This window comes from Pseudescherichia sp. (assembly GCF_031987975.1).
Classification (GTDB): Bacteria; Pseudomonadota; Gammaproteobacteria; order Enterobacterales; family Enterobacteriaceae; genus Pseudescherichia.
Map to the genome: position 1 here is coordinate 1 of NZ_DALZYX010000012.1, position 57,671 is coordinate 57,671.

Sequence of the window (57,671 nt, forward strand, 5' to 3'; positions counted from 1 at the left end):
TCCATGTCTTCGAGTGCCCACACAGATTGTCTGATAAATTGTTAAAGAGCAGTGCAACGCGGCTTTCGCTCACCGTTGCGAGGTCCCGTATAATACGTTTTCCTCATCCAGAGTCAAGCATTTATTTTCGCTTTTCTCTGGCAGAACTTCCGGAGAAGTTCCTGCTGACCCGGCGGCTTGCGTGCCGTTGTTCCGTGTCAGTGGAGGCGCATTATAGGGAGTTATTCCGGGCTGACAAGAGCTAATTTCAAAAAATCTTTCAAGCGTCTCTTTTTTGTGCAAACCCGCTGTCTGTTGCTAATTTTTCAAGCGATTTGAAGCCGTATCGCTGCAAAACGGGCATTAATTGCACAGCTTCCGGAGTCACTTCCATACAGTATGCGATATTTTCATCGGAGGATTTAGCATCGGGTGCGTCGTGCTCAAGAAGCCACGCCGTGCGACGGGCAATCGCCGCCCCCGAATCCACCAGCCGGGTTCCCTCCGGTAGCACCTGCAACAGCTCCTCCTGAAGGAGTGGAAAATGGGTGCAGCCGAGGACAACGGTATCCGGCGGCTCCGCCATCCGCAACCATGGGCGAAGAATACGACGCAGCCTGTCGAGGGAGACCGGTTCACCATGCAGCTTCGCCTCGGCCATTTCCACCAGCTCAGACGATCCCAGCAGCTCAAAGTGGCACTCATTAGCAAAGCGCTGAATAAGCTCATGTGTATAAGGGCGCTTTACCGTGCCGCGGGTTGCCAGCAGCCCAACGATGCGGTTGGCGGTTAAACGTGCCGCAGGCTTAATAGCAGGCACAACGCCCACGACAGGAAATCCGAACTTTTCGCGCAGGGCAGGAAGCGAGACGGTGCTGGCAGTATTACAGGCAATCACCGCCAGAGAGAGCGGATAGCGCGCCTGAACGGCGGTGACAATCTCTACCACCCGCTCAACGATAAACGCTTCTGACTTCTCTCCATATGGAAAGGCGACGTTATCGAACGCATAGATATAATGGAGATCCGGCAGGAGGCGCCGAATCTCATCATAGACCGATAGCCCACCGACGCCAGAGTCAAACACCAGCACGGTGGGTCTTGGATCAGAAGGTGTAGCTGCCAGAAACGGTGTATTCTCGTCCTGCAGTGTGATAGCCATAAACTGTCTCGTAATCTTTATCGAACAGGTTGGCTATTTTACCACGAACGGTGAACTGTGAGGTGATCGGATACGACACTGCTGCATCCCACAGACTGACACCGCCCATCTTCACGCGCTGGTAGGTGGTGTAGTCCGTATCGTAACGCGTGCCCAGGTAGTGATAGGTTACGCTCCAGTCCAGATCGTACACCTGCCAGTCGAGCTGATACTTCACCTGCTGCTTCGCACGACGTGCCAGCGGCTCGTCAGTGATTGCATTACGCGAGTCGACGTAGTCGTAGCTCACACTGTGTTCCAGCGGGCCGGTATCGAAGGATGCCGTCGCTTCCACGCCTTTAATACGCGCCTTACCCACGTTGTAGTACTTCATGAGGTGATCGTCATAGTCGATCAGGTTGTCTACGTCATTACGGTAGCCGGAGACGCGCCAGTTCACACCTGCCGTCAGGCCTTCAAAGGCCCCTTCCCACTGCTTGCTCTCTTCCGGGTTGAGATCGTCATTGCCGTAGAAGCCATACAGCTGGCCGAGGTTAGGTGCTTTATACGCCGTGCCATAGGAAGCGATAAAACGATAGCCTTCGATGAACTCCCAGCCCGCGCTGCTCTGCCAGGTGCCGTGACGGCCAAACTGCGAGCTGTCATCGCTACGCACCGCGCCTTCCAGCGTAAAGTCACCCAGCTGCTGCAGCCCGGTCAGGTAGACGCCGGTATTGCGCTGGTCATAGCCCTCCTCGACGTAGTTGGTTCCCGGTTCGGTGCTCTGCTTCTGCCAGTCGATGCCCGCACCAACGTTGCCCTGCCCGACGTCAACGGTATTCGCCCACTGCACATTATACTGTTTGATCTCATCCAGCGTGGCGTTGGAATCGTAGCGCCCCAGGTGCGGATCGTAGTTGAAGTCCTTGCTGTGGCCATAGCTGGTAAGCAACTGAGAGCGGAAGATATCGCCATTGAAGCGCAGACCCGCATCCCAGGTTTGGCTGTAGAGCTGACGCGTATCCACCAGCACGTCAGGCGTAAAGCTGCTGTAGTAGCCTTCATAGTCGGTACGGTTGTCATAGCCGTAGCCGCGCACGAAGCCGCTCCACTCTTCAGAGAAGCTATGCTCCAGCGCACCGTACAGCGTTTTGCTCATAAATCCGTCGCGATCGGGCTGCGCCAGGCCGCCGGTATTCCCTTCGGCACCGATATCAAAGCCTTTGGTATAGGTGTAGTCGCCCGCCAGCGTCACGCGGGTGTTGTCGCCCAGGTTCTGCTGCGTGCTGGCCTCATAGTTCTGGTAGCCTTTCGACCCAATGCCTGCCGACAGCGTCGTGCCGTTTTTCTCGCGCGTGGTGATGATGTTCACCACTCCGCCGATAGCATCGGAGCCATACACTGCCGAACGCGGACCGCGGATGTACTCGATGCGCTGCACCAGAGCCAACGGGAACTGACTAAGATCGGACGAACCGCTGACGCCTGCCTGGTTGAGTCTTACGCCGTCGACCAGAATCAGCACATGGCTGGAGTTAGTGCCGCGCACATACAGAGAAGAGATCTGCCCCATGCCGCCGTTTTGCGAGATATCTACGCCAGGCAGACGACGCATCACATCGGTTAAGGAGGTTGACTGCCAGCGATCGATATCCTGACGGGTGACAATGCTGACCGGAGCCAGCACCGTTTTTACCGGCTGCTGAAAACGGTTTGCGGTGATGACCAACGTGTCCGGATTGCTGTCCTGCGCCCAGCCGGAAAATGCCGTGACGGAGAGCGCCGTCATCAGCGAAGCTTTTTTTATCATTGTAAAAGCATCCATAATATAAGGAGGATGCCGCAGGCCCCATCAATAGCACGCGATGATATGAGCCAAGTGCGACGTATACCGGCAGGTCTTCGGGCTTGGAGATATTTCAGAGTGATGACTTCCCGCCTTGCAGCAGTGTCTGCTTTCGCTATCACCCCAACTCACCTTACCGCTGCGCGTCAGCCCCAGATTTTCACTGGATTCCCTTTTAACTCACAGGACCGGAGCGTGGATGCTACCTGTAGGTAGTTATAGATGTCCAGACTGCTAAGATAAGAAAACGCAAAACGTCGGGGCTGGACAATACGCGCACAATCCCTACAATCCCCGCGTAATCTATTTTCACTCAGGACGCATCATGACCCCCGAACACCTTCCGATAGAACAGTACGACGCTCAGCTGGCCGAAAAAGTGGTCCGTCTGCAAAAGATGATGACCCCATTTTCCGCGCCTGCGCCGGAGGTGTTTCGTTCTCCTGTCAGCCATTACCGGATGCGGGCCGAGTTTCGTGTCTGGCACGACGGAGATGACCTGTACCACATCATCTTCGATCAGCAGACCAAAAGCCGGATCCGCGTGGATAGTTTCCCAGCCGCCAGCGCCCTGATCAACCAGTTAATGACGGCAATAATGGACAGCGTGCGGAGCAATAATGTCCTGCGCCACAAGCTGTTCCAGATTGATTACCTGAGCACTCTGAGTAATCAAGCTATCGTGACCCTGCTGTACCATAAAAAGCTGGACGAGACGTGGCAGGCCGAGGCGCAGGCCTTGCGTGATGCACTGCAGGCGCAGGGTCTGAACGTGCACATTATTGGCCGGGCGACTAAGACCAAGGTTATGCTGGATCGGGACTACGTTGACGAGCGCCTGCCGGTGGCGGGCCGGGAGATGATTTATCGTCAGGTAGAGAACAGCTTCACCCAGCCTAATGCGGCGATGAACATTCAGATGCTGGAGTGGGCGTTGGACGTTACCGCAGGTTCAACCGGCGACCTGTTGGAGCTTTACTGCGGCAACGGCAACTTCTCCCTGGCGCTGGCGCGCAACTTCGATCGCGTGCTGGCGACCGAAATCGCTAAGCCGTCGGTAGCGGCGGCGCAGTACAACATTGCCGCCAACCAGATCGACAACGTGCAGATTATCCGTATGGCGGCGGAGGAGTTTACCCAGGCGATGAACGGGGTACGCGAGTTTAACCGCCTGCAGGGCGTCGATTTGAAAGGCTATCGCTGCGAGACGATTTTTGTCGATCCGCCGCGTAGCGGGCTGGATAGCGAAACGGAGAAGATGGTGCAGGCCTATCCGCGTATTCTGTACATCTCCTGCAACCCGGAGACGCTGTGCCAGAACCTCGAGACCTTCAGCCAGACGCATCAGGTTGAACGCCTGGCACTGTTCGATCAGTTCCCCTACACGCACCATATGGAGTGTGGGGTTCTGCTGACCAGAAAATAAACCTGCCACCCGTCGAAAACGCCGGATGGCGCTACGCTTATCCGGCCTACACTCTTATTTACTCTGTCAGCTCGTGCTTGCGGTTACGCAGGCGGTAGCCAATCCAGAATACCAGCACCACCGACAGCACGGCAGGGACAAAGTTAGAACCAATGGCCGGGTACTCGGCCCGTACTACTGCGCTGTAGAGCAGCACGCCTAAGATAAAGCAGGCGGCGGCCAGCGCTGGCAGCCCCAGCGGCATGGTGCGGTTTTGATAGCGCTGATGCAGACAGTAGACCGCCAGCACCAGTGAGATAACCGGGAACAGCGAGAACGGCACGATCGAGCTAAAAATCGCCGTAAACGTACCGTTAATGGATAAGCCAGCGATCAGCGCCAGCAGTAGCGTACCTTTATCTTGACCTGACTGTTTCATTACTCGTCCTTCACTCATCGGGTTGATGCGACATTCTTTCCTGCTCACGGCGATACCAGTAGTAAGCGCCCTTCGAAATCATCCTCAGTTGCAGCACCAGACGCTCTTCCAGCTGCCTGCGCTGCTCAGGACCGACATCCAGCGCTTCTGCGCCGGCGCTGAATACAATAGTGACCATCGCTTCGGCCTGTGCCTCGGTGAACGCCCGCGGCATATGGCTTTCGAGTTCGAGATAGTCGGCAAGTTCCGCAATAAAGTGCTGGATCTCACGGGCAACGGCGGCACGAAAGGCGCTGGAGGTGCCTGAACGTTCGCGCAGCAGCAGGCGAAACGCGTTAGGATTATTGCCGATAAACTCCATAAAGGTAGAGACGGAGGTGCGGATCACGCTCCCGCCCTTGGCAATACGCTGGCGCGCCTGGCGCATCAGCTGACGCAGCATCAGACCGCTCTCGTCAACCATTGTCAGGCCAAGCTCGTCCACATCGCGAAAATGGCGATAAAATGACGTTGGGGCAATTCCCGCCTCGCGCGCCACTTCGCGCAGGCTCAGGCTGGCAAAACTCCGCTCAGCGCTTAACTGACTAAATGCCGCTTCCACCAGCGAACGCCGGGTTCGTTCTTTTTGTTGCGCTCTAACGCCCATCACGATGTTTGAATCCTTCCAAAGGCCTGCTGGCACTATACCAGAGATAAGCTAATCGGTTTCCCTGGCTTTGTGAATGACTGTTTACATGCTGTTGCACCTTTAATGACGTTAATGCGTGCGCAAGCAGAATAAAAAAATAGTCCGGCAAAAAAACAGAGCGATAATTGGGTTATCCCCTTAACGATGTTACTATTATGTTGTTTTTATGTATAAGAACAGGTAAGCCCTACCATGCCACACACTTACGATTACGATGCAATAGTGATAGGTTCCGGTCCCGGTGGCGAAGGCGCTGCCATGGGGCTGGTTAAACAAAATGCCAGGGTCGCCGTCCTTGAGCGATACCATAACGTGGGCGGCGGATGCACCCACTGGGGCACCATCCCCTCAAAGGCGCTTCGCCACGCAGTCAGCCGTATTATCGAATTTAATCAAAATCCTCTCTACAGCGACCACTCCCGCCTTCTGCGTTCTTCCTTTGCCGACATCCTTAACCACGCCGACAGTGTGATCAACCAGCAGACGCGGATGCGTCAGGGATTTTACGAGCGTAACCGCTGTGAAATTTTGCAGGGCGACGCCCACTTTATTGATGCCCATACGCTGGCGCTGGAGTGCCATGACGGTACGGTAGAGACGCTGACGGCAGAGAAGTTTGTTATCGCCTGCGGCTCCCGCCCCTACCATCCGGCAGACGTCGATTTTGCCCATCCGCGCGTCTATGACAGCGACTCCATCCTTAGCATGCAGCATGAGCCACGCCATGTGATCATCTACGGCGCTGGGGTGATTGGCTGTGAATACGCCTCGATCTTCCGGGGAATGGATGTCAAAGTCGATCTGATCAACACCCGCGATCGCTTGCTGGCATTCCTCGATCAGGAGATGTCGGACTCGCTCTCTTACCACTTCTGGAACAACGGGGTGGTGATCCGCCACAACGAAGAGTACGAGCAGATTGAGGGGACGGACGACGGGGTGATTATGCACCTCAAGTCGGGCAAAAAGCTCAAGGCCGACTGCCTGCTCTATGCTAACGGACGCACCGGCAATACCGATAGCCTGCAGCTGGCAAACGTCGGGCTGGAAGCCGACGGGCGTGGACTGCTGAAGGTCAACAGCATGTACCAGACCGCACAGCCGCATATCTACGCCGTGGGCGACGTCATTGGCTATCCAAGCCTGGCTTCTGCCGCCTACGATCAGGGGCGCATTGCCGCTCAGGCAATGATTAAAGGCGAAGCGACGGCGCATCTGGTGGAAGATATCCCGACGGGGATCTACACCATTCCGGAGATCAGTTCGGTCGGTAAAACAGAGCAGCAGCTAACGGCAATGAAGGTGCCTTATGAAGTAGGTCGGGCGCAGTTCAAGCACCTGGCACGGGCGCAGATTGTGGGTATGAGCGTTGGGACGCTGAAGATCCTGTTCCACCGCGAGACGAAAGAGATTCTGGGGATCCACTGCTTTGGCGAGCGCGCGGCCGAAATTATTCATATCGGCCAGGCAATTATGGAGCAGAAAGGCGGCGGTAACACCATTGAATACTTCGTTAACACCACCTTTAACTACCCGACCATGGCAGAAGCCTACCGGGTAGCGGCGCTAAACGGCTTAAACCGCCTCTTTTAACGCCCTGTCGAAATGGCCATCCATCGTGGTACGGATGGCCTCAGCCAGCTGCTCATAGCGGCTGCGCAGTGGCGATCCCGGACGGTAGACCAGCCCGATAGTGCGCTTCGGCTCCGGCTTAATGCACGGCAGGTAGATTACTCCGTCGCGTTTGCGTTCAGACGGTACGGCCAGCGCAGGCAGAAGAGTAATGCCGCTACCGGCAGCGACCATATTACGCAGCGTTTCAAGGCTGGTGGCACGGAAATGCGTATCTTCGTCAGCGCCTGCTTCGAAGCAAAAGCCCATCGCCTGATCGCGCAGGCAGTGGCCATCCTCTAACATCAGCAGCTTTTCGCCTGCCAGATCGGCCATTGGGACACGATCGCGATTCGCCCACGGGTGATCTTCATAGATCGCCAGCATCATCGGCTCATCAAACAGCGGGACTTCGATAAAGGCTTCGCTCTCTTTCACCAGCGCCAGAATGGCACAGTCCAGCTTGCCGCTGTCCAGCTGGGCCAGCAGCTGTTGGGTCTGCGCTTCGTGCAGATACATCTCCAGCTTAGGGAAAGTTTGATGCAGCAGGGGAATAATCTGCGGCAGCAGGTAAGGCCCAACGGTCGGGATCAGGCCAATATGCAGCGGACCGGACATGGTCTCTCCCTGCTGGCTTGCCATCTCCTTGAGCACTTTGACCTCGCGCAACACGGTGCGCGCCTGATCCACCAGCAGCAGGCCGGCCTGGGTAAACAGCACCTTGCGGCTGGTACGCTCCAGCAGCATCACGCCCAGCTCATCTTCCAGCTTGCGGATCTGCCCGCTCAGGGTGGGCTGACTAACGTGGCAGGAGTCGGCTGCCCGGCGGAAATGACGGTGTTCGGCTAACGCTACCAGGTATTCAAGATCACGAATATTCATTATTCATCCTCCGACGCCACGATAGTTCATGGCGATAGATAGAATAGCAATCAATGATTATCCCTATCAAGCACTCTCTGACCCCGCATGCCATTTTTTGTATAAAAAAAAGCCGGGTTCAGGCCCGGCATCTCTTATATCAGTGCGATTAAATCAGGCGTGCTCTGGCGTCGCTGATGGCCTGCGCGACCTGCGTTGGCGATACACCACCCTTCGCCGCACGCTTATCCAGACAGGATTGCAGGGAGAGTATCGGATAGACATCGTCGCCGATCGCGCTGCTGAATTTTTGCAGATCGGCCAGGGCCAGATCCTCCAGCGGTTTACCCTGAGCAATGGCTTCCACCACCGCTTCACCGACAATATGGTGCGCTTCACGGAACGGCACGCCCTTCGCGACCAGATAGTCCGCCAGTTCGGTGGCGTTAGCGTAGCCCTGCTGCGCCGCTTCCTGGCAGCGCGGACGTTTCACCTGGATACCATCCAGCACCAGCGCAGCCATATGCAGGCAGTCCAGCCAGGTGTCGAGGGCATCGAATAGCCCCTCTTTGTCTTCCTGCATATCTTTGTTATAGGCCAGCGGCAGCCCTTTCAGGGTCATCATCATGCCGGTCAGCGCGCCCTGCACGCGGCCGCATTTACCCCGGATCAGCTCCAGCGCATCCGGGTTTTTCTTCTGCGGCATCAGGGACGAGCCGGAGGTGACGCGATCGGAGAGTTCAACAAAGCCCGCTTCACCGGTGTTAAAGAAGATCAGATCTTCGGCAAAGCGCGATAGATGCACCATGCCGATAGAGGCGTTAGAGAGCAGCTCTAACACGTGGTCGCGGTCGGATACGGTATCAAGGCTATTGCGGGTCGCACTGGCAAAGCCTAACCAGCCCGCCAGCTGCTCGCGATCGATCTCATAGGCCGTCCCCGCCAGCGCGCCGCAGCCCAGCGGGCTAACGTCCAGACGCTTCAGGGCATCCTGCAGGCGGCTTTCGTCACGGGTCAGCATCTCAACATAGGCCAGACACCAGTGAGCAAAGGTCACCGGCTGTGCGCGCTGCAGGTGGGTATAGCCCGGCATCACTGCGTCCTGGTTCGCCTGTGCGGTTTCGACCAGCGCGCTTTGCAGCTGACGGTTTGCCGCCAGCAGTTCGGCTACGGTGTCTTTACACCACAGCTTCAGATCGGTTGCCACCTGGTCGTTACGGCTGCGGCCGGTGTGCAGTTTTTTACCCAACGGACCAACCTTGTCGATCAGCTTGCCTTCCACCCAGCTATGGATGTCTTCGGCGTCGCTCTCGAGGATCTGCTCCGGGTTAAGACGCACCTCTTCCAGCAGGTTGTTCAGCGCCTCTTCTAACTGCGCTTGCTCATCGGCGGTCAGTACGCCCACCGTCACCAGCGCTTTGGACCAGGCCACAGAGCCGACGATATCCTGTTCGGCCAGGCGGTAGTCGAAGCGCAAAGAGTCATTGAACTGTTTGAACCGTTGATCCGCTGCCTGTGTAAAACGCCCACCCCAAAGTGCCATAACTCTCTTCCTTTATTCGTTTATTTCTGTCGGGTGGCGCTGCGCTTACCCGACCTACATTAATGCAAAAACGCTTACGCCAAAATACGTGTGCCAATCGGCGTGCCGTTGAACAGCGCCGGAAGCTGCTCCGCGTGACGCCAGGAGGCGATGTCCACCGGGCGGCCCAGCGTGCGGGCGGCGTCCAGCGCGGCGTTAACCTTAACGATCATGCCGTCAGTAATAATGCCCTGGGCGATCAGCTGCTCGGCTTTCGCCGCCGTCATCTCGGCGATGCGCTGGCCTTTACCGTCCAGAATACCGCTCACGTCGGAGAGCAGGATCAGATCTGCGCCGAGCGTTGCCGCCAGCGCCGTCGCCGCCTGATCGGCATTGACGTTCATCAGCAGGCCCTCTTCGGTTACGCCGATAGAGCTAACAACCGGCAGGAAACCGCCTGCCAGCAGCGTATTAATCAGCTCAGGTGAACCCGGCTGCGCCTGGCCCACGTGGCCCAGATCGTCATCGAGCTGGGTGACCGTCACGCTATCACCGTCGCCGAGGAACAGGCCAACCGAAGCGATCTTATGTTTCTTCGCCCAGGCCAGCAGCGTTTTGTTGGCGGTGCCCGCCAGCGCGCCGGTAATAATATCGATCTGATCGGCAGGCGTGACGCGCAGGCCATTTTTCTTGGTCACCGGCAGGTTAAGCTGCTTCATCAGCTCATCGACCACGCAGCCGCCACCGTGAACGATCACCAGCGGACGTTGATGTGATTCGCGATAGTTAACCAGGGCGGTAAACAGACGCGCCAGCGCTTCTTCGCTGTCCAGCAGTACACCACCGAGTTTGATAATTAATGGGTTCATCATCACACCTTAAATAAGAGACTGCGTTTCAGGATAGCCGAAACGAATATTTGCACACTGCATTGCCTGGGCGGCAGCGCCTTTGAGTAGGTTATCTTCTGCGGCGACGATAATCAGATGCTCATCCTGCACGGCAAAGCCAATATCGCAGAACGGCAGACCGACCACGTTTTTCAACGCCGGAACACCTTTGTCATAGAGACGCACCAGCGGCTTATCGGCATACGCCTGCAGGTAAGTGACCGCAACCTGCTCTTTTGTCACGCCCGGCTTCAGGCGGCAGGTGATGGTCTCAAGGATCCCGCGCGGGAAGCTGCCCAGATGCGGCGTAAAAATCACATCCGTACCCAGATGAGTCGTAATTTCAGGATGGTGGCGATGGTTAAAAATACCGTACGGCTGCAGGCTCACTTCGCAGAAGCTGTTTGAGATTGCCGCCTTGCGCCCGGCACCGCTGACGCCGCTGGTGGCGTTGATCACCGGCCACTGGTTGAGATCCAGCAGCCCGGCGTCGATCAGCGGCTTCAGCGACAGCTGCGCTGCCGTCGGGTAGCAGCCCGGTACGGCCACCAGCTGCGCCTCTTTCAGTTTGTCAGCACTCCACTCCGCCAGGCCATACACCGCCTGCTCAAGCAGCTGCGGATGCTGGTGGGTGAAGCCATAGAATTTTTCATAGAACGCAGCGTCGTTGACACGGAACGCGCCGGAGAGGTCGAACACCACGCAGCCTGCCGCCAAAAACTGCGGGGCCAGGTCGTGACTCACCTCGTGGGCAGTCGCCAGAAACACCACATCGACGCCCTCAACAAACTCGCTGATATCGGACATCGGCTGCAGGGGCAGATCGACAATGCCTTTCAGCTGCGGGTGCAGATCGGAGATTAATTTTCCTGCATCATTGCTTTGCGCTGACACGGTCAAAGCGGTTATGGTCATATGAGGATGGCGATTCACGTAGCTTACAAGCTCTGCGCCCGCATAACCGCTAGCGCCCACAATCAGCGTATTCAACATCGGGTTCCTTTATGCTCAACGTCAATGTATTTTTATTCACATTTACTGCATGAATATTGATACTATCACGACCTAAGGTGTGTCAACAATGAAAATGAATTTACCGCCATTTATCGAGATCTACCGCGCCCTGATAGCCACGCCGTCGATCAGCGCCACGGAAGAAGCGCTGGATCAGAGCAATGCGTCTTTAATCAATCTGCTGGGTGGGTGGTTTGGCGACCTCGGGTTTAACGTTGAGATCCAGCCGGTGCCAGACACGCGCAATAAATTCAATATGCTGGCCAGCATTGGCCAGGGCGCGGGCGGCCTGCTGCTGGCCGGACATACTGATACGGTGCCCTTTGACGATGGCCGCTGGACCCGCGACCCGTTCACTCTGACCGAGCATGAGAACAAGCTCTACGGCCTCGGGACGGCGGACATGAAGGGTTTCTTCGCCTTTATTCTTGATGCGCTGCGTGACGTGGATGTAACGAAGCTGAAAAAGCCGCTCTACATCCTCGCTACTGCCGACGAAGAGACCAGCATGGCGGGGGCACGCTACTTCTCTGAAAACACCTCGATTCGCCCGGACTGCGCCATTATCGGTGAACCGACCTCGTTGCAGCCGATCCGCGCCCACAAGGGCCACATTTCCACAGCGGTACGGGTGCTGGGCCAGTCGGGGCACTCCAGCGATCCGGCGCGCGGCGTCAACGCCATCGAGCTGATGCATGACGCCATTGGTCGCCTGATGCAGCTGCGCGACTCCCTGAAGGAGCGCTATCATTTTGAGGCCTTTACCGTACCCTATCCGACGCTGAACCTCGGCAGCCTGCACGGCGGCGATGCCTCCAACCGCATTTGCGCCTGCTGCGAGCTGCATATGGATATTCGTCCCCTGCCGGGCATGACGCTGAACGATCTCAACGGCCTGGTGAACGATGCGCTGGCCCCGGTAAGCGAGCGCTGGCCGGGGCGTCTGAACGTTGCCGAGCTGCATCCGCCAATCCCGGGCTACGAATGTCCGCCGGATCACCAGCTAGTGCAGGTGGTAGAGAAGCTGCTCGGCGCAAAAACTGACGTGGTGAACTACTGCACCGAAGCGCCGTTTATCCAGACGCTCTGCCCGACTCTGGTGCTCGGCCCTGGCTCCATTAATCAGGCCCACCAGCCGGATGAGTACCTGGAGACGCGCTTTATCAAGCCCACCCGGGAGCTGATTACCCAGGTCGTGCATCACTTTTGCTGGCACTGATGCCGCTGCCCTCTCCTGCGGGAGGGGGTACAAAAGTCGTAGTTAACATAAGTTCTACTTATCTGCTGTAAAGCGAATTAAATTTCGTAAATTACGCACGTTTATTCGGTTGCTGAACCGATTTCGCCGCAATTGACGCACGGGTTTTTACGTGGCTTTATAAAGAACAACTGAGAAAAATGTCCGGCAGATTTCAGATACAGGACATTTAAAATTGAGATGGGGTGTCTGGGTTAACATGAACGAACAATATTCCGCTTTGCGTAGTAATGTCAGTATGCTCGGCAAACTGCTGGGAGAAACCATTAAAGAAGCGCTGGGAGAGAACATTCTCGATCGCGTCGAAACGATCCGTAAGCTGTCTAAATCCTCACGCGCTGGCAACGAAGCCAACCGCCAGGAGCTGCTCACCACGCTGCAAACTCTGTCAAATGACGAGCTGCTGCCGGTCGCCCGCGCCTTTAGCCAGTTTCTGAATCTGGCGAATACCGCTGAGCAGTACCACAGTATTTCGCCGCAGGGCGAAGCGGCCAGCAACCCGGAAGTGATTGCCCGCACCCTCAGGAAGCTGAAGGAGCAACCCGATCTCAATGAAGCCACGATTAAAAAAGCGGTGGAGTCGCTGTCGCTGGAGCTGGTGCTGACCGCGCACCCGACAGAGATCACCCGCCGAACCCTGATCCACAAGATGGTCGAGGTCAACAACTGCCTCAAGCAGCTGGATAACAAAGAGATTGTCGATTATGAACGCAACCAGCTGATGCGCCGCCTGCGCCAGCTGATTGCCCAGTCCTGGCATACCGATGAGATCCGCAAGCATCGCCCCAGCCCGGTTGACGAAGCCAAATGGGGCTTTGCGGTGGTGGAAAATAGCCTCTGGGAGGGCGTGCCGAACTACCTGCGCGAGCTGAACGAGCAGCTGGACGAGAACCTTGGCTATAAGCTGCCGGTGGATTTTGTCCCGGTGCGCTTTACCTCCTGGATGGGCGGTGACCGCGACGGCAACCCGAACGTCACCGCGGAGATCACCCGCCACGTGCTGCTGCTGAGCCGCTGGAAAGCCACCGATCTGTTCCTGAAGGATATTCAGGTGCTCATTTCTGAGCTGTCGATGGTGGAGTGTACCGACGAGCTGAGCGAGCTGGTTGGCGAGGCGGGTGCAAGCGAGCCGTATCGCTATCTGATGAAGGGCCTGCGCGGCCAGCTGATGGCGACCCAGACCTGGCTGGAGGCGCGCCTGAAGGGCCAGCGCTTGCCGAAACCGGCTGGCCTGATCAGCCAGAATGAGCAGCTGTGGGAGCCGCTCTATGCCTGCTATAAATCACTCCAGGCCTGCGGGATGGGCATCATCGCCAACGGCGAGCTACTGGATACCCTGCGCCGCGTGAAGTGCTTTGGCGTGCCGCTGGTGCGTATCGATGTCCGTCAGGAGAGCACTCGCCATACCGAAGCGCTGGGTGAGCTGACCCGCTATCTCGGCATTGGCGACTACGAAAGCTGGTCTGAAGCCGACAAGCAGGCGTTCCTGATCCGCGAGCTGAACTCTAAGCGTCCCCTGCTGCCACGCAGCTGGGAGCCAAGCAACGAAACCCGCGAAGTGTTTAACACCTGTAAAGCGATCGTTGATGCGCCGCAAGGCTCCGTTGCCGCCTATGTCATCTCAATGGCGAAAACCCCATCCGACGTACTGGCCGTTCACCTGCTGCTGAAAGAGGCCGGGATCACCTTTGCCCTGCCAGTTGCGCCACTGTTTGAAACCCTCGACGACCTGAACAACGCCAACGACGTAATGACCCAGCTGCTGAATATCGACTGGTATCGCGGCTTTATTCAAGGCAAACAGATGGTCATGATCGGCTATTCCGACTCGGCAAAAGACGCTGGCGTGATGGCTGCCTCCTGGGCGCAGTATCAGGCGCAGGACACGCTGATCAAGACCTGTGAGAAAGCGGGCATTGAGCTGACGCTGTTCCACGGTCGCGGCGGCTCTATTGGCCGCGGCGGTGCCCCGGCTCACGCGGCACTGCTCTCTCAGCCGCCGGGCAGCCTGAAAGGCGGCCTGCGCGTCACGGAACAGGGCGAGATGATCCGCTTCAAGTACGGTCTGCCGGAAATCACCGTTAGCAGCCTGTCGCTCTACACCAGCGCCATTCTGGAAGCCAACCTGCTACCGCCACCGGAGCCGAAAGAGGAGTGGCGTCATATCATGGACGAGCTGTCGGATATCTCCTGTGAGATGTATCGCGGCTACGTACGTGAAAATGAAGATTTCGTTCCCTACTTCCGTTCCGCAACGCCGGAGCAGGAGCTGGGCAAGCTGCCGCTCGGCTCGCGTCCGGCGAAGCGCCGTGCCACCGGCGGCGTTGAATCTTTACGCGCTATTCCGTGGATCTTTGCCTGGACGCAGAACCGCCTGATGCTGCCTGCCTGGTTAGGCGCGGGCGCGGCGCTGCAAAAGGTGATGAAAGAGGGCAAACAGAGCGATCTGGAGACCATGTGCCGCGACTGGCCGTTCTTCTCCACCCGTCTGGGGATGCTGGAGATGGTGTTCGCCAAAGCCGACCTCTGGCTGGCTGACTACTACGACCGCCGCCTGGTTAAACAGGAGCTGTGGCCGCTGGGTAGCGAGCTGCGTCAGCTGCTGGAGGATGACATCAAGGCGGTGCTGGCCATCGCCAACGACTCACATCTGATGGCCGATCTGCCGTGGATTGCGGAGTCTATCCAGCTGCGTAACATCTACACCGATCCGCTCAACGTGCTACAGGCCGAGCTGCTGCACCGCTCGCGCCAGGCGGAGGAGGAAGGCAAAGAGCCGGATCCCCGCGTGGAGCAGGCGCTGATGGTAACTATCGCCGGCGTTGCGGCCGGTATGCGTAACACCGGTTAATCTCGCCCTTCCCCGCTTCCCCCGCAATCGGACGGGGGAAGCGGCTATTTTCATTATCCCCCGTCTCGTTAAGGTTAACTTAAGCAACGCTGCTTAATCTTTGCGCGCTACTCCAGCGACTTTGATAAGGCACGTTTTTGTTATGCTCTCTACATCTTCCCCGGCGAAGGCCGCTTTTAGCTGGAAGGCCTTACTGTGGGCCTTGCTCTACGTCTGTTACTTCTCTTCTGTTCTCCAGGTAGCCATTATTATTACCGGCTACAGCGGCTCCGTTGGCCTGCGCGACTCCCTGCTCTTTAGCTCTCTTTGGCTTATTCCACTGCTGCTTTTTCCTCGGCAGATCCGCACGACGGCGGCCGTGATTGGCGTCATTTTATGGCTTCCTTCGCTCGCTGCGCTGGGCTATTACGTTATTTATGGGCAGGAGTTCTCCCAGAGCGTTCTGTACGTCATGTTTGAGTCCAACACCAGCGAGGCCAGCGAATTTCTGAGCCAGTACTTTAGCCTGAAGCTGGTGCTGGTGGCGCTGGGCTATACGGCGGTAGCGATTTTGCTGTGGACGCGCCTGCGCCCGGTCACGGTTCCCACGCCCTGGCGCTGGCTGGTCTGCGTCGCCATGCTCTACGGGCTGATCGTTAACCCAATCGCGCATAAGGTGCTGGTTCAGAAGAAGAGCGTTAAACGCGCGCTGATTAGCCTCTCTGGCCGCCTTGAACCCGCGGCCCCGTGGCAGTTTGTGGCAGGCTACGTCGAGTATCGCCACCAGCTAGCAAGCCTGACCAAACTGCTGAACAGCAACAATGCCCTGCCGCCGCTGGCGAACCTGCAGGACAGCTCTGGCAGCGCGCCGCGCACGCTGGTACTGGTAATTGGCGAGTCAACGCAGCGTAACCATATGAGTCTCTACGGCTATCCGCGTGAAACCACGCCGGAGCTGGATAAGCTGCATAAAACCGACAAAAATCTGACGGTCTTCAATCACGTGGTGACGTCCCGCCCCTACACCATTGAAATTTTGCAGCAGGCGCTGACCTTTGCCGACGAGAAAAACCCAGATCTCTACCTGACCAAACCATCGTTGATGAACATGATGAAGCAGGCCGGGTACAAGACGTTCTGGATCACCAACCAGCAGACCATGACTGAACGCAACACCATGCTGACGGTGTTCTCACAGCAGACGGACAAGCAGTTCTATATGAACCAGCAGCGCACCCAGAGCGCGCGCGAGTATGACACTAACGTGCTGGAGCCATTTAAACAGGTGCTGGCCGATCCTGCCCCGAAGAAGTTCATCATCGTGCATCTGCTGGGTACCCATATCAAATACGCGTACCGCTATCCGGAACAGTGGAACATCTTTGATGGTAAAAGCGAGGGCGCTCCGGCGGGCCTGAGTCCAGAGCAGCTGGCATCCTATAACGCCTACGACAACGCTAACCGCTTTAATGACCACGTGCTGGCCAGCCTAATCGACGATTATAAAGCCACCGATCCCAACGGCTTCCTGCTCTACTTCTCCGATCACGGTGAAGAGGTTTACGATACGCCGCCGCATAACATGCAGGGACGTAATGAAGAGGCCCCGACGCGCCATATGTACACCATTCCGTTTATTCTTTGGACCTCACCGTCCTGGCAGGAAACCCACCCGCGCGATCTGGCCGCCGACGTTGACCGTAAGTACAGCAGCTCGCAGCTGATCCACACCTGGTCCGATCTGGCAGGGCTACGCTACGACGGCTTTGATCCGACCCGGTCGATCGCCAGCCCGCAGTTTGTACAGGCCACGCGCTGGATTGGTAATCCGTACAAGAAAAACGCCCTGCACGACTATGACGCGTTGCCGTTAAATGTCACGCATTAAACAGAGCAGATCTGCCGGGTGGCGCTACGCTTACCCGGCCTACACAACCCGTAGGCCCGTGCCAGCGTAGCGCCGCCGGGCAAAAAAATCCCCGCAAAAGCGGGGATTTTCATATTTTAGCGTTTAGCGCAGATCGAAGCGGTCGAGATTCATCACCTTCACCCAGGCAGCAACGAAGGTCTTCACAAACCGCTCGTGGCCATCGTTGCTGGCATACACTTCCGCCAGCGCTCGCAGAATGGAGTTAGAACCAAACACCAGGTCAGCGCGGGTGGCGGTATGCTTCACCTCGCCGCTCAGGCGATCGCGCCCCTCAAACAGCTCAGCGCTATCATCGGTCGCCTTCCACTCGGTGCGCATATCAAGCAGATTAACAAAGAAGTCATTGCTGAGTACGCCCACGCGCTGGGTAAAGATGCCGTGCTGGCTGCCGTCGAAGTTAGCCCCCAGCACACGCAGGCCGCCTACCAGCGCCGTCAGCTCCGGCGCGGTCAGCGTTAGCTGCTGCGCTTTATCAATCAGCAGCGACTCCGTGGTCGAGGTGTCAAGCGCCGTGCGGTAGTTACGGAAACCGTCGGCAATCGGGTTCATCAGTTCAAACATATCGATATCGGTCTGATCCTGGCGAGCATCCACGCGACCCGGTGCGAACGGAACGTCAATAGCAACGCCTGCCTCTTTTGCCGCCAGCTCAACGCCGACTACCCCAGCCAGAACAATAATATCCGCCAGCGACGCCTTGTTTGCCGTACGCTGAATCGCCTCCAGTACCGGCAGAACACGGGCCGCCGTTGCGTTGACCTCCCACTCACGCTGAGGAGCCAGCGCCAGACGCGCACCGTTCGCACCGCCACGCTTATCGCCACCGCGGAAGGTAGAGGCAGAAGCCCAGGCAACCGACACCAGCTCGCTTACGGAAAGCCCAGAGGCGGCAATCTCGGCCTTCAGGCTGGCAATGTCTTCCGGAGATGGATTGAAAATTGCCTGCGGCAGCGGGTCCTGCCAGATCAGTTCTTCTTTCGGCACTTCCGGGCCGATGTAACGCGCTTTCGGTCCCATATCTCGGTGCGTCAGCTTGAACCAGGCCCGGGCAAAGGCCTCGTTGAAGGCCTGCGGATCGTTCAGGAAGCGACGGGAAATCTTCTCGAACTCCGGATCGAAACGCAGCGTTAGATCGGTGACCAGCATGGTGGGCTTACGCTTTTTCGCCGGGTCAAAGGGATCGGGAATGATTTCCGGGGCATCAACCGCTTCAAACTGGATCGCGCCCGCCGGGCTGCGGGTCTGTACCCACTCGTATTTAAACAGGTTCTCAAAGAAGTAGTTGCTCCACTGGGTTGGCGTCTGCGACCAGACCACTTCCAGCCCGGAGGTGATGGCATCCGCCCCGCTGCCGCTGCCGTAGCTGCTGCTCCAGCCCAGGCCCTGCGCTTCAATAGGCGCGGCCTCAGGATCGACATCAACGTGCGTTGCCGCCGCTGCGCCGTGAGTTTTGCCCAGCGTGTGGCCACCCGCGATTAACGCCACGGTCTCTTCGTCGTTCATCCCCATGTTGCCGAAGGTAGCACGAATGGCGGCGGCAGCAGAGATTGGCTCACCGCTATGGTCCGGGCCTTCCGGGTTAACGTAGATCAGACCCATCTCGGTTGCGCCCAGCGGCGCTTTTGCCAGTGCTTCAGGATGGCGATGCTTGAGCCAGGTTTTTTCGTCGCCCCAGTTAACGTCCAGATCCGGCTCCCAGACGTCTTCACGCCCGGCACCGAAACCAAAGGTGCGGAAGCCAGAGTTCTCCAGCGCCACGTTACCGGCGAGGATAAAGAGGTCGGCCCAGGAGATCTTCTGGCCATACTTCTGCTTAATCGGCCACAGCAGGCGACGAGCCTTGTCCAGGCTAACGTTATCCGGCCAGGAGTTAAGAGGAGCAAAACGCTGCTGCCCCCGGCCTGCGCCGCCGCGACCATCGATAGAGCGGTAGGTGCCTGCGCTGTGCCATGCCATACGAATAAACAGGCCAACGTAGCTACCCCAGTCCGCAGGCCACCACGGCTGTGAATCGGTCAGTAGCGCTTTGAGATCGCCTTTCAGCGCGGAGTAGTCGAGTTTGCTGAACTCGCTGCGGTAGTCAAAGTCTTCGCCCAGCGGATTTGAGCGGTTTGAGTGCTGATTCAGCAGGTCAACGCGAAGCTGTTTCGGCCACCAGTCGCGGCTGGTTGTTCCCGCCCCGGCGCTCCGATCGGCGCCCCCCTGGTGAAACGGACATTTGCCTGTGGAAAGTGTGTTATGGATATCGTCTGATGCGCTCATCTATCTGCTCCCAATATGGTGTTACCGTTACGATATACACCACTCTTAATAAGAGATAGTTGAATCCATCCACAGATTTAATAGTTAAATCCGACTGTTTTTATTAGTAATTAAGTGGCAGATATGGATGCTGACAATGACATTCATCATTCATATCGATTGGACAATAAAAAACCGCCGAAGCGGTTTTTACAGGCCTGGACGTACGCCTAGCGTATGGCAAATAGCGTAGCTCATTTCAGCGCGGTTTAGGGTATAGAAGTGGAAGTCCTTCACCCCTTCGCGGCTGAGGATCTTCACCATATCCATAGCGATGCTTGCCCCTACCAGCTTGCGGGTTTCGGCATCGTCATCGAGGCCGTTAAACATCTGCGCCATCCATGCCGGAATACGTACATTGGTCATGTCGGCAAACTTCTTCGCCTGCTTAAAGTTAGAAACCGGCAGAATGCCTGGGATAATTTCCACGTCAATGCCGGTTGCCGCGCAGCGATCACGAAAGCGCAGGTAGCTTTCCACGTCGAAGAAAAACTGAGTGATCGCCCGATTCGCCCCGGCGTCAATTTTACGCTTCAGGTTGAGCAGATCCGCCTGGGCGCTTTTCGCTTCTGGATGTACTTCCGGGTAGGCCGCCACGGAGATATCGAAATCGGCGACCTCTTTTAACAGGCCCACCAGATCGGCGGCGTACATATCTGGTTTGCCACCGTTTGGCGGTAGATCGCCGCGCAGGGCGACGATATGGCGAATGCCGTTGTTCCAGTAGTCCTGGGCGATAGCGCGGAGTTCGTTGCGGGTCGCGTCGATACAGGTCAGATGCGGCGCGGCCTCAAGCCCGGTCCGATCCTTAATACCTTTGATAATGCTGTGCGTGCGGTCGCGCTCGCCGGAGTTGGCACCGTAGGTCACCGAGACAAACTTCGGCTTCAAGCTGCTTAAGCGATCGATGGAGTGCCATAAGGTCTGTTCCATTTCACTGGTGCGCGGCGGGAAAAATTCAAAGGATACGTTAATCTGCCCCTGCACTTCTGCCAGGCTCTGATTCAGGGCTTCCCGCTGGTTGGCGTGAAAAAAGCTCATACCTTACCTCATCAATCGCGTGTCTTGGTTGTTGTCGTGTGAACTTCTATACGTTTAGACGTCCAGATGCCAAAATGACGTAAAAGCGGGATAACGTCAACAGAAATATCGCGGTTAGAGATGAGGAATATGCAGGGAAGATGAAAAAAGTTCATGTCAGGCAGAAAGCCCCTCTCCTGGCAGAGAGGGGTTAATCATAAACTACAGCAGCTGCGCCAGACGGTTGATGTCCGACTGAATAGCGCCTGCGGTGACGTCGCGACCCGCACCCGGTCCACGGATCACCAGCGGGTTGTCGCGGTACCAGCGGCTCTCGATGGCAAAGACGTTGTCACACGGCAGCAGGGCCGCCAGCGGGTGCTCGGGACGCACCGCCTCTACGCCAACACGCGCTTTTCCGTTGGCGTCAAAGCGCGCCACGTAACGCAGCACCAGGCCCATCTCCCGTGCCGCTTCCAGACGCTGCACCATCTGCTCGTTCAGCACGTCACCATTTTCAAAGAAGTGATCCACCGACCCCTCTTCGCATCCAGCGGGCACCAGCGACTCAACGCGCACCTGGTCCGGCTCAATGTCGTACCCCGCCTCACGAGCGAGGATCACCAGTTTGCGCATCACATCCTTGCCGGAGAGATCGACACGCGGATCCGGCTCGGTTAGCCCCTGCTGCCAGGCCTGATCGACCAGGTCGGTGAAGGGTACGGTGCCATCAAATTGTAAGAACAGCCAGGAGAGCGTTCCAGAGAAGATGCCGCTGAGAGAGAGAATCGAATCACCGCTATCGATAAGATCGCGTACGGTGTGGTTCACCGGCAGGCCCGCGCCCACGGTGGCGTTATAGAGCCAGCGACGGCCCGTTTTCTCGAAGGCATCGTGGATCTGGCGATACTTATCGCTGGTGCTTGCCCCGGCCAGCTTGTTGGCGCTGATGACGTGAAAACCGTGGCTGGCAAAGTCGAGGTACTGATCGGCCAGTTGCTCACTGGCGGTGACGTCCAGCACCACCAGATCGTCATAGGGGTGCGCGCGCATCCACAGGAAGAGAGAGTCATCCTCGTGCGCCACCGCCTCGTCATTAAAGAAAGCCAGCGCGCGGCTCGCATCCAGTCCATCATAGCTCAGCAGGCTGCGGCGGCTGTCCACCACGCCCGCCAGGACAAACTCAAAACCGGTGCGGGCAGAGAGCGCGCTCTGCTCACGGGCAAACAGCTCCAGCCAGCGCGAACCAATATTGCCCTTGCCGAACAGCACCAGGCCAATGCGCTTCTCGGCGCGGAACAACGACTGGTGCAGGCCCTGGATCAGGCTTTCGGTGGGGCCAACGCGCAGCACTGCCACCAGGCTAATGCTGTCGTCGGACTGCCAGATAAACTCCACTGGCTGACCCTTCAGCTGCTGCCAGAAGCGGTGGCTGTGCAGCGGGTTACGGCATACGCCCGCACCAACCAGCGCCACCAGCGCCAATCCCTCACGCAGGCGCAGCTCGCCCGGTAGCCCGGCTTCGTCGAGCAGTTTCAGCGCGCTATCAACCACTTCCGAGGTGTAGCAGAGCTGGAGCAGATTGCGGTCGGTATGCACGCCTACTGCCAGCGGACGCAGCTGGGCGCGCTTCAGGATCAGGTCGATCTCTTTATGTGCCAGCTTAAAGTCCTGGCTCGGCGGAACCTGAAACTCAATCAGGCAGACATCATCATGGCTGGTAACGATGCGCGCGCCCGTCCCGGAAGCCAGCACGCGCTCAATGCGGGTAGAGCCTTGTTCCGGGTTGTAGCTACAGCGCAGCTGAAGATCGATATCGCTGCCGGAGACCGGCTGGAGCGTGCGGGCATGGAGTACCGGTGCGGCCAGGCGGGCCAGCTCGCTGGCCTCGTCCAGACGCAGCAGCGGCAGCAGGCAGGCGTCTTTAACCTTACGCGGGTCGGCGCTGTAGACCCCGGCCACGTCGCTCCAGATAGTCACGCGGGAGACGCCGCCCAGCGCGCCAATCTGCGTCGCCGAGTAGTCGGAGCCGTTACGGCCCAGCAGCACGGTTTCGCCCGCATCGTTGCGGCAGATAAAGCCGGTCACCACCAGCCGTTTGCCAGGGTGCTGCACCATCAACTGTTGCAGCAGCGGATAAGAGAGGCCTTCGTTCACCTGCGGCTGGGCGGAGCGCTCGGCGCGCAGAAACTCTCGCGCATCCAACCAGGCGGCATTCAGCCCCTGCTGATTAAGCACGGCGGACATCAGGCGTGCGGACCAGATCTCGCCGTGCCCCACGACCTCGGCATAGACCGCATCGGTAATACCGCCGTCAAGCAGGCCTGCAAGACGCTCCAGATCGTGGATAAACTCGCTTATCAGCCCATCCGCCTGCTCCGGCGGCAGCAGGCCACCGATCAGCTCGGACTGGTAGCGGCGCAGCGCCTGTTGAACCTGATGCGCAGAGAGCCTGTCGGTCTGGCTGAGCTTCAGCCAGCTGATCAACTGGTTGGTGGTGCTGCCGGCGGCCGAGACCACCATCATATCGCCAGGCTGCGAATACTCCGCCATGATACCGGCGACACGCAGGTAACACTTCACATCCGCCAGACTACTACCACCAAACTTATGCAGTTGACGACCCTTCGCCCCTGCCTGCGCAATCACACTCATGTTTACCCCTTGGCTGCGATCCGGAATGCATTTTCCAGATCGGCAATTAAATCTTCACCATCTTCAATACCGGTCGAGATGCGTAGCAGCGTCTCTGAGATGCCAGCAGCGGCGCGCGCTTCGGCGGCCATGCCCGCGTGCGTCATGGTGGCAGCGTGAGAGATCAGGCTCTCAACCCCGCCCAGCGACTCTGCCAGCGTAAACAGCGACAGGCCGCTCAGGAAACGACGCAGCGTCTGCTCATCACCGTCCAGCTCGAAGCTCAGCATCGCCCCGAAGCCTTTCTGCTGGCGGGCAGCAATCTCGTGGCCCTGGTTTTCCGGCAGCGACGGATGATAGAGCTTCTTCACCAGCGGCTGCGTCTTCAGGAACTCAACGATCGCCTGGGCGTTACGCTGCGCCACTTCCATACGCGGCGACAATGTACGCAGACCACGCAGCAGCAGGTAGCTATCAAATGCGCTGCCGGTTACGCCAATATTATTCGCCCACCATGCCAGTTCGGTGACGGTAGCTTCCTCTTTGGCGATCACCACGCCGGCGACAACGTCGGAGTGACCGTTGAGATACTTGGTGCAGGAGTGCAGCACCAGATCCGCCCCCAGCGCCAGCGGATTTTGCAGCGCCGGGCTGAGGAAGGTGTTATCCACTACGCTCACGGCACCGGCTTCGCGGGCCAGCTGACAGATTTTCGCAATATCCACGACGCGCAACAATGGATTACTTGGACTTTCGATCAGCACCAGCTTCGGTTGCTCAGCCAGCGCCGCCTTCAGGGCCTGCTCATCGTTTTGATCGACAAAGAGAACGCGGTAGCAGCCGCGCTTCGCCAGGCTGTCAAACAGACGGTAGCTACCGCCGTAGCAGTCGTGCGGGGCTACCAGCAGATCGCCAGGCTTCAGGTAGACCGTAGTCACCAGGTGGATCGCGGACATGCCGGTATTAGTCAGCACCGCACCCGCACCGCCTTCCAGCTCCGCCAGCGCACGCTGGACGACATCGCGCGTCGGGTTGCCACGGCGGGAGTAGTCATGAGCGCGCGGCTCGTTGAAATCAGTGAAATTATAGGTGCTGGAGAGATGAATCGGCGGGACAACGCAGCCGTACTGCTCGTCATCATTCAATCCGCTACGCACTGCAATGGTGGCCTGTTTACGCGTCATGTGAAGGCTTCCTGGCTTAATGGATGAAAAATCAGGCCACAGAATAGCATTGTGACAATAGACGTCAATACATCTGGACATCTAAACTTCTTTGCGTATAGATTGAGCAAACCGGGAATAGCCGTTAAAATTATCTGCATTAGCGCACATCTGCAGAGCCAATACTCCGTGTCACGGTGGCGTCTCTACGGTAAACTACGCGAGATTACGGCCCTGTCCCTGCGTTTAGTCGGGTTTTGGCCATTTATTAATGAGAAAGAGGATTAAGGTATCTCATGGCTGAATGGAGCGGCGAATATATCAGCCCCTACGCTGAGCACGGTAAGAAGAGTGAGCAAGTAAAAAAAATTACGGTTTCCATTCCTCTGAAGGTGTTAAAGATCCTCACCGATGAACGCACCCGTCGTCAGGTCAACAACCTGCGTCACGCCACGAACAGCGAGCTGCTGTGCGAAGCGTTCCTGCATGCGTTCACCGGCCAGCCTTTGCCGAACGATGAAGACCTGCGCAAAGAGCGCAGCGATGAAATCCCAGAAGAGGCGAAGGTGATCATGCGCGAACTGGGCATCGACCCGGACACATGGGAATACTAATAGAAAAGGGGCTTCGGCCCCTTTTTGTAGGGTAGCGTAAAACGCCGGGTGGCAGCTGCCAAAATTCAGGCACAAAAAAACCGCCCGGAGGCGGTTTTTTCTAAGCAGCGAATTATTACTTGCTGCCCGGGATGCTGAAGCGCTTGTTGAAGCGGTCAACACGGCCACCGGTAGCAACGTCACGCTGCTTGCCAGTGTAGAACGGGTGGCATTTGGCGCACACGTCCAGGTTCAGATCGTGACCCACGGTAGAGCGGGTTTTGATCACATTACCGCAAGAGCAGTTTGCAGTAATTTCAACGTAATTCGGGTGAATACCTTTTTTCATGGAAGAAACCTCAGTTAAGGCCGCGTCGCTCTTCCAGCCCTAACGCCGGACACCACGCGAGATGATTGATTAAGCTTTGGCGGCGGAATGCAACACCAAAGGCGGCGAATCATACAGAAATTAACCGCCCTATGCAAACAGATCCGCATCTGCTCTCTCACAATGTGTATACTATCCCGCCAGTTTCAAGTGCATGGATAAAAAAATGCCCGTTGCTCACGTTGCCCTGCCCGTTCCGCTGCCCCGCACCTTCGACTATCTGCTGCCCGCCGATCTGTCTGCCCGTGCGGGCTGCCGCGTGCGCGTGCCGTTCGGCAAGCAGCAGCGGGTGGGCATCGTGGTCTCGGTGAGCGACAGCAGCGAGCTGCCGCTGGCCGAGCTGAAAAGCGTGGCGGAGGTGCTCGACAGCGAGCCGGTGTTCACGCCTTCGGTCTGGCGACTGCTGCTGTGGGCGGCGGAGTATTATCATCATCCGCTGGGTGATGTACTGTTTCATGCCCTGCCGGTGCTGCTGCGCCAGGGGAAGCCCGCCAGCGCCGCGCCGCTCTGGTACTGGTTCGCCACCGAACAGGGCCAGGCGGTGGATATTAACAGCCTGAAGCGCTCGCCAAAGCAGCAGCAGGCGCTCTCCGCCCTGCGTCAGGGAAAGATCTGGCGGCACCAGGTGGCCGATCTCGAATTTAACGATGCGGCGCTCCAGGCGCTGCGTAGTAAAGGGCTGTGCGAGCTGAGCAGCGAAGCGCCCGCGCCCCGCGACTGGCGCGAAGGGTATGCCGTCAGCGGCGAGCGCCTGCGGCTCAACACCGAGCAGGCGACCGCCGTGGGGGCGATCCACAGCGAGGCCAATACCTTCTCCGCCTGGCTGCTGGCAGGCGTTACCGGCTCCGGGAAGACCGAGGTCTACCTGAGCGTGCTGGAGAACGTTCTTGCCCAAGGCAAGCAGGCGCTGGTGATGGTGCCGGAGATTGGCCTGACGCCGCAAACCATTGCCCGTTTCCGCGAGCGGTTTAACGCCCCGGTAGAAGTGCTGCACTCGGGACTGAACGACAGCGAGCGCCTGAGCAGCTGGCTGAAGGCCAAAAACGGCGAGGCAGCGATTGTGATTGGTACCCGCTCGTCGCTGTTCACCCCGTTTAAAAATCTTGGCGTCATCGTGATCGATGAGGAGCACGACAGCTCCTATAAGCAGCAGGAGGGCTGGCGCTACCACGCCCGCGATCTGGCGGTCTACCGCGCCCACAGCGAGCAGATCCCGATTATCCTCGGCTCGGCCACCCCCGCGCTGGAAACCCTGCACAACGTGCGGCAGAAGAAGTACCGAATGCTGCGCCTCACCCGGCGGGCAGGCAACGCCCGACCGGCCAACCAGCACGTGCTCGATCTCAAGGGCCAGCAGCTGCAGGCAGGTCTCTCCCCGGCATTAATCAGCCGGATGCGCCAGCACCTGCAGGCCAATAATCAGGTGATCCTGTTTCTCAACCGTCGCGGCTTTGCCCCGGCGCTGCTCTGCCACGACTGCGGCTGGATCGCTGAGTGTCCTCGCTGCGATCACTACTATACCCTGCATCAGGCCCAGCACCAGCTGCGCTGCCATCACTGCGACAGCCAGCGCCCGGTTCCGCGCCAGTGTCCCGCCTGCGGATCCACGCATATGGTCCCTGTGGGACTGGGCACGGAGCAGCTTGAGCAGGCCTTGACGCCGCTCTTCCCGAACGTGGCGATTTCGCGCATCGATCGCGATACCACCAGCCGCAAAGGGGCGCTGGAGCAGCATCTGGCGGAGGTGCATCGCGGCGGCGCGCGTATTCTTATCGGCACGCAGATGCTGGCGAAGGGACACCACTTCCCGGACGTCACGTTGGTTGCGCTGCTCGATGTAGACGGGGCGTTGTTTTCGGCCGACTTTCGTGCCGCCGAGCGTTTCGCCCAGCTCTACACCCAGGTCTCCGGCCGTGCCGGACGGGCGGGCAAACAGGGTGAGGTCATTTTACAGACCCACCACCCTGAGCACCCGCTTCTGCAAACGCTGCTCTATAAAGGCTACGACGCCTTTGCCGACGAGGCGCTGGCGGAGCGGCAGACGCTCCAGCTGCCACCGTGGACCAGCCACGTCATTATCCGCGCAGAGGATCATAACAACCAGCAGGCTCCGCTCTTTCTCCAGCAGCTGCGTAATCTGCTGCAGGCCAGCCCGCTGGTGGATAGCCACCTCTGGCTGCTTGGCCCGGTACCCGCTCTCGCACCGAAGCGCGGCGGGCGCTACCGCTGGCAGCTGCTGCTTCAGCATCCCTCCCGTGTTCGCCTGCAGCATATCGTTAGCGGCGCGCTGGCGCTGATTAATACCCTGCCGGAGGCGCGCAAGGTGAAGTGGGTGTTAGACGTGGATCCCATTGAGGGTTAACGGGGCCAGGGATGCGAGTGGGATCGAAAAATTAAGCCTTCATCACAATTTTCCTGAAAATACTGTAACCGTACTGATAAACGATCTGCTAAAAATGTGGGTAATGTCGCACATAAGGGATGCGTCTGCGCTTGCGCCAGACATGCGAGGAGAAAGAGGTGAAGGTTAAGAAAGAGGTTGCTGCGGCGACCATGAAAGATGTTGCCCAGAAAGCGAAGGTCTCAACGGCAACCGTGTCCCGGGCGTTAATGAACCCGGATAAAGTCTCCCAGGCGACCCGTAACCGCGTTGAGCAGGCGGCGCTGGAGGTAGGCTATTTGCCGCAGGCAATGGGGCGCAACATTAAACGCAACGAATCGCGCACGCTACTGGTCATCGTGCCGGACATCTGCGATCCCTTTTTTAGCGAAATCATTCGCGGTATTGAAGTGACCGCGGCCGAACAAGGCTATCTGGTGCTGATTGGCGACTGCGCTCATCAGAATCAGCAGGAGAAAACATTTATCGATCTGATCATCACCAAGCAGATTGATGGCATGCTGCTGCTCGGGTCACGTCTACCGTTCGATGCCAGCATTGAGGAGCAGCGTAACCTGCCGCCGATGGTGATGGCTAACGAGTTCGCGCCGGAGCTGGAGCTGCCTACGGTGCATATCGATAACCTGACGGCATCATTTAACGCAGTGAACTATCTGCTGGAGCAGGGACATCAGCAGATTGGCTGCATCGCCGGGCCAGAGGAGATGCCGCTGTGTCACTACCGCCTGCAGGGCTACGTCCAGGCACTGCGCCGCTCCGGTATTAGCGTCGATCCACACTATATCGCCCGGGGCAACTTCACCTACGAGGCGGGAAGCAGCGCCATGGAGCAGCTGCTGGCTCTGCCGAAGCGGCCTACGGCAGTATTCTGCCACAGCGATGTGATGGCGCTCGGTGCACTCTCCTGTGCAAAACGGCAGGGTCTGAAAATTCCTCAGGATCTGTCTATCATTGGTTTCGATAATATTTCGCTCGCCCAGTTCTGCGATCCGCCGCTAACAACGGTGGCCCAGCCGCGCTTTGAGATTGGACGCGAGGCGATGCTATTGCTTCTGGATCAGTTACATGGCCAGACAGTGAGCAGCGGATCGCGCCTGCTGGATTGCGAACTGATCGTGCGCGGTTCGACACAGGCGCTTACGTAACAGCGCCTGCTTTCAGACTTCCGCGTCTGGTCAAAGTCCCGTCGCTTAAGTAACATGACGGACCAATAAACGAATGAATACAGCGAAACGATAGTGGCCCAACGAGATTATGTACGCCGCAGCCAGTCGGCTCCTTCGCGGCGAAAAACGAGCACCTCAAGGAAGAAGCAACGTAATATGCCTGCTGTCTCGCCTGCTATGGTGGCGATTGCAGCCGCCGTGCTGGTGGCCTTTCTCGGTGGACTGTACTTTATTACCCATCATAAAAAAGAGGAGTCCGAGACCCTGCAAAGCCAGAAGGTCACGGGCAATGGTCTACCGCCGAAACCGGAAGAGCGCTGGCGTTATATTAAAGAGCTGGAGAGCCGTCAGCCGGGCGTACGTGCGCCAACCGAACCCTCTGCTGGCGGTGAGGTAATGAACCCGGATCAGCTAACCAATGAACAGCGCCAGCTGTTAGAGCAGATGCAGGCCGATATGCGTCAGCAGCCGACCCAGCTCAACGAGGTGCCATGGAACGAGCAGACGCCAGCCCAGCGCCAGCAGACCCTGCAGCGCCAGCGTCAGGTACAACAGGTCCAACAGCAGCAAGCCCAGCCGCGTCTGACGGAGCAGCCGCAGACCCGCACGGTGCAGAGCGCGCAGGCACCGCGCCAGACGCAGCAGTCGAAGCCCGCAGCAAACAACCAGCCGTATCAGGATCTGCTGCAAACCCCGGCCCATACCGCCGCCGCGCCGAAAACGCAGCAGGCTGCCCCCGTCACGCGTGAGCCGGAAGCGGCGAAGCCTGCCGCTGAGAAAAAAGATGAGCGCCGCTGGATGGTCCAGTGCGGTTCGTTTAAAGGCGCTGAGCAGGCGGAAACCGTGCGTGCCCAGCTGGCGTTCGAAGGTTTTGATTCACGCATTACTACCAACAACGGTTGGAATCGCGTGGTGATTGGTCCGGTTAAAGGTAAAGATAACGTCGATGGCACCATCAACCGCCTGAAGCTGGCCGGTCACGCAAACTGCATTCGTCTCGCCTCCGGGGGTTGAAACCCCCAAAATCCCCCCCATCTATAATTGCATTCTGCCCCGTACATCGTGCGGGGCGACTCACTGATTGCAACAAAGGGGTCTGCTCGTGACAACAATTGTAAGTGTTCGCCGTAACGGTCAGGTAGTGATTGCCGGTGATGGCCAGGCCACGCTGGGCAATACCGTAATGAAAGGCAACGTGAAAAAAGTGCGCCGTCTGTACAACGATAAAGTTATCGCAGGTTTTGCAGGCGGTACCGCAGACGCCTTCACGCTGTTTGAACTGTTTGAACGCAAGCTGGAGATGCACCAGGGCCACCTGGTGAAAGCCGCCGTTGAGCTGGCAAAAGACTGGCGTACCGATCGTATGCTGCGCAGGCTCGAAGCGCTGCTGGCGGTGGCGGATGAAAACGCCTCGCTGATCATCACCGGTAACGGTGACGTGGTACAGCCGGAAAACGACCTGATTGCTATCGGCTCCGGCGGCCCGTACGCCCAGGCCGCCGCCCGCGCCCTGTTGGAAAACACCGACATGAATGCGCACGACATTGCGGTGAAGGCGTTGGATATTGCAGGTGATATCTGCATCTATACCAACCACAATCACACCATCGAAGAATTAAACTCTAAAGCGTAAGGATCTCCCATGTCTGAAATGACCCCACGCGAAATCGTCAGCGAACTGAACAAACACATTATCGGTCAGGACAATGCCAAGCGCTCTGTCGCCATTGCCCTGCGTAACCGCTGGCGTCGTATGCAGCTCGACGAAGAGCTGCGCCACGAAGTCACACCGAAAAACATTCTGATGATCGGTCCAACCGGCGTCGGTAAAACCGAGATTGCCCGTCGCCTGGCGAAACTGGCCAATGCACCTTTCATTAAGGTAGAAGCGACCAAATTCACCGAAGTCGGCTATGTAGGTAAAGAAGTTGACTCGATTATCCGCGATCTCACCGATGCCGCCGTGAAAATGGTGCGTATGCAGTCGATCGAGAAAAACCGCTACCGTGCGGAAGAGATGGCGGAAGAGCGCATTCTCGACGTGCTGATCCCGCCGGCGAAGGATAACTGGGGCCAGTCTGAACAGTCCCAGGAGCCATCCGCTGCGCGCCAGGCGTTCCGCAAAAAACTGCGCGAAGGCCAGCTGGATGACAAAGAGGTGGAGATTAACCTCGCCGCGGCGCCGATGGGCGTAGAGATCATGGCACCTCCGGGCATGGAAGAGATGACCAGCCAGCTGCAGTCGATGTTCCAGAACCTGGGCGGCCAGAAGCAGAAGCCGCGCAAGCTGAAGATCAAAGACGCCATGAAGCTGCTGATTGAAGAGGAAGCGGCCAAGCTGGTGAATCCGGAAGAGCTGAAGCAGGACGCTATCGACGCCGTTGAACAGCACGGGATCGTGTTTATCGATGAGATCGATAAAATCTGTAAGCGCGGCGAATCCTCCGGTCCGGACGTTTCCCGTGAAGGCGTACAGCGCGACCTGCTGCCGCTGGTGGAAGGCTGCACCGTCTCCACCAAGCACGGCATGGTGAAAACCGACCATATCCTGTTTATCGCTTCCGGTGCGTTCCAGGTAGCGAAGCCATCGGATCTGATCCCTGAGCTGCAGGGCCGTCTGCCGATCCGCGTTGAGCTGCAGGCGCTGACCACCGAGGACTTTGAGCGCATCCTGACTGAGCCAAACGCCTCCGTGACCGTGCAGTACAAGGCGCTGATGGCTACCGAAGGCGTCAACATCGACTTTACCGACGACGGTATCAAACGCATTGCTCAGGCCGCATGGCAGGTGAACGAGACCACGGAAAACATCGGTGCCCGTCGTCTGCACACCGTTCTGGAGCGTCTGATGGAGGATATCTCCTATGACGCCAGCGATCTCAACGGCGAATCGGTGACAATCGATGCCGCTTATGTGAGCAAGCACCTGGATGAGCTGGTAGCAGATGAAGACCTGAGCCGTTTTATTCTATAATCGCGCTCAGCACGTTTTCATTACTGTTGATGGGGCTATATAGCCCCATTTTTATTGGCAGAACCCTATGACTGAACATACCCTGACGCGTACCCAAGCCTGGCTGGAAAGCCTGCGGCCAAAGACCCTTCCCCTTGCGTTTGCCGCGATTGTGGTCGGCACCGCCCTCGCCTGGTGGCAAGGCCACTTTGACCTGCGGGTGGCCGTGCTGGCGCTCGTTACCGCCGGACTACTGCAGATCCTCTCTAATCTGGCTAACGACTACGGTGACGCGGTCAAAGGCAGCGACAAGCCCGATCGTATCGGGCCGCTGCGGGGAATGCAGAAAGGGGCCATCAGCCAGAGGCAGATGAAACGCGCCCTGATGGTTACCGTCGCGCTCAGCTGCCTCTCTGGCCTGGCGCTGGTGCTGGTTGCGTATCAGACGGTAGCGGATTTTATCGGCTTTATGGTGCTGGGCGGGCTGTCGATTGTCGCCGCTATCACCTACACCATTGGCCGCCGCCCGTACGGCTATCTCGGCCTCGGCGACATTTCGGTACTGCTCTTTTTTGGCTGGCTCAGCGTGATGGGTAGCGGTTATCTGCAAGCGCATACCCTGCTCCCGGCGATGTTCTTACCGGCCACCGCCTGCGGCCTGCTGGCGACGGCGGTGCTCAACGTCAACAACCTGCGGGACATCGACAGCGATCGCGCCAACGGTAAAAACACGCTGGTGGTACGTCTGGGACCGGTAAACGCCCGGCGCTATCACGCCTGCCTGCTGCTGGGGGCGCTGCTCTGCCTTGGGCTGTTTAACCTGCTCTACCTGCACAGCCCGTGGGGCTGGCTGTTCATTCTGGCTGCGCCATTGCTGGTGCGCCAGGCACGCTATGTGCTGCGGGAGCAAGACCCTGCCGCGATGCCGCCGATGCTCGAACGCACTGTCAAAGGTGCGCTGCTGACTAACCTGCTGTTTGTGGTCGGGATTGTGCTCAGCAAGACGCTGCTTTAGCTGACAAATATCAATTAACAATTGATGATTTTGCCAACAATGCACTATGCGCGATATACTGTGAGTTCTCGCAGCAACTAAACGTAAATCCTATGAAATACGATACTTCCGAGCTTTGTGACATCTACCAGGAAGATGTCAACGTCGTGGAACCGCTGTTCTCCAACTTTGGTGGGCGGTCGTCGTTTGGCGGACAAATCATTACGGTGAAATGTTTCGAGGATAACGGGTTGCTTTACGATCTGCTCGAACAGAATGGCCGTGGTCGCGTTCTGCTGATTGACGGCGGCGGTTCCGTTCGTCGCGCACTGATCGATGCCGAGCTGGCACGCCTTGCTGCCCAGAACGAATGGGAAGGCATGGTGGTCTACGGCGCGGTGCGCCAGGTGGACGATCTTGAAGAGCTGGACATCGGTATCCAGGCGATTGCCGCGATCCCGGTGGGGGCAGCAGGGGAAGGCATTGGGGAAAGCGATATCCGCGTTAACTTTGGCGGCGTCACCTTCTTCTCCGGTGACCACCTCTATGCCGATAACACCGGCATTATCCTCTCTGAAGATCCGCTCGACATCGAGTAATAAAAAGCCGGGTGGCGCTTCGCTTACCCGGCCTACTTACCGCTTAACATTGCTGATTACGCGAAAGATTTCGTGGTGTAGCAAGGCGGCAAACGAAGGCATCCCCAGGAGCGTAGTAAACTACGTGACTGGGGTGGCAGAGTGCAGCCAACACCGCTACGGCACGAAAGATAAAGCGTAATTAGACCTCTTCCATGCGACCGAGCAGCGCCTGTAAGCGATCCTGCCAGCCGTTCTGCTGTTCGCGCAGCTGATGATTTTCACGCTCCAGCTCTTCGCGATGGTGGTGCGCATTCTGCACTTCCTGCGACAGGCCGTTATTTTTCTCTTTCAGCTCTTCGATTTCCATCTGCAGTAACGTGATGGTGTCAATCGCCTGCTGTACTTTTGCTTCCAGTTTCTCAAACACTTCTAATGACATGGTCATACCTCTCCTGAATTGCAAGGCGACGCTTTAATGTAAACGCGCACAACATAGCCCCGATTGTATGAAGCCCCGCCGCCCCTGTCCAGCGCCAGGGCGCGTAGTTTGCGGTTTGCAACACTTTTCATCCTTCGCCTGGTTTACACCCTTCCGCAGCGTATGATTTGTTAATCGATTCGTTAATGAAATGATTCAGCTTCAAATTATCCCCCGGAACAAATATGTGCTCTATGGCGCGAAAACGCTCATTTTATTGACGCAGTACACACATTTTAATTTCGATATTTCTCGTTTTTGCTCGTTAACGATAAATTAACACTGTGTCTACAGACACCATGGTTGTCTCTGCTCGCCATGCTAACAATAACCATTACACACACTTTAGGATCCGATTATGAGTCAAACATCGACCTTAAAAGGCCAGTGCATCGCCGAGTTCCTCGGTACCGGGTTGTTGATTTTCTTCGGGGTTGGCTGTGTTGCGGCGCTGAAGGTGGCAGGTGCCTCCTTCGGCCAGTGGGAGATCAGTATCATCTGGGGTCTGGGCGTGGCGATGGCCATCTACCTGACCGCCGGGGTCTCCGGTGCGCATCTCAACCCGGCGGTGACCATTGCCCTGTGGCTGTTCGCCTGCTTCGACGGGCGCAAAGTCGCGCCGTTTATCGCCTCGCAGTTTGCAGGCGCGTTTTGTGCCGCCGCGCTGGTCTACGGCCTCTACTACAACCTGTTTTATGATTTTGAACAGACGCACCAGATGGTACGCGGCAGCGTCGAGAGCCTGGATCTTGCCGGGATATTTTCAACCTACCCCAATCCGCACATCAATTTTGTGCAGGCCTTCGCGGTTGAAATGGTGATTACCGCTATCCTGATGGGCGTAATCATGGCGCTCGGCGATGACGGCAACGGTATTCCACGCGGCCCGCTGGCTCCGCTGCTGATTGGCCTGCTGATTGCGGTAATTGGTGCCTCGATGGGGCCGCTGACCGGCTTTGCGATGAACCCGGCGCGTGATATCGGGCCAAAAGCCTTCGCCTGGCTTGCAGGCTGGGGCAACGTTGCCTTTACCGGCGGCAAAGATATTCCCTACTTCCTGGTGCCGCTGTTCGGACCGGTAGCAGGTGCAGCGCTCGGCGCGTTTGGTTATCGTAAGCTGATTGGCCGCCATCTGCCCTGCGACACCTGCGAGGAAGAGGTGAAAGAGCCAGCTGCCACTGCCGCACAACACAAAGCGTCGCTGTAATGTGACTACGGGAAAATATGATGACTGAGAAAAAATATATCGTTGCGCTGGACCAGGGGACGACCAGCTCTCGCGCCGTGGTAATGGATCACGACGCCAATATCATCAGCGTTTCACAGCGCGAATTTGAACAAATTTATCCTAAGCCAGGCTGGGTCGAGCACGATCCGATGGAGATCTGGGCCAGCCAAAGCTCAACGCTGGTGGAAGTGCTGGCTAAAGCCGATATCAGCTCCGATCAGATTGCCGCTATCGGTATCACTAACCAGCGTGAAACCGTGGTGATCTGGGATAAAGAGACCGGCAAACCTATTCATAACGCCATCGTCTGGCAGTGCCGTCGTACCGCCGACATCTGCGAACACCTGAAGCGCGACGGCCTTGAGGATTACATCCGCGCCACCACGGGCCTGGTGATCGACCCCTACTTCTCCGGCACTAAGGTGAAGTGGATCCTCGACCACGTTGATGGCTCCCGTGAGCGCGCTAAGCGCGGCGAGCTGCTGTTCGGCACCGTCGATAGCTGGCTGATCTGGAAGATGACCCAGGGACGCGTCCACGTTACCGACTACACCAACGCCTCCCGTACCATGCTGTTCAACATCCACACCCTCGAGTGGGATGAGAAGATGCTGGAGGTGCTGGACATTCCGCGCGCCATGCTGCCGGAAGTCCGTAAATCCTCCGAGGTCTACGGCCAGACTAACATCGGCGGCAAGGGCGGCACGCGTATTCCTATCGCCGGGATCGCCGGTGACCAGCAGGCGGCGCTCTTCGGCCAGCTCTGCGTCAAGCAGGGAATGGCGAAGAACACCTACGGTACCGGCTGCTTTATGCTGATGAATACCGGTGAGAAAGCCGTCGCTTCCGAGCACGGCCTGCTGACCACTATCGCCTGCGGCCCGCGTGGCGAGGTGAACTACGCCCTTGAGGGCGCGGTATTTATGGCCGGGGCATCCATTCAGTGGCTGCGCGATGAAATGAAGCTAATCAGCGACTCGTTCGACTCGGAATATTTTGCCACCAAGGTGAAAGATACCAACGGTGTGTACGTGGTGCCGGCCTTTACCGGTCTCGGCGCGCCCTACTGGGATCCCTACGCCCGTGGCGCAATCTTCGGTCTGACCCGTGGGGTTAACTCAAACCACATCATCCGCGCGACGCTGGAATCTATCGCCTATCAGACCCGCGACGTGCTGGAAGCCATGCAGGCCGACTCAGGCATTCGCCTGCACGCCCTGCGCGTGGACGGCGGTGCGGTAGCCAACAACTTCCTGATGCAGTTCCAGTCAGACATCCTCGGCACCCGCGTTGAGCGCCCGGAAGTGCGCGAAGTTACGGCGCTGGGCGCGGCCTATCTGGCGGGCCTGGCGGTGGGCTTCTGGCAGAACCTCGACGAGCTGCAGGAGAAAGCGGTTATCGAGCGTGAGTTCCGTCCGGGCATCGAAACCACCGAGCGTAACTACCGCTACAGCGGCTGGAAAAAAGCGGTGAAACGCGCCATGGCGTGGGAAGAACACGACGACTAAATACCACCCCGCTCCCCTCTCCGCCCGGAGAGGGGACGTTGCTCCTCCTCTCTGTGTTAAACTTTGCACAATTTCTTTAATAACGTTCTTTAACGACGAGTGTGCAATGAAACGAGAGCTTGCTATTGAATTTTCCCGCGTAACGGAAGCGGCTGCGCTGGCTGGCTACAAGTGGCTGGGCCGGGGCGATAAAAACATTGCCGACGGCGCGGCGGTTAATGCCATGCGCATTGTGCTCAACCAGATCAACATTGACGGCACCATTGTGATTGGCGAGGGCGAAATCGACGAAGCACCGATGCTCTATATCGGCGAGCGCGTCGGTACTGGTCAGGGCGATGCGGTGGATATTGCCGTCGATCCCATTGAAGGTACCCGCATGACGGCGATGGGCCAGGCCAACGCGCTGGCGGTGCTGGCCGTGGGCGACAAGGGTAGCTTCCTGAATGCGCCGGATATGTATATGGAGAAGCTGATTGTCGGCCCTGGCGCAAAGGGCGCTATCGATCTTAGCCTGTCCCTGGAAGAGAACCTGCGCAACGTGGCCGCCGCGCTCGGTAAGCCGCTCAGCGAGCTAACCGTGACCATCCTGGCGAAGCCGCGTCACGATGCGGTCATCGCCCAGATGCAGCAGCTCGGCGTGCGCGTGTTTGCCATTCCGGATGGCGACGTGGCGGCTTCCATCCTGACCTGCATGCCCGACAGCGAAGTGGACGTGCTCTACGGTATCGGCGGCGCACCGGAGGGCGTAGTCTCCGCCGCTGCCATCCGCGCGCTGGACGGTGACATGCAGGGCCGCCTGCTGGCGCGTCATCATGTGAAAGGCGACAGCGAAGAGAACCGCCGCATCGGCGAACAGGAGCTGGCGCGCTGTAAAGAGATGGGGATCGAAGCGGGCAGCGTGCTGCAGCTGGGCGACATGGCGCGCAACGATAACGTAATCTTTTCCGCTACCGGCATCACCAAGGGCGATCTGCTCGACGGCATCAGCCGCAAGGGCAATATGGCGACTACCGAAACCCTGCTGATCCGCGGTAAATCCCGCACTATTCGCCGCATTCAGTCCATTCACTACCTCGATCGCAAAGATACGGACGTACAGCGCCACATTCTCTAAGGTCATTTGATCAATCGAGCTTTCCGGCCCGCCTGGGCTGGAAAAGTTCGCTTTAAGCGACGAAGATAAGGTTATACAGAACAGGAGACGATCATGGCGGATTGGATTACAGGAAAAGTTACGAAGGTTGAATTTTGGACCGACGCGCTCTTTAGCCTCACCGTTCATGCTCCCATCCACCCCTTCAAAGCGGGCCAGTTTGCTAAACTGGGCCTGGAGATTGACGGCGAGCGCGTACAGCGTGCCTACTCCTACGTCAACGCTCCCAGCGATCCTAATCTCGAATTTTATCTGGTCACCGTCCCGGACGGTAAGCTGAGTCCGCGCCTTGCGGCGCTGAAGCCGGGCGATGAGGTACTGATCGTGAGCGAGGCCGCCGGGTTCTTTGTACTGGAGGAGATCCCCGAGTGTGAAACGCTGTGGATGCTGGCAACCGGGACGGCCATCGGACCCTATCTCTCTATTTTGCAGGAGGGTAAGGATTTGGAGCGCTTCAAAAACCTGGTGTTGGTCCACGCCGCACGCTATGCCGAGGATCTCAGCTATCTGCCGTTGATGCTGGAGCTGCAAAAACGCTACGAGGGTAAACTGCACATCCAGACGGTAGTGAGCCGCGAGACGGTAGCTGGCTCGTTGCACGGTCGCGTACCGGCATTGATTGAGAGTGGTGAGCTGGAGCGAGCCGTCGGGCTAACAATGCGGGCGGAAGATAGCCATGTGATGCTGTGCGGGAATCCGCAGATGGTACGCGATACTCAGCAGCTGCTGAAAGAGACCCGGCAGATGGCCAAACACCTGCGCCGTCGTCCGGGCCATATGACCGCTGAGCACTATTGGTAATTAACGGGCCTGGTAACTAACGGAACTTCACGTCCAGCGTCGTTTTACCAAACTTGTTTTCGCCCGGCGTGCCGAGAAACGCGCCGAGGTCGACCAGCAGCATGACCAGGATCAGCGTCGGGATAAAACGCCCCACCGCCCACGTCCAGACGCCGCCTAACACATCCCAGCGCCCGGCCAGCAGCATCCACGCGAGTATCAGCAGTAAGGCCCAGTAGCCCGACTTACCGCGATCGTGAAGCCGTTTTACTACCACGCAGGTCGTTGGCCAGAGCAGGCTCACCAGCGCAAAGGCTGCCAGCTGCAGATCCACCAGCCCGCTTCCCGCCAGCGAAAAGAGTGCCACCATCGACAGCGCCCAGAGCGCTATCCAGATCCAGAAGTCACGGCGTCCAATACGCCCTTTAAATGAGAATAACCACTGCTGTATGGTCATGTAAGGTTCCTTATAATCGTAGTGCTGCGTAGTTTACCTTAGTCGGGTCAGCTTTTGACAAGCCAGACGGTTATCGTTTTAATCGGGATAGCTAAACAGAGGGAGAGATCATGAAAAGATGGAGTGTATTACTGGCCTGGCTGACGTTTTGCCTGCCCGCGCTGGCGGTAGAGGTTCCCCTTGCTGCCACGGCCCCCTATCTGCTGGCGGGCGCGCCAACCTTCGATCAATCCATTAGCCAGTTCCGCGAGAAGTTTAACGCTAATAACCCCACGCTGGCGCTCAACGAGTTTCGCGCCATTGAGTCACGTAACGACCGCGCTAACCTGACGCGGGCCGCCAGCAAGATCAATGAGTCGCTTTATGCCTCAACGGCCCTGGAGCGCGGCACGCTGAAGATCAAGTCGATGCAGATCACCTGGCTACCCGTTCAGGGACCGGAGCAGAAGGCGGCGAAAGCCAAAGCGCAGGAGTATATGGCCGCGGTGTTACGCGCCTTTTCACCCCAGCTGACCAAAGCCAACAGCCTACAAAAGGTGCAGAAGCTGCTGAATAAAGGTAAAGGCAAAGCCTGGTATGCCGAGACAGAGGGCGCGCTACGCTATGTTGCGGCAGATAACGGTGAAAAAGGGCTGACCTTCGCTGTTGAACCGATTAAGCTGACGCTATCTGATAGTGCTGAAGGTAACAATAAATGATAAAAAGCAAAGCCTTTGCGGGGATGAATCTCTATACTGTTTGACAACCATGCTGCCTGCAAACGGCAGCCATATTCCTTGATTCGCTGATAAAGCGTGGAGAATAAAAATGCGACATCCTTTAGTGATGGGTAACTGGAAACTGAACGGCAGCCGCCAGATGGTAAACGAACTGGTAGCTAACCTGCGTAAAGAGCTGGCTGGCGTCACCGGCTGCGGCGTAGCGATCGCGCCGCCGGCGATGTATCTGGATCTGGCGAAACAGGCCGCAGCGGGCAGCCATATTATCCTCGGCGCGCAGAACGTTGATGTGAACCTCTCCGGTGCGTTTACCGGTGAAACGTCCGCTGAGATGCTGAAAGACGTTGGCGCGCAGTACATCATTATTGGTCACTCTGAGCGTCGCACCTACCATGCAGAGTCTGACGAGCTGATCGCGAAAAAATTCGCCGTGCTGAAAGAGCAGGGTCTGATCCCGGTTCTGTGCATCGGTGAAACCGAAGAAGAAAACGAAGCGGGTAAAACTGAAGAAGTGTGCGCACGTCAGATCGACGCGGTGCTGAAAACCCAGGGCGCAGCAGCGTTCGAAGGCGTAGTGATCGCTTACGAGCCGGTATGGGCTATCGGTACCGGCAAGTCAGCCACCCCGGCGCAGGCCCAGGCGGTGCACAAATTTATCCGTGACCACATTGCAAAAGCTGACGCAAAAGTGGCTGAGCAGGTCATCATTCAGTATGGTGGCTCGGTTAACGCCTCGAACGCGGCTGAACTGTTCACCCAGCCAGACATCGACGGCGCGCTGGTTGGCGGTGCCTCTCTGAAAGCTGATGCGTTCGCCGTGATTGTGAAGGCAGCGGAATCGGCTAAGCAGGCATAATCGCATTATACCTGCCTGTAGGCCCGGTAAGCGCTAGCGCCACCGGGCTTTTTTATAGCCGGCCCAGCACCTGATACCACAGATAGTCCAGCGGCAGCAGCACCAGATACGTTGCCACCGCCAGCGCCAGACAGAGCAGGATCCCCGCCCGCGCAGGCACTTTCCCTAACGCCATCGCCACCACGATGGGCGAAGCCTGGTACGGCAACAGCGGTGTCGAGTACCCCAGCACCTGAATCATAATTACCGACAGCAGCGGGAACCCGGTAGCATCAGAGAAGCTCTGGGCCAGGCTGGTATAGAGCGCCGGAACACCGTTGGCGGTCATAATAAAGTTAAGTGCGGTGGTAATGCCGGTCAGGGCCAGGAAACTGGTGAATGGGTTTTGTGGATCGAGCGGCATTATATGCAGCAGCGCGTCGCCTACAGCGCGGCCAATACCGGTTTGCGTTACCGTGATCGCCAGGCCTAAAATCCCCGCCACGTAGATGCAGGTCCGGATGTTCACCCCTTTGGAGAACTCCTCTCCGTTAATAAAGCCAATACGTGGCAGCAGCGTGACGCAGGCCGCCGCCAGCCCAGTCCATGCCGGGCCAACTCCATGCCAGCTCTCTGTCACCCACAGGATAAGCACAACCGCCAGCATCCAGGCGAGCCGCTTCTCATCCCGGCTCATCGGCGTGGCGGGTTCGAGGTCGCGCGCCGCGTGGGGTTTGCCAGGAAAGAGCCAGCAGATGAGCGCAATCAGGATCAGCCCCTTCAGAATGCCCAGCACCGGGGTATGCAGCAGCAGATAGGGCACATAGTTAAGATGGATACCAAAAGCCCCTTCGGCTGCGCCGCTCATTACCAGATTCGGCACGTTAGCGGGCAGAATGGTGGCAGAGAGCTGGAAGGTACCAAAGCCCACCGCCAGCGCCAGGCCGAACCATGCCCGCGACCCCTCGTGGATCCCGGCGCGTGCCGCCATCGCCGCAACGATGGGCATCAGCAGGGCGATACGCCCCATGTTCGACGGCATAACAAAGGCCAGGGCATAGCTTAGCAACACGACGCTGCCTACCATCAACAGCCACGAATCCGTTAACCTCGCCGAGAGCGCTCTTGCCGCCCGGTCCGCCAGCCCGGTTTTACGGATCGCCACGCCCAGTACGAAGCCGCTAAAGACCAGCCAGAACGCCGACGAGGCAAAGCCGCCAAAGATAACGTCCGCCGGTGCGATTTTGGCCACCATGGCGGCGGCAAAGAAGAGTAGCGCGGTAATAAACTCCGGCAGCAGTGAGGCAGCCCACAGCACGATGGTGATACCGATAATCAGCGAGGGAAGGAACAGAGGGTGCGTTAACCAGAGTGACATACCTGTCTCCTGTCATTTTTTCACCGAGTCTACGGCGGCAGGCAGGTTCAGTAAACGCCATTAATGGTGGGGTAAAAAAACGGCCCCGCGGGGCCGTTAGTCTTAACGTTTGCTGATTTGGTCGAAGGTGCCACCGTTAGAGAAGTGGTCTTTCTGAGCTTTTGTCCAGCCGCCAAACTCATCATCGATAGTGAACAGCTTAAGTTTCGGGAACTCGCTGTCATATTTCTTTGCCACGTCCGGGTTACGCGGGCGATAGAAGTTTTTCGCCGCAATCTCCTGCCCTTCCGGCGAGTAGAGATACTTCAGATAGGCTTCGGCTACGGATTTGGTCTCTTTTTTATCAACCACTTTGTCAACCACGGAGACGGTCGGCTCGGCGAGAATAGATTCGCTCGGGGTGACAATTTCAAACTTGTCTTTGCCCAGCTCGTTAGTCGCCAGCAGCGCCTCGTTCTCCCAGGCGATCAGCACGTCACCGATGCCGCGCTCAACGAAGGTATTGGTCGCACCGCGTGCGCCGGAGTCCAGCACTTCCACGTTCTTGAACAGCGATTTCACGAAGTCCTGCGCTTTAGCCTGGTCATTGTTGTTGTGGTGCAGAGCGTAGCCCCACGCCGCCAGGTAGTTCCAGCGCGCACCGCCGGAGCTTTTCGGGTTCGGCGTGATCACTGAGACGCCCGGCTTAATCAGATCGTTCCAGTCGTGGATCTGTTTCGGGTTGCCTTTACGTACCAGGAAAACGATGGTGGAGGTATAGGGCGCGGAGTTGTCCGGCAGGCGTTTGATCCAGTTTTTATCGATGCGTCCACGCTCGGCAATGGCGTCAACGTCATAGGCCAGCGCCAGGGTTACTACATCGGCTTCGATACCGTTGATGACGGAGGTAGCCTGTTTGCCTGAGCCGCCGTGCGACTGGCGAATAGTCACGTTATCACCGGTTTCCTGCTTCCAGTGCGCGCTGAATGCCTTATTGTACTGTTCGTACAGCTCACGCGTTGGATCGTAAGAGACGTTTAAAAGCTGAATGTCCTTTGCCAGAACGCTGCCGGAAGCCAGCAGCAAAGTTAACCCTACACCCCATTTGTTCATCGCTCACTCTCTTATGTTGAGTTGTGTTGTGATGGACTCAGCGTGCCAGAAAGCGAATCAATGATTAAAGAATAAAAAAAGATTGGCTATAACGAAGGGGAATAAAGCGAGCGACCCTCCCCGGCTGGGGAGGGCGCATTTTGAATCAGTAAAGCTTCTTAGCGCAGTCCAGCCAGTCGCCTTTGAACGGACGCTTCATATTTTCGATAGCATCGATGATGTCGTGGTGCACCATCTTCTCGTTCTGAATACCGACGCAGCGGCCACCGTGGCCCTGCAGCAGCAGCTCAATAGCGTAGGCACCCATACGGGAGGCCAGAATACGGTCATAAGGAACCGGAGAGCCGCCGCGCTGGATGTGACCGAGAACGGTGGCGCGGGTTTCGCGCTTGGTCTCGGACTCGATATACTTGGCCAGCTCGTCGATATCGCAGATGTGCTCGGTAATCGCCACGATGGCATGCTTTTTACCTTTGGCGATCCCGGCCTTGATCTCGCTCACCAGATCTTCACGGTTAAACTCCACTTCCGGCAGGACGATAAACTCACAGCCACCGGCAATAGCCGCCGCCAGGGTCAGATCGCCACAGTAACGGCCCATCACTTCAACGATGGAGATACGCTGGTGGGAAGAAGAGGTATCGCGCAGACGGTCAATCGCTTCAACGACGGTATGCAGCGCGGTGAAGTAACCGATGGTGTAGTCGGTACCGGCAACATCGTTATCGATGGTGCCCGGCAGGCCGATGCACGGGAAGCCCATCTCGGTCAGGCGTTTTGCCCCCATATAGGATCCGTCGCCGCCGATAACCACCAGCGCGTCGATGCCGCGTTTTTTCATGTTTTCGATAGCCACGGCACGGATATGCTCTTCACGGAACTCCGGGAAGCGAGCAGAACCAAGGAACGTGCCGCCACGGTTGATCATGTCGGAGACGCTGTAGCGGTCAAGCTGCACCATACGGTCTTCATACAGGCCCAGATAGCCGTCGTAAATGCCGCAGACTTCCAGGCCTTCAGTCAATGCAGCCCGGACTACGCCACGAATTGCAGCGTTCATGCCAGGCGCATCACCGCCACTTGTCAACACACCGATTTTCTTAATCATGACTACCTCTGAACTTAGGAATGCAAAATAAATTCTTGCCCGAAGCGACGCCCTGGGGAGTGAATAGCTATGCTGCGCATAGTATATCAATCTCTCGTGGCTGAATTGATTCAGGTCAGACCAAATGGCGGTAATTTATACACAAAATGCTGGTCTGGCTCACTTTTTTACACCTTGTAACTGGGTCTCTATGTTGGAGACTCATCCCTGGGGCACCACGGAACAAGGGTCCTGGTGGATTATCACATCGGAACCCGGGAAACGACGCAAAATCGCCTCTTCAACCTGCTCGGCCACCAGGTGGGCCTGAACAAGCGGGAGATTGTCATCCATTTCCAAATGAATCTGAATAAAGCGGGTCGGCCCTGACTGCCGCGTGCGAAGATCGTGTGCCCCACTGACGCCAGGCCAACGGGTAATGATAGCGATAATTTCCTGCCGCTCCTCATCGGGCAGGGCGCGATCCAGCAGTGACTGAACCGCTTCATATCCCATACGCAATGCGCTATAGAGGATATAAGCGCCGATACCCAGCGCAAAGAGCGCATCCGCCCGATGCCAGCCATACCACGACAGGCCCAGCGCAATGAGAATAGCGCTATTCATCATAACATCAGACTGATAATGAAGCATATCGGCGCGCACGGCCTGGCTTTGCGTTTTTCGCACCACCCAGCGCTGAAAGGTGACGAGGATCACAGTACATACCAGCGCTACCAGAGTTACGATGATGCCGATCTGCGGCGCATTCATCGGCTCCGGACGAGCAAGGTGCTGAATACCGGTTAAAAAGAGGAACAGCGCCGAACCGGAGATAAACATGCTCTGCGCCAGCGCCGCCAACGACTCGGCCTTACCGTGCCCGAAGGTGTGCTCATCATCTGCTGGCTGTAGCGAATAGCGCACCACCAGCAGATTAGTCAGCGAGGCGGCGATATCCACCAGCGAATCCACCAGCGCCGCCAGTACGCTCACCGATCCGGTGTACCACCACGCAAAAATTTTGATCACCAGCAGCAACGAGGCCATTACCGTCGCGGCAATAGCTGCCCGGCTCACTAGCTGCCCATACATTTGATTCATACGCACTCCTGCCCGGACACAGCGGGTAGTATAACGTATGGGTCTGCGGCTCTGATCGCATATCAGCAAGCATCGATAGAAAGTCGACGCAAAACAGCAGTAACATCAGCGCTGCTCATTGCACCCGTCGCTGTGGATACCGTTAACTCTTCCAGTTCGTCACCTTCATCATGGATATCAATGCCATTACGCTTTAGGAAAGCCATCGCCACGAAAAAAGCCGTACGCTTATTACCGTCATTGAAGATATGGCCTCGCGCAATAGCGATAAGGTACATTGCAGCGAGTTCGTAAATATCCTCAACGCCTTCATAGTAAAGCTGATTCTGAACGCGATAAATAATCGCCTCTGCCTTTCCCGGCTCTGGCATTCCCTGAATACCCGGTAGGACTGCAAGCAGGCGATCGTGAAATGCTATCACCTCTTGAGCACTGATCCATTTCATCTGTCCGCCAGCGCCTTAATAGTGTGTCCGTGCCGCCCCATAATGTCGGCAAATTCGGCATCCAGCTTTGCCTCTTGCCACGAATTGAAATCATCGCGACTGATAAGCACAGCGGCAGAACCATCGCGGCGGGTTATTTCTACTGGCTCGCCAGCCGTAGCAGCGTCCATGACCTCAGACATATTTTGCCGTGCCTGAGATGTTGTATAAGTTCGCATATCGCCTCCTTTAATGTACGTCTAAAACGTACAACAGAAGCGTACAACACGCAATATTGTCATCAAGGCGGCCGCTTCTGATGCCTGTATCGAAGTATGATTTAAAAAGGATTGTCTTAACGCAAGGCAAAAAAAACCCCCTCATCATGAGGGGGAAGACAGGGATGGTGTCTATGGCAAGGAAAACAGGGTTATTACTGGTTACTACTTACTACCGGTACTGCTACTAGATAGCGTTAGCGGAGAACCTTGCTGCAGTTTTGCAACGTCGCGCAGCTGGTCGATCCGCTGTTGGTGTTTCTCATGTAAAACCGCCTGTTGCTCTGGCGTTAGCAGGTGATACATCTGGTTACGGACCCGGGCCATTTCGACCTGGCGAGCAACCTGCTCCTGCGCCATTTTTTCTGCCTGAGCACGCACGGCGTTTTCATCAAAATTTTCTGCGGTCACGAGGTCGTGCATCGCCTCGATTTCGCTAACATTAACAGGGGGCAGCTTATGCCTCGCCTGCTGCATCAAATCACGCAATTGCTGGCGCTGATGCTCGGTTAAACTGATGCCGTCAAACATATGGCTCTGGGTGCTGCGCGGCGCAAGCTCTTCAGATGCGTGCCAGTTATCGCCTGTTACGACTTCAGCTGCGTGGCCAACAGCACTTAACGCCAGCGTTGAGGCCATGACGGCAGCGGTAACAATGCGCATCACTTGCTCCCAAAATTGTTTGTGTCGCCAATCAACTGAACTCAGTCTACGATTCAGGCTGCAAACTAGCGTCAGGGGGTGTAAAACAACGTAAAGTCATGGATTAGCGAGCCTTGATGACGTAATTTCTGCCTCGGAGGTATTTAAACAATGAATAAAATTCTGTTAGTTGACGATGACCGAGAGCTTACTTCCCTTTTAAAGGAGCTGCTCGACATGGAAGGCTTCAATGTGCAGGTTGCCCATGACGGGGAGCAGGCGCTAGACCTCCTGGACGACAGCATCGATCTACTTTTGCTCGACGTTATGATGCCAAAGAAGAATGGTATCGACACCCTTAAAGAGCTACGCCAGACACACCAGACCCCCGTCATTATGCTGACGGCGCGCGGTAGCGAGCTGGATCGCGTTCTCGGCCTTGAGCTGGGCGCGGACGACTATCTGCCTAAACCGTTCAACGATCGCGAGCTGGTGGCCCGAATCCGCGCGATCCTGCGCCGTTCGCACTGGAGCGAACAGCAACAGAACAGCGATAACGGCTCACCGACCCTGGAAGTAGACGCCCTGAGCCTGAACCCAGGCCGTCAGGAGGCCAGCTTTGAGGGCCAGTCACTGGAATTGACCGGCACCGAGTTCACCCTGCTCTATCTGCTGGCACAGCATCTGGGCCAGGTGGTCTCAAGGGAACACCTAAGCCAGGAAGTGTTGGGTAAACGCCTGACGCCGTTCGATCGCGCAATCGATATGCATATCTCTAACCTGCGCCGTAAGCTGCCGGAGCGTAAAGATGGCCATCCGTGGTTTAAAACGCTGCGCGGACGCGGCTATCTGATGGTTGCGGCTTCATGATAGGAAGTTTAACGGCTCGCATCTTTGCTATTTTCTGGCTGACGCTGGCACTGGTGCTGATGCTGGTATTAATGGTGCCCAAGCTGGACTCCCGGCAAATGACGGAGCTGCTGGATAGCGAGCAGCGCCAGGGCATTATGATTGAGCAGCACGTTGAGGCGGAGCTGGCCCTCGATCCACCGAACGATTTGATGTGGTGGCGGCGGCTGTTTCGCGCGATTGATAAATGGGCACCGCCGGGGCAGCGCCTGCTATTGGTGACCAGCGAAGGACGGGTGATCGGCGCTGAACGCAGCGAAATGCAGATCATTCGTAACTTTATTGGTCAGGCGGATAACTCCGATCATCCGCAGAAGAAGAAGTATGGACGGGTAGAGCTGGTAGGGCCGTTTTCCATCCGCGACGGGGAAGATAACTACCAGCTCTACCTCATCCGTCCGGCAAGCAGTTCCCAGTCCGATTTTATCAACCTGCTGTTTGACCGGCCGCTGCTGCTGCTGATCGTCACCATGTTGATCAGCTCGCCGCTGCTGCTCTGGCTGGCATGGAGCCTGGCAAAACCGGCGCGTAAGCTGAAAAATGCGGCGGATGAGGTCGCTCAGGGTAACCTGCGTCAGCATCCTGAGCTAGAGGCGGGGCCGCAGGAGTTTCTTGCCGCCGGGGCCAGCTTTAACCAGATGGTCACCGCGCTTGAGCGAATGATGACTACCCAGCAGCGCCTGCTTTCGGATATCTCCCACGAGCTGCGCACTCCGCTTACGCGTTTACAGCTAGGGACTGCCCTGCTTCGCCGCCGCAGCGGTGAGAGTAAAGAGCTGGCCCGCATTGAGACCGAAGCGCAGCGCCTCGACAGCATGATTAACGATCTGCTGGTGATGTCGCGTAACCAGCAGAAAAATGCCCTGGTGAGCGAGACCGTTAAGGCTAATCATCTGTGGAACGACGTGCTGGATAACGCCGCCTTTGAAGCCGAGCAGATGGGCAAATCACTGACCGTCAACTTCCCACCGGGACCGTGGCCGCTGTACGGTAACCCGAGCGCGATGGAGAGTGCGCTGGAGAATATTGTGCGTAACGCCCTGCGCTACTCACATACGAAGATTGAGGTCAGTTTTGCGGTGGATAAAGAGGGGGTAACGGTTAACGTTGATGACGATGGTCCGGGCGTCAGCGCGGAAGATCGTGAGCAGATTTTCCGGCCGTTTTACCGTACCGACGAGGCACGCGATCGTGAATCCGGCGGTACCGGCCTGGGGCTGGCGATTGTCGAGACGGCCATTCAGCAGCATCGCGGCTGGGTAAAGGCCGACGACAGCCCGCTGGGCGGCTTGCGCTTAACGATCTGGCTACCGCTGCATAAGCGTTCGTAATATTCAGGCCGGGCAACCCCGGCCTGCTACTTTCGGCCCCACAGTCTGGGCGCAAAACTTTCAATCTTGCCGTTAAGGCGTCGTTTCTGCATGGTTCTGGCCCAGCTTACCGAGAGGCCGGCGGTAGAGAGCAGGCGGTGGTACTGCTCGTCGTCAAAAGGCAGATGCCAGGCAATGGCGGCAGCATCATAGACGCTCACCTCGCTACAGCGGGAAACCAGCTCAAGAGGCGTATCGCCGGAGACGCTGCCGGGAGCAATCACCCGGTAGAGCCAGCCCGTGCGGCCGCTCTCCTGCATCAAGGAGGAGAGGTCGTGGATGGCAAAATGGTAGTTAACTTTGAAGCAGGGCGAGCGCGGCTGGGTGACCTGAATCAGCGCTTCACCCCAGCGGAAGATATCCCCGATGTAGACGTTCTGCTCGGTCAGCCCCTCGGTAGAGAGGTTCTCGCCAAAGGCCGGGGCGACAAAGAGATCCGCCTGTTCAGGAAACGCGTTTGCCCAGTGGCGATAGTGCTCACGCGGATAGTGGCACAGTGCGCGATCCGGCCCGCCGTGGATCTTCTTCTCCGCCTGTTGGTCGCCCGCAAGCCCCAGCTCGGTTAGCGTCAGTTCGCCGTTAACCTGCACCTTGGCGATGGCGCTTGGCCGACTGCCTTCGTAATCCCTTACTTTGCCTGTAAAAACGTTAACCTGATGGTGCATCGCAGCGCCTTACCCCCGATACAAAAAAAGCGAGTCATCAGACTCGCTTTTCACCGGAAGCAATGCAACCTTATTTTTTAGCAGCGAAACGGGCAGCAGCTTCGTCCCAGTTTACCACTTCCCAGAACGCCTTGATGTAATCCGGGCGTTTGTTCTGGTATTTCAGGTAGTAAGCGTGCTCCCACACGTCCAGACCCAGGATCGGGAAGCCGGATGCGCCAGAAACAGCTTCACCCATCAGCGGGCTATCCTGGTTAGCGGTAGAGACAACGGCCAGTTTGTCGCCTTTCAGTACCAGCCATGCCCAGCCGGAGCCGAAGCGGGTTGCCGCTGCTTTCTCGAACTCTTCTTTGAATTTCTCAACGGAGCCGAAGTCACGCTCGATAGCGGATTTCAGTTCGCCCTGCAGGGTAGTGCCGGTTTTCAGGCCTTTCCAGAACAGGCTGTGGTTGGCGTGGCCGCCTGCGTTGTTGCGCAGTACGGTTTTCTTATCAGCCGGAACCTGATCCAGTTTGGCGATCAGCTCTTCTACCGGCAGGTTAGCCAGCTCCGGCAGGCTTTCCAGCGCGGCGTTGGCGTTGTTAACGTAGGTCTGGTGATGTTTAGTGTGATGGATTTCCATCGTCTGCTTATCGAAGTGTGGTTCCAGTGCATCATAAGCGTACGGCAGTGATGGCAGTGTGTAACTCATAATCATCTCCATTAATTGTCGGGCGGCGATTGTTAATGCCGCGTAAGCAGTTGGTTCATTATAGTTAATTAAGTAGTATTGAAAATGTTTATCAATGCCGTAGTTTTTATATGGTTATAACCTTTTGTTATGTAGCCGTGAGTGCCCTGCTGCGGTGTCGCCATTGACTCGGCGCTACGCCGGTTTCACGGGTAAAAACCACGGAAAAATAGTTGCTGTCTTCAAAACCACAGCGTGTCGCAATTTCACCGATCATTAGCTCGCTATGCTGGAGCAGATACTGGGCATGGCAGATGCGCAGCTGGCGCAGATAGTTGTTGATTGTCATGCCGGTCTGGGTACGAAACTGCTGACGTAGTGTACGCTCACTGCACTGATTTTGCTCGCAAAATTGCTCAAGAAAAAATGCACGACTGAGGCTGCTGGCCAGGGCGGTGATGAGCTTATCCAGCAACGCTTCGCTGCTGGTCGCTGAGAGATTATCGGTAGCGTAGCGATGACGTTTCAGGGTTAATACAAGCTGGGCAAACAGGGTTTCTGCCAGCGGATCGGAGAGCGAATCGGTTTTAGCGCTCTCGTGCTCCAGTTGGCTAATCACCTGCCGCGCCTGAGCCATGCCGCTGCTGCCAATGCGCCAGTAGGGTATCGGCTCCCTGCCGTCCAGGCCTGGAATATGCGCGGCCCAGTCAAGGTTAAGCGTCAGCCGTTCCGGGCAGTAGATAATATTTTGCAGCACCAGATCGTTTACCGAAGCATAGGCGTGACGGTCCTCGGCGCGGATATAGAAGAGATCGCCCCGGGTAATGCGATATGGACGATCGTTAAGAATATGCAGACCGTTGCCGCGCCAGACCAGCACCAGCTCGTTAAACTCGTGGGAATGCTCAGCAAAGACGTTTTGCGGATAGCGATCGGCTACCGCTACCGCCTGCCCAGGCCTGGCAAAAAAATCATCTCTCCGCAGAATTAACTGGCCTGCCACAGCGTCACCTCAACAGCCTTCAACCTTCTATATTTAGCTGTTTTCTGGCAAAAAAACGGTGATTACCTTCTCGTTTACGGCTATTGCAGCGGCGTATCCCGCCCCTGGCGGATCTCTCGCGGTGACCAGCTAAACTCCCGGCGGAAAAGCGTCGAAAAGTGATTGCTGTCGCCGAAACCGCAGCGAAACGCAATGTCAGTAACGCTCTCATCGCTGTGGCGCAGCAGGTGACGAGCCTTAATCAGGCGCAGGCGGTTAAGATAGCGCTGCGGTGTCATCCCCGTGTGCTGCTTCAGCTGACGGTGCAGCGTACGCAGCGAGAGAGAGAAACGGTCGGCAAGAGACTCCCAGCAGATCTCATCTGCAAAGTGATCCTCCAGCCACGCCATCATCTGATTCAGGCGGGCATCGTTGTTAGCGGCACCCTCTTCAAGGCTGCTCTTACGCAGCAGCACCAGCAGCTGCATAAACAGGATCTCCCGGCTGGCAAGGGCGGCAGTTCCCTCCTCCGAGCTGTTCTGCTCCATCTGGCTGACAATCTGCCGCACCTGCTGAAGTGCCCCTTGGTTAACCCGCCAGTGGGAGGGGTAGTGGCCGTCCTGCTCCTGAGGCAGCAGCTGGTTCAGGCCCGCCAGGAACTGGAAAGCGTCTGGCGAGCGGTAGAGCACATTAGTCAGGCAGAGATTATCCGTGTGCTCGTAGAGATGGCGGTCATGATCGCGGATAAAGCAGACGCTGCCCCCGCTAATGGAGTAAGGCTGGCCGTTAAAGACGTGAATGCCCGTACCATGCTCAACGATAACAATCTCATGAAAATCATGATGATGTTCAGGAAACGCCGACTGGGGAAGGCGCGGCTCAATCGCCACAGGCGTTTTACCTGACGGAAAAAAATCCACGCTGTGTAATACGGTCATGATGGCTTCCTGAACTGGAGAACATGTCGAAAATAGTAATGAAGGGCTGGCAATCTCACCTTGAATTTTTGACGCCAAAGCGCGCAAACCCGGTCGCTTTTTCAAGAAACGGTGGGAAAGATCGGGAAATGCGGTCGGCGTCACATCCGCTGCGAGCGCTGTTATTGCCGGGAATTGTGAACGCTATCACGTTCATCTTTGCTTTCTTGCCAGCGCCCGATTTTGCCTGTCCATAGCAAGAAGGTGCGCCGCTGAAGGGGTTCTTAGACTGTCTGCAATGACTCTCAGAAGGACTCCACTATGACCTTTCGCCATTGTGTCGCGGTCGATCTCGGCGCATCCAGTGGACGCGTAATGCTGGCGCGTTACGACAGTAAACAGCGCACCCTGGCGCTGCGTGAAATCCACCGCTTCGTTAACGGTCTACAAAACGTGGACGGCTTTGCCACGTGGGATATCGACAGTCTGGAAGATGAGATTCTGCTTGGGCTAAACAAGGTCAGCGAGCAGGCTATCCAGATAGACAGCATTGGCATCGATACCTGGGGCGTGGACTATGTGTTAATTGATAAACACGGCCAACGCGTCGGCCTGCCGGTGTCATATCGCGATGGCCGCACCCACGGTGTGATGGCCAGCGCCCAGGCGCAGCTCGGCAGAGAGGCCATCTACCAACGCAGCGGCATTCAGTTTTTGCCTTTCAACACCCTCTATCAGCTGCGCGCCTTCGTTGATCAACAGCCAGCGCAGGCGGCGCAGGTGGCGCATGCCCTGCTGATCCCCGACTACTTTAGCTTCCGCCTGACGGGCAAGATGAACTGGGAGTACACCAACGCCACTACCACCCAACTGGTCAACATTGATAGCGATGACTGGGATGACGTCCTGCTGGCCTGGACCGGCGCTGACAAAGCCTGGTTTGGCCGACCGACCCATCCGGGCAACGTGATCGGCCACTGGCGAAGCGCGCAGGGAAGTGAGATCCCCGTCGTGGCCGTTGCCAGCCATGATACCGCCAGCGCGGTGATCGCCTCGCCGCTGAGCGACGCGGACAGCGCCTATCTCTCCTCCGGCACCTGGTCCCTGATGGGCTTCGAGAGCAAAACTCCCTATACCAACGAGGCGGCGCTGACGGCCAATATCACCAACGAGGGCGGTGCTGAGGGGCGCTACCGGGTGCTGAAAAACATCATGGGCCTGTGGCTGCTACAGCGCGTGCTGAAAGAGCAAAACATAACCGATCTGCCCGCCCTGATTGCCGACACCGAGCAGCTTACGCCGTGCCGGATCCTGATTAACCCCAACGATGAGCGCTTTATCAACCCGGAAAACATGAGCGCCGAGATCCGCGCCGCCTGCCGTGAGTCAGGCCAGCTGGAGCCAGCCAGCCAGGCTGAACTGGCGCGCTGCATCTTCGACAGCCTTGCCCTGCTCTACGCCGACGTGCTTGGCGAGCTGGCAGCGTTGCGCGGCAGGCCGTTCAGCCAGCTGCATATCGTTGGCGGCGGCTGCCAAAACCGCCTTCTTAACCAGCTCTGCGCCGACGCCTGCGGTGTCACCGTGGTGGCTGGCCCGATTGAAGCCTCGACGCTGGGCAATATCGGTATTCAGCTGATGACCCTTGACGAGCTGAACAACGTCGATGCTTTCCGCCAGGTCGTGACGGCCAACTATGACCTGACAACCTTTATTCCACAACCTGACAGTGAAATTGCCCGCCACGCTGCGCAGTTTCAAGCCAAACAACAGAGAAAGGAGCTTTGCGCATGACCACTCCAATTGAACAAGCCTGGGAACTGGCTAAGCAGCGGTTTGCCGCGGTAGGCGTTGACGTTGAGGAGGCGCTGCGCCAGCTCGATCGCCTGCCGGTTTCCATGCACTGCTGGCAGGGCGATGACGTTGCCGGGTTTGAGAACCCACAGGGCGGCCTCACCGGCGGGATCCAGGCCACCGGCAACTACCCGGGCAAAGCGCGCAGCGCACAGGAGCTGCGGGCCGATCTGGAGCAGGCTCTGAGCCTGATCCCTGGGCCAAAGCGCCTGAACCTGCATGCCATCTACCTGGAGTCGGAGACGGCGGTGGAGCGTAACGCCATCAAGCCCGAGCACTTTAAAAACTGGGTGGAGTGGGCAAGAGCGCAGAAGCTGGGCCTGGACTTTAACCCCTCCTGCTTCTCGCATCCGCTGAGCGCCGATGGGTTCACCCTCTCCCACGCCAACGACGAGATCCGCCAGTTCTGGATCGACCACGTTAAAGCCTGCCGTCGCGTCTCGGCGTATTTTGGCGAGCAGCTGGGCACGCCGTCGGTGATGAACATCTGGGTCCCGGACGGCATGAAGGACGTCACCGTTGACCGCCTCGCGCCGCGCCAGCGCCTGCTCGCCGCGCTGGATGAAGCCCTGAGCGAAAAGCTGAGCCATGATCATCACATCGATGCCGTAGAGAGCAAGCTGTTCGGCATCGGTGCGGAGAGCTACACCGTCGGCTCGAACGAGTTTTATATGGGCTACGCCACCAGCCGCCAGACCGCCCTCTGCCTGGATGCGGGCCACTTCCATCCGACGGAGGTGATCTCCGACAAGATCTCCGCCGCCATGCTCTATATCCCGCGCCTGCTACTGCACGTCAGCCGTCCGGTGCGCTGGGACAGCGACCATGTGGTGCTGCTGGATGATGAAACCCAGGCCATCGCCAGCGAAATCGTCCGCCACAATCTCTTTGACCGGGTACACATTGGACTCGATTTCTTTGATGCGTCGATCAACCGTATCGCCGCGTGGGTGATTGGCACCCGCAACATGAAGAAAGCCCTGCTGCGCGCCCTGCTGGAGCCGACGGCTCAACTACGCGCGCTGGAAGCCGAGGGCGACTACACCGCCCGTCTGGCGCTGCTGGAGGAGCAAAAATCGCTGCCGTGGCAGGCGGTATGGGAGATGTATTGCCAGCGCCACGATACCCCGGCGGGGAGCCAGTGGCTGGACAGCGTGCGTGCGTATGAGAAAGACGTTCTGGCCAATCGCAAGTAAAAAACATTTTAAGGAATAGAGAGACTATGCAGACCATCACTAATTCATGGTTCGTCCAGGGGATGATCAAAGCCACCTCCGACGCCTGGCTGAAGGGCTGGGACGAGCGCAACGGCGGCAACCTGACCCTACGCCTGGACGATGCGGATATCGCCCCGTTTGAAGCCGAGTTCCACGCTAGCCCGCGCTATATCGCCCTGAGCCAGCCGATGCCGCTGCTGGCCAATACGCCGTTTATCGTCACCGGATCCGGTAAGTTTTTCCGTAACGTGCAGCTCGACCCCGTTGCTAACTTAGGCATTGTTAAAGTGGATAGCGATGGTGCGGGCTACCACATTCTCTGGGGGCTGCCACATGAAGCGGTTCCAACCTCCGAGCTGCCGGCACACTTTCTCTCCCACTGCGAGCGCATCAAGGCCACCGATGGCAAAGACCGGGTGATTATGCACTGCCACGCCACCAACCTGATTGCCCTCACCTATGTGTTGGAAAACGATACGGATGTGATCACCCGCAAACTGTGGGAAGGCAGTACCGAATGCCTGGTTGTGTTTCCTGACGGCGTTGGCATTCTGCCATGGATGGTCCCCGGCACCGATGAGATCGGCCAGGCCACCGCAGGGCAGATGTCCCGGCACTCGCTGGTGCTGTGGCCGTTCCACGGCGTCTTCGGTAGTGGTCCGACGCTGGACGAAGCCTTTGGCCTCATCGACACCGCCGAGAAGTCTGCCGAGGTGCTGGTAAAAGTCTACTCGATGGGCGGCATGAAGCAGACCATCACCCAGGAGGAGTTGATTGCCCTCGGGAAACGCTTTGGCGTGACCCCGATGGCCAGCGCACTCGAGCTTTATAAATAAGAACATCGCGCCCCGCTCATGGAGACGGGGCGAAGCCACACCTGCAAGCCCTACAAACTAACTCAATATCAGTGGAGTAAAAGCAATGAAAATAAAGACAAGCTTGATCCTCACCGTTGCCGCCCTGGCGTTGTCCGGTTCCGCTTTAGCAGAAGTTAAAATTGCCCTGGTCGCAAAATCCCTCGGCAATGGTTTTTTTGAGGCAGCGAACGTCGGTGCCCAGGAGGCGGCCAAAGAGTTAGGGGATGTTAAAGTCATTTATACCGGCCCGACCACCACCACGGCAGAGGCGCAGATCGAAGTGCTGAACGGGTTGATTGCTCAGGGCGTAGATGCGATCGCCATCTCGGCGAACGATCCGGACGCCGTGGTGCCGGTGCTGAAAAAAGCGATGCAGCGCGGGATCAAAGTCGTCTCGTGGGACTCCGGCGTGGCAAAAGCGGGCCGCCAGATCCATCTTAACCCGTCCAACAATGCCCTGATTGGTGAAACCAACGTTAAGCTCGCTGCCGAGGCGCTGAAGGCGTTAAACGTCGAGAAGGGCGACGTGGCGATCCTCAGCGCAACGCCAACCTCGACCAACCAGAACATCTGGATTGAAGAGATGAAAAAGGTGCTGCCGAAATACCCCTCAGTCAACCTGGTAACGGTGGCCTACGGCGATGACCTCTCCGATAAGAGTTACCGCGAGGCGGTTGGCCTGCTGAAGACCTACCCGGACCTGAAGGTGATCGTCTCTCCCTCCTCAGTGGGCATCGTGGCCGCCGCTCAGGCGGTGAAGGATCAGGGCAAGATTGGCAAGGTATATGTAACCGGGCTGGGTCTGCCGTCTGAGATGGCGGGCGCAGTGAAATCCGGTGCAACCAAAAGCTTTGCAATCTGGAACCCCATCGATCTGGGCTACGCCGCGACCTATCTGGCTGACGATCTGGTCAAAGGCACGGCCACCAAAACAGAAGCCAATATGGGCAAGCTCGGCAAGGTGAAGCTGGACGCTGACGGCAGCGGTGCGATGTCTGAACCGTTCGTCTACGATGCCAGCAACATCGATAAGTTTTCCAAGATTTTCTGAGTCGCTATCCGGCTAAACGGCGGGTGGCGCTGGCGCTGACCCGCCCTACGATTACGGAGACTTATCATGACACCACTGCTTCAGCTCAAGGGGATCACTAAGGTGTTCCCCGGCGTGCGCGCCCTTGAAAACGTACAGCTTGACCTCTGGCCCGGCAAAGTCACCGCGCTGATTGGTGAAAATGGAGCTGGCAAATCCACGCTGGTCAAAGTGATGACCGGCATCTATCAGCCTGAAGAGGGCGAAATCCTCTATAAAGCGATCCCTATCCAGCTTCCGACGCCGGAATCCGCCCATCGGGTGGGCATCACGGCGATCCACCAGGAGACCGTGCTGTTTGATGAGCTGTCGGTGACGGAAAACATTTTTGTCGGCCAGTATCTCTATACCGGCTTTTTGAAAAAGCT

At 57.4% G+C, this 57,671-nt stretch carries 52 protein-coding genes and 1 riboswitch (1 of these 53 running past the window's edge); of the genes, 26 read left to right on the forward strand and 26 right to left on the reverse strand.

What is annotated here, in order from left to right:
- Window positions 1-259: 259 nt before the first annotated feature.
- Together murI and btuB are read right to left on the reverse strand one after the other, a co-directional pair.
- Window positions 260-1,141 (reverse strand): glutamate racemase, encoded by an 882-nt coding sequence (murI, locus tag RTN40_RS18455; protein WP_312229744.1) that lies wholly within the window; start codon window positions 1,139-1,141, stop codon window positions 260-262.
- The gene (gene btuB, locus RTN40_RS18460) at window positions 1,086-2,930 is read right to left on the reverse strand and encodes a TonB-dependent vitamin B12 receptor BtuB (RefSeq protein WP_312229745.1); all 1,845 of its coding nucleotides are present in this window, start codon (window positions 2,928-2,930) and stop codon (window positions 1,086-1,088) included. Before btuB ends, murI begins: the two co-directional genes overlap by 56 nt.
- Before the next feature lie 65 nt (window positions 2,931-2,995).
- Window positions 2,996-3,174, reverse strand: a riboswitch (cobalamin riboswitch).
- Between the two features lie 117 nt (window positions 3,175-3,291).
- Here btuB and trmA point away from each other — a divergent pair.
- Complete coding sequence (gene trmA / locus RTN40_RS18465; protein WP_312229746.1) at window positions 3,292-4,392, forward strand: tRNA (uridine(54)-C5)-methyltransferase TrmA; 1,101 nt, start codon at window positions 3,292-3,294, stop codon at window positions 4,390-4,392.
- A gap of 58 nt (window positions 4,393-4,450) precedes the next feature.
- On the opposite strand, the gene RTN40_RS18470 is transcribed toward trmA, so the two are convergent.
- Window positions 4,451-4,810 (reverse strand): YijD family membrane protein, encoded by a 360-nt coding sequence (locus RTN40_RS18470; protein ID WP_103821649.1) that lies wholly within the window; start codon window positions 4,808-4,810, stop codon window positions 4,451-4,453.
- Between the two features lie 10 nt (window positions 4,811-4,820).
- Complete coding sequence (gene fabR, locus RTN40_RS18475) at window positions 4,821-5,459, reverse strand: HTH-type transcriptional repressor FabR (protein ID WP_268106387.1); 639 nt, start codon at window positions 5,457-5,459, stop codon at window positions 4,821-4,823.
- A 231-nt stretch (window positions 5,460-5,690) separates the two neighbouring features.
- Between fabR and sthA the strand changes: the two genes are divergently transcribed.
- On the forward strand, window positions 5,691-7,091 hold the full coding sequence (gene sthA / locus RTN40_RS18480; protein ID WP_312229747.1) for a Si-specific NAD(P)(+) transhydrogenase: 1,401 nt from the start codon (window positions 5,691-5,693) through the stop codon (window positions 7,089-7,091).
- On the opposite strand, the gene oxyR is transcribed toward sthA, so the two are convergent.
- The 4 genes from oxyR to argC form a co-directional block, all read right to left on the reverse strand.
- Window positions 7,074-7,991, reverse strand: coding sequence for a DNA-binding transcriptional regulator OxyR (gene oxyR, locus RTN40_RS18485; RefSeq protein WP_103821652.1), 918 nt, complete (start codon window positions 7,989-7,991; stop codon window positions 7,074-7,076). The genes sthA and oxyR overlap by 18 nt on opposite strands.
- A gap of 148 nt (window positions 7,992-8,139) precedes the next feature.
- Window positions 8,140-9,513, reverse strand: a complete 1,374-nt coding sequence (gene argH, locus RTN40_RS18490; RefSeq protein WP_312229748.1) for an argininosuccinate lyase — start codon at window positions 9,511-9,513, stop codon at window positions 8,140-8,142.
- 74 nt (window positions 9,514-9,587) lie between these two features.
- Window positions 9,588-10,364: an acetylglutamate kinase gene (gene argB, locus RTN40_RS18495; protein ID WP_312229749.1), complete on the reverse strand. Its 777-nt coding sequence runs from the start codon at window positions 10,362-10,364 to the stop codon at window positions 9,588-9,590.
- A gap of 6 nt (window positions 10,365-10,370) precedes the next feature.
- Window positions 10,371-11,375, reverse strand: coding sequence for an N-acetyl-gamma-glutamyl-phosphate reductase (gene argC / locus RTN40_RS18500; RefSeq protein ID WP_312229750.1), 1,005 nt, complete (start codon window positions 11,373-11,375; stop codon window positions 10,371-10,373).
- Window positions 11,376-11,463: 88 nt separating this feature from the next.
- Between argC and argE the strand changes: the two genes are divergently transcribed.
- The 3 genes from argE (at window position 11,464) to RTN40_RS18515 (ending at window position 17,372) form a co-directional block, all read left to right on the forward strand.
- Window positions 11,464-12,615, forward strand: coding sequence for an acetylornithine deacetylase (gene argE / locus RTN40_RS18505; RefSeq protein ID WP_312229751.1), 1,152 nt, complete (start codon window positions 11,464-11,466; stop codon window positions 12,613-12,615).
- Between the two features lie 238 nt (window positions 12,616-12,853).
- Window positions 12,854-15,505 (forward strand): phosphoenolpyruvate carboxylase, encoded by a 2,652-nt coding sequence (gene ppc, locus RTN40_RS18510; RefSeq protein WP_312229752.1) that lies wholly within the window; start codon window positions 12,854-12,856, stop codon window positions 15,503-15,505.
- Window positions 15,506-15,647: 142 nt separating this feature from the next.
- Window positions 15,648-17,372 carry a phosphoethanolamine transferase CptA gene (locus RTN40_RS18515; RefSeq protein ID WP_312229753.1) on the forward strand — a complete coding sequence of 575 codons (1,725 nt, stop codon included), beginning with the start codon at window positions 15,648-15,650 and terminating at the stop codon, window positions 17,370-17,372.
- Between the two features lie 123 nt (window positions 17,373-17,495).
- Here the strand turns inward: RTN40_RS18515 and katG are convergent, their stop codons facing one another.
- The 4 genes from katG to metB form a co-directional block, all read right to left on the reverse strand.
- Entirely contained in the window at window positions 17,496-19,676 is a 2,181-nt protein-coding gene (katG, locus tag RTN40_RS18520) for a catalase/peroxidase HPI (RefSeq protein ID WP_312229754.1), read from the reverse strand.
- 189 nt (window positions 19,677-19,865) lie between these two features.
- Window positions 19,866-20,756 carry a methylenetetrahydrofolate reductase gene (gene metF / locus RTN40_RS18525; protein WP_312229755.1) on the reverse strand — a complete coding sequence of 297 codons (891 nt, stop codon included), beginning with the start codon at window positions 20,754-20,756 and terminating at the stop codon, window positions 19,866-19,868.
- Window positions 20,757-20,957: 201 nt separating this feature from the next.
- A complete protein-coding gene (locus tag RTN40_RS18530; protein WP_312229756.1) occupies window positions 20,958-23,390 on the reverse strand; it encodes a bifunctional aspartate kinase/homoserine dehydrogenase II in 2,433 nt (810 codons plus the stop codon).
- 2 nt (window positions 23,391-23,392) lie between these two features.
- Entirely contained in the window at window positions 23,393-24,553 is a 1,161-nt protein-coding gene (gene metB, locus RTN40_RS18535) for a cystathionine gamma-synthase (protein WP_042394627.1), read from the reverse strand.
- Window positions 24,554-24,828: 275 nt separating this feature from the next.
- Between metB and metJ the strand changes: the two genes are divergently transcribed.
- Complete coding sequence (gene metJ, locus RTN40_RS18540; protein WP_007369220.1) at window positions 24,829-25,146, forward strand: met regulon transcriptional regulator MetJ; 318 nt, start codon at window positions 24,829-24,831, stop codon at window positions 25,144-25,146.
- A 115-nt stretch (window positions 25,147-25,261) separates the two neighbouring features.
- On the opposite strand, the gene rpmE is transcribed toward metJ, so the two are convergent.
- On the reverse strand, window positions 25,262-25,474 hold the full coding sequence (rpmE, locus tag RTN40_RS18545) for a 50S ribosomal protein L31 (RefSeq protein WP_103821663.1): 213 nt from the start codon (window positions 25,472-25,474) through the stop codon (window positions 25,262-25,264).
- Between the two features lie 205 nt (window positions 25,475-25,679).
- Here rpmE and priA point away from each other — a divergent pair, with 205 nt between their 5' ends.
- From priA to rraA, 7 genes are all read left to right on the forward strand, one after another.
- A complete protein-coding gene (gene priA / locus RTN40_RS18550; RefSeq protein WP_312229757.1) occupies window positions 25,680-27,875 on the forward strand; it encodes a primosomal protein N' in 2,196 nt (731 codons plus the stop codon).
- A gap of 158 nt (window positions 27,876-28,033) precedes the next feature.
- Complete coding sequence (cytR, locus tag RTN40_RS18555) at window positions 28,034-29,059, forward strand: DNA-binding transcriptional regulator CytR (RefSeq protein ID WP_312229758.1); 1,026 nt, start codon at window positions 28,034-28,036, stop codon at window positions 29,057-29,059.
- 93 nt (window positions 29,060-29,152) lie between these two features.
- Entirely contained in the window at window positions 29,153-30,094 is a 942-nt protein-coding gene (ftsN, locus tag RTN40_RS18560; protein WP_312229759.1) for a cell division protein FtsN, read from the forward strand.
- A gap of 88 nt (window positions 30,095-30,182) precedes the next feature.
- Window positions 30,183-30,713, forward strand: a complete 531-nt coding sequence (gene hslV / locus RTN40_RS18565) for an ATP-dependent protease subunit HslV (protein ID WP_312229760.1) — start codon at window positions 30,183-30,185, stop codon at window positions 30,711-30,713.
- 9 nt (window positions 30,714-30,722) lie between these two features.
- Window positions 30,723-32,054: an HslU--HslV peptidase ATPase subunit gene (hslU, locus tag RTN40_RS18570; protein ID WP_312213942.1), complete on the forward strand. Its 1,332-nt coding sequence runs from the start codon at window positions 30,723-30,725 to the stop codon at window positions 32,052-32,054.
- Between the two features lie 67 nt (window positions 32,055-32,121).
- Window positions 32,122-33,048 carry a 1,4-dihydroxy-2-naphthoate polyprenyltransferase gene (menA, locus tag RTN40_RS18575; RefSeq protein ID WP_312229761.1) on the forward strand — a complete coding sequence of 309 codons (927 nt, stop codon included), beginning with the start codon at window positions 32,122-32,124 and terminating at the stop codon, window positions 33,046-33,048.
- Window positions 33,049-33,140: 92 nt separating this feature from the next.
- On the forward strand, window positions 33,141-33,626 hold the full coding sequence (gene rraA / locus RTN40_RS18580; protein WP_312229762.1) for a ribonuclease E activity regulator RraA: 486 nt from the start codon (window positions 33,141-33,143) through the stop codon (window positions 33,624-33,626).
- A gap of 181 nt (window positions 33,627-33,807) precedes the next feature.
- On the opposite strand, the gene zapB is transcribed toward rraA, so the two are convergent.
- Window positions 33,808-34,053: a septal ring assembly protein ZapB gene (zapB, locus tag RTN40_RS18585; RefSeq protein ID WP_103821672.1), complete on the reverse strand. Its 246-nt coding sequence runs from the start codon at window positions 34,051-34,053 to the stop codon at window positions 33,808-33,810.
- A gap of 391 nt (window positions 34,054-34,444) precedes the next feature.
- Here zapB and RTN40_RS18590 point away from each other — a divergent pair, with 391 nt between their 5' ends.
- The 4 genes from RTN40_RS18590 (at window position 34,445) to fpr (ending at window position 38,779) form a co-directional block, all read left to right on the forward strand.
- Window positions 34,445-35,293 (forward strand): MIP/aquaporin family protein, encoded by an 849-nt coding sequence (locus tag RTN40_RS18590; protein WP_312229763.1) that lies wholly within the window; start codon window positions 34,445-34,447, stop codon window positions 35,291-35,293.
- A gap of 20 nt (window positions 35,294-35,313) precedes the next feature.
- Window positions 35,314-36,822 (forward strand): glycerol kinase GlpK, encoded by a 1,509-nt coding sequence (gene glpK, locus RTN40_RS18595; protein WP_312229764.1) that lies wholly within the window; start codon window positions 35,314-35,316, stop codon window positions 36,820-36,822.
- A gap of 106 nt (window positions 36,823-36,928) precedes the next feature.
- A complete protein-coding gene (gene glpX / locus RTN40_RS18600; RefSeq protein WP_312229765.1) occupies window positions 36,929-37,939 on the forward strand; it encodes a class II fructose-bisphosphatase in 1,011 nt (336 codons plus the stop codon).
- Between the two features lie 93 nt (window positions 37,940-38,032).
- Complete coding sequence (gene fpr, locus RTN40_RS18605) at window positions 38,033-38,779, forward strand: ferredoxin--NADP(+) reductase (protein WP_312229766.1); 747 nt, start codon at window positions 38,033-38,035, stop codon at window positions 38,777-38,779.
- 16 nt (window positions 38,780-38,795) lie between these two features.
- Here fpr and RTN40_RS18610 read toward each other — a convergent pair whose 3' ends face one another.
- Window positions 38,796-39,215, reverse strand: coding sequence for a DUF805 domain-containing protein (locus tag RTN40_RS18610; protein ID WP_312213954.1), 420 nt, complete (start codon window positions 39,213-39,215; stop codon window positions 38,796-38,798).
- 110 nt (window positions 39,216-39,325) lie between these two features.
- On the opposite strand from RTN40_RS18610, the gene RTN40_RS18615 reads away from it, so the two are divergent.
- Entirely contained in the window at window positions 39,326-39,913 is a 588-nt protein-coding gene (locus tag RTN40_RS18615) for a DUF1454 family protein (RefSeq protein ID WP_312229767.1), read from the forward strand.
- Window positions 39,914-40,022: 109 nt separating this feature from the next.
- A complete protein-coding gene (tpiA, locus tag RTN40_RS18620) occupies window positions 40,023-40,790 on the forward strand; it encodes a triose-phosphate isomerase (protein WP_312229768.1) in 768 nt (255 codons plus the stop codon).
- 52 nt (window positions 40,791-40,842) lie between these two features.
- Here the strand turns inward: tpiA and RTN40_RS18625 are convergent, their stop codons facing one another.
- The 7 genes from RTN40_RS18625 to cpxP form a co-directional block, all read right to left on the reverse strand.
- On the reverse strand, window positions 40,843-42,147 hold the full coding sequence (locus RTN40_RS18625; protein ID WP_312229769.1) for an SLC13 family permease: 1,305 nt from the start codon (window positions 42,145-42,147) through the stop codon (window positions 40,843-40,845).
- Window positions 42,148-42,249: 102 nt separating this feature from the next.
- A complete protein-coding gene (locus RTN40_RS18630) occupies window positions 42,250-43,239 on the reverse strand; it encodes a sulfate ABC transporter substrate-binding protein (protein WP_312229770.1) in 990 nt (329 codons plus the stop codon).
- A gap of 145 nt (window positions 43,240-43,384) precedes the next feature.
- Window positions 43,385-44,347 carry a 6-phosphofructokinase gene (gene pfkA / locus RTN40_RS18635; protein ID WP_103821681.1) on the reverse strand — a complete coding sequence of 321 codons (963 nt, stop codon included), beginning with the start codon at window positions 44,345-44,347 and terminating at the stop codon, window positions 43,385-43,387.
- 201 nt (window positions 44,348-44,548) lie between these two features.
- Window positions 44,549-45,430 (reverse strand): CDF family cation-efflux transporter FieF, encoded by an 882-nt coding sequence (gene fieF, locus RTN40_RS18640; RefSeq protein ID WP_312229771.1) that lies wholly within the window; start codon window positions 45,428-45,430, stop codon window positions 44,549-44,551.
- Window positions 45,431-45,492: 62 nt separating this feature from the next.
- Entirely contained in the window at window positions 45,493-45,876 is a 384-nt protein-coding gene (locus tag RTN40_RS18645; RefSeq protein ID WP_312229772.1) for a type II toxin-antitoxin system death-on-curing family toxin, read from the reverse strand.
- Window positions 45,873-46,094, reverse strand: a complete 222-nt coding sequence (locus RTN40_RS18650) for a type II toxin-antitoxin system Phd/YefM family antitoxin (protein ID WP_312229773.1) — start codon at window positions 46,092-46,094, stop codon at window positions 45,873-45,875. Before RTN40_RS18650 ends, RTN40_RS18645 begins: the two co-directional genes overlap by 4 nt.
- 204 nt (window positions 46,095-46,298) lie before the next feature.
- On the reverse strand, window positions 46,299-46,796 hold the full coding sequence (cpxP, locus tag RTN40_RS18655; protein ID WP_312229774.1) for a cell-envelope stress modulator CpxP: 498 nt from the start codon (window positions 46,794-46,796) through the stop codon (window positions 46,299-46,301).
- A gap of 150 nt (window positions 46,797-46,946) precedes the next feature.
- Here cpxP and cpxR point away from each other — a divergent pair, with 150 nt between their 5' ends.
- Window positions 46,947-47,645 carry an envelope stress response regulator transcription factor CpxR gene (cpxR, locus tag RTN40_RS18660; protein ID WP_312229775.1) on the forward strand — a complete coding sequence of 233 codons (699 nt, stop codon included), beginning with the start codon at window positions 46,947-46,949 and terminating at the stop codon, window positions 47,643-47,645.
- Window positions 47,642-49,015 carry an envelope stress sensor histidine kinase CpxA gene (gene cpxA / locus RTN40_RS18665; RefSeq protein WP_312229776.1) on the forward strand — a complete coding sequence of 458 codons (1,374 nt, stop codon included), beginning with the start codon at window positions 47,642-47,644 and terminating at the stop codon, window positions 49,013-49,015. Before cpxR ends, cpxA begins: the two co-directional genes overlap by 4 nt.
- A gap of 26 nt (window positions 49,016-49,041) precedes the next feature.
- Here the strand turns inward: cpxA and yiiM are convergent, their stop codons facing one another.
- From yiiM to rhaS (RTN40_RS18685), 4 genes are all read right to left on the reverse strand, one after another.
- A complete protein-coding gene (gene yiiM, locus RTN40_RS18670) occupies window positions 49,042-49,719 on the reverse strand; it encodes a 6-hydroxyaminopurine reductase (protein WP_312229777.1) in 678 nt (225 codons plus the stop codon).
- A 70-nt stretch (window positions 49,720-49,789) separates the two neighbouring features.
- On the reverse strand, window positions 49,790-50,410 hold the full coding sequence (gene sodA / locus RTN40_RS18675; protein WP_312213973.1) for a superoxide dismutase [Mn]: 621 nt from the start codon (window positions 50,408-50,410) through the stop codon (window positions 49,790-49,792).
- A 127-nt stretch (window positions 50,411-50,537) separates the two neighbouring features.
- A complete protein-coding gene (rhaR, locus tag RTN40_RS18680; RefSeq protein ID WP_312229778.1) occupies window positions 50,538-51,392 on the reverse strand; it encodes an HTH-type transcriptional activator RhaR in 855 nt (284 codons plus the stop codon).
- Window positions 51,393-51,472: 80 nt separating this feature from the next.
- On the reverse strand, window positions 51,473-52,309 hold the full coding sequence (rhaS, locus tag RTN40_RS18685; RefSeq protein ID WP_312229779.1) for an HTH-type transcriptional activator RhaS: 837 nt from the start codon (window positions 52,307-52,309) through the stop codon (window positions 51,473-51,475).
- A 300-nt stretch (window positions 52,310-52,609) separates the two neighbouring features.
- Here rhaS (RTN40_RS18685) and rhaB point away from each other — a divergent pair, with 300 nt between their 5' ends.
- The 5 genes from rhaB to RTN40_RS18710 form a co-directional block, all read left to right on the forward strand.
- Window positions 52,610-54,079: a rhamnulokinase gene (gene rhaB / locus RTN40_RS18690; protein ID WP_312229780.1), complete on the forward strand. Its 1,470-nt coding sequence runs from the start codon at window positions 52,610-52,612 to the stop codon at window positions 54,077-54,079.
- A complete protein-coding gene (gene rhaA, locus RTN40_RS18695) occupies window positions 54,076-55,335 on the forward strand; it encodes an L-rhamnose isomerase (protein ID WP_312229781.1) in 1,260 nt (419 codons plus the stop codon). Before rhaB ends, rhaA begins: the two co-directional genes overlap by 4 nt.
- A gap of 26 nt (window positions 55,336-55,361) precedes the next feature.
- Window positions 55,362-56,192, forward strand: a complete 831-nt coding sequence (gene rhaD / locus RTN40_RS18700; RefSeq protein WP_312229782.1) for a rhamnulose-1-phosphate aldolase — start codon at window positions 55,362-55,364, stop codon at window positions 56,190-56,192.
- 85 nt (window positions 56,193-56,277) lie between these two features.
- Window positions 56,278-57,264, forward strand: a complete 987-nt coding sequence (gene rhaS / locus RTN40_RS18705) for a rhamnose ABC transporter substrate-binding protein (RefSeq protein WP_154056598.1) — start codon at window positions 56,278-56,280, stop codon at window positions 57,262-57,264.
- 66 nt (window positions 57,265-57,330) lie between these two features.
- Window positions 57,331-57,671 carry the beginning of a sugar ABC transporter ATP-binding protein gene (locus RTN40_RS18710; protein ID WP_312229783.1) on the forward strand. 1,162 nt of this gene lie beyond the right edge of the window, so 341 of the gene's 1,503 nt are visible here — the first part of the coding sequence; its start codon is at window positions 57,331-57,333; the stop codon falls past the right edge of the window.

Bases quoted from the DNA above. Each gene is read 5' to 3' on its own strand.
- murI (WP_312229744.1), bottom strand. From the start codon at position 1,141: ATGGCTATCACACTGCAGGACGAGAATACACCGTTTCTGGCAGCTACA.
- btuB (WP_312229745.1), bottom strand. From the start codon at position 2,930: ATGATAAAAAAAGCTTCGCTGATGACGGCGCTCTCCGTCACGGCATTT.
- trmA (WP_312229746.1), top strand. From the start codon at position 3,292: ATGACCCCCGAACACCTTCCGATAGAACAGTACGACGCTCAGCTGGCC.
- RTN40_RS18470 (WP_103821649.1), bottom strand. From the start codon at position 4,810: ATGAAACAGTCAGGTCAAGATAAAGGTACGCTACTGCTGGCGCTGATC.
- sthA (WP_312229747.1), top strand. From the start codon at position 5,691: ATGCCACACACTTACGATTACGATGCAATAGTGATAGGTTCCGGTCCC.
- oxyR (WP_103821652.1), bottom strand. From the start codon at position 7,991: ATGAATATTCGTGATCTTGAATACCTGGTAGCGTTAGCCGAACACCGT.
- argH (WP_312229748.1), bottom strand. From the start codon at position 9,513: ATGGCACTTTGGGGTGGGCGTTTTACACAGGCAGCGGATCAACGGTTC.
- argB (WP_312229749.1), bottom strand. From the start codon at position 10,364: ATGATGAACCCATTAATTATCAAACTCGGTGGTGTACTGCTGGACAGC.
- argC (WP_312229750.1), bottom strand. From the start codon at position 11,375: ATGTTGAATACGCTGATTGTGGGCGCTAGCGGTTATGCGGGCGCAGAG.
- argE (WP_312229751.1), top strand. From the start codon at position 11,464: ATGAAAATGAATTTACCGCCATTTATCGAGATCTACCGCGCCCTGATA.
- ppc (WP_312229752.1), top strand. From the start codon at position 12,854: ATGAACGAACAATATTCCGCTTTGCGTAGTAATGTCAGTATGCTCGGC.
- RTN40_RS18515 (WP_312229753.1), top strand. From the start codon at position 15,648: ATGCTCTCTACATCTTCCCCGGCGAAGGCCGCTTTTAGCTGGAAGGCC.
- katG (WP_312229754.1), bottom strand. From the start codon at position 19,676: ATGAGCGCATCAGACGATATCCATAACACACTTTCCACAGGCAAATGT.
- metF (WP_312229755.1), bottom strand. From the start codon at position 20,756: ATGAGCTTTTTTCACGCCAACCAGCGGGAAGCCCTGAATCAGAGCCTG.
- RTN40_RS18530 (WP_312229756.1), bottom strand. From the start codon at position 23,390: ATGAGTGTGATTGCGCAGGCAGGGGCGAAGGGTCGTCAACTGCATAAG.
- metB (WP_042394627.1), bottom strand. From the start codon at position 24,553: ATGACGCGTAAACAGGCCACCATTGCAGTGCGTAGCGGATTGAATGAT.
- metJ (WP_007369220.1), top strand. From the start codon at position 24,829: ATGGCTGAATGGAGCGGCGAATATATCAGCCCCTACGCTGAGCACGGT.
- rpmE (WP_103821663.1), bottom strand. From the start codon at position 25,474: ATGAAAAAAGGTATTCACCCGAATTACGTTGAAATTACTGCAAACTGC.
- priA (WP_312229757.1), top strand. From the start codon at position 25,680: ATGCCCGTTGCTCACGTTGCCCTGCCCGTTCCGCTGCCCCGCACCTTC.
- hslU (WP_312213942.1), top strand. From the start codon at position 30,723: ATGTCTGAAATGACCCCACGCGAAATCGTCAGCGAACTGAACAAACAC.
- menA (WP_312229761.1), top strand. From the start codon at position 32,122: ATGACTGAACATACCCTGACGCGTACCCAAGCCTGGCTGGAAAGCCTG.
- rraA (WP_312229762.1), top strand. From the start codon at position 33,141: ATGAAATACGATACTTCCGAGCTTTGTGACATCTACCAGGAAGATGTC.
- zapB (WP_103821672.1), bottom strand. From the start codon at position 34,053: ATGACCATGTCATTAGAAGTGTTTGAGAAACTGGAAGCAAAAGTACAG.
- RTN40_RS18590 (WP_312229763.1), top strand. From the start codon at position 34,445: ATGAGTCAAACATCGACCTTAAAAGGCCAGTGCATCGCCGAGTTCCTC.
- glpK (WP_312229764.1), top strand. From the start codon at position 35,314: ATGACTGAGAAAAAATATATCGTTGCGCTGGACCAGGGGACGACCAGC.
- glpX (WP_312229765.1), top strand. From the start codon at position 36,929: ATGAAACGAGAGCTTGCTATTGAATTTTCCCGCGTAACGGAAGCGGCT.
- fpr (WP_312229766.1), top strand. From the start codon at position 38,033: ATGGCGGATTGGATTACAGGAAAAGTTACGAAGGTTGAATTTTGGACC.
- RTN40_RS18610 (WP_312213954.1), bottom strand. From the start codon at position 39,215: ATGACCATACAGCAGTGGTTATTCTCATTTAAAGGGCGTATTGGACGC.
- RTN40_RS18615 (WP_312229767.1), top strand. From the start codon at position 39,326: ATGAAAAGATGGAGTGTATTACTGGCCTGGCTGACGTTTTGCCTGCCC.
- tpiA (WP_312229768.1), top strand. From the start codon at position 40,023: ATGCGACATCCTTTAGTGATGGGTAACTGGAAACTGAACGGCAGCCGC.
- RTN40_RS18625 (WP_312229769.1), bottom strand. From the start codon at position 42,147: ATGTCACTCTGGTTAACGCACCCTCTGTTCCTTCCCTCGCTGATTATC.
- RTN40_RS18630 (WP_312229770.1), bottom strand. From the start codon at position 43,239: ATGAACAAATGGGGTGTAGGGTTAACTTTGCTGCTGGCTTCCGGCAGC.
- pfkA (WP_103821681.1), bottom strand. From the start codon at position 44,347: ATGATTAAGAAAATCGGTGTGTTGACAAGTGGCGGTGATGCGCCTGGC.
- fieF (WP_312229771.1), bottom strand. From the start codon at position 45,430: ATGAATCAAATGTATGGGCAGCTAGTGAGCCGGGCAGCTATTGCCGCG.
- RTN40_RS18645 (WP_312229772.1), bottom strand. From the start codon at position 45,876: ATGAAATGGATCAGTGCTCAAGAGGTGATAGCATTTCACGATCGCCTG.
- RTN40_RS18650 (WP_312229773.1), bottom strand. From the start codon at position 46,094: ATGCGAACTTATACAACATCTCAGGCACGGCAAAATATGTCTGAGGTC.
- cpxP (WP_312229774.1), bottom strand. From the start codon at position 46,796: ATGCGCATTGTTACCGCTGCCGTCATGGCCTCAACGCTGGCGTTAAGT.
- cpxR (WP_312229775.1), top strand. From the start codon at position 46,947: ATGAATAAAATTCTGTTAGTTGACGATGACCGAGAGCTTACTTCCCTT.
- cpxA (WP_312229776.1), top strand. From the start codon at position 47,642: ATGATAGGAAGTTTAACGGCTCGCATCTTTGCTATTTTCTGGCTGACG.
- yiiM (WP_312229777.1), bottom strand. From the start codon at position 49,719: ATGCACCATCAGGTTAACGTTTTTACAGGCAAAGTAAGGGATTACGAA.
- sodA (WP_312213973.1), bottom strand. From the start codon at position 50,410: ATGAGTTACACACTGCCATCACTGCCGTACGCTTATGATGCACTGGAA.
- rhaS (WP_312229779.1), bottom strand. From the start codon at position 52,309: ATGACCGTATTACACAGCGTGGATTTTTTTCCGTCAGGTAAAACGCCT.
- rhaB (WP_312229780.1), top strand. From the start codon at position 52,610: ATGACCTTTCGCCATTGTGTCGCGGTCGATCTCGGCGCATCCAGTGGA.
- rhaA (WP_312229781.1), top strand. From the start codon at position 54,076: ATGACCACTCCAATTGAACAAGCCTGGGAACTGGCTAAGCAGCGGTTT.
- rhaD (WP_312229782.1), top strand. From the start codon at position 55,362: ATGCAGACCATCACTAATTCATGGTTCGTCCAGGGGATGATCAAAGCC.
- rhaS (WP_154056598.1), top strand. From the start codon at position 56,278: ATGAAAATAAAGACAAGCTTGATCCTCACCGTTGCCGCCCTGGCGTTG.